General features: G+C 70.5%; 33 protein-coding genes and 3 pseudogenes (1 of these 36 only partly in view). 18 read left to right on the top strand and 18 right to left on the bottom strand.

Going from position 1 to position 57,671, the window contains the following annotated elements; all coding sequences use genetic code 11:
* The 5 genes and pseudogenes from FB600_RS01355 to FB600_RS01335 form a co-directional block, all read left to right on the top strand.
* Positions 1 to 599 carry the 3' end of a penicillin acylase family protein gene (locus FB600_RS01355; RefSeq protein ID WP_145756108.1) on the top strand. Its footprint begins 2,074 nt before the window's first position, so 599 of the gene's 2,673 nt are visible here — the last part of the coding sequence; its start codon lies off the left edge, out of view; the stop codon is at positions 597 to 599.
* A 281-nt stretch (positions 600 to 880) separates the two neighbouring features.
* The gene (locus FB600_RS01350; protein WP_098152547.1) at positions 881 to 2,134 is read left to right on the top strand and encodes an exonuclease SbcCD subunit D; all 1,254 of its coding nucleotides are present in this window, start codon (positions 881 to 883) and stop codon (positions 2,132 to 2,134) included.
* Positions 2,135 to 2,137: 3 nt separating this feature from the next.
* Complete coding sequence (locus FB600_RS01345) at positions 2,138 to 5,605, top strand: ATP-binding protein (protein WP_145756107.1); 3,468 nt, start codon at positions 2,138 to 2,140, stop codon at positions 5,603 to 5,605.
* A gap of 169 nt (positions 5,606 to 5,774) precedes the next feature.
* Positions 5,775 to 6,992, top strand: coding sequence for an acyl-CoA dehydrogenase family protein (locus FB600_RS01340; protein WP_017921217.1), 1,218 nt, complete (start codon positions 5,775 to 5,777; stop codon positions 6,990 to 6,992).
* 58 nt (positions 6,993 to 7,050) lie between these two features.
* Positions 7,051 to 7,365 (top strand): annotated as a pseudogene (locus FB600_RS01335) (LLM class flavin-dependent oxidoreductase); the annotation flags it as partial.
* Between the two features lie 271 nt (positions 7,366 to 7,636).
* On the opposite strand, the gene FB600_RS01330 reads toward FB600_RS01335, so the two are convergent.
* Positions 7,637 to 8,182, bottom strand: coding sequence for a thioesterase family protein (locus FB600_RS01330; RefSeq protein ID WP_098152540.1), 546 nt, complete (start codon positions 8,180 to 8,182; stop codon positions 7,637 to 7,639).
* Between the two features lie 227 nt (positions 8,183 to 8,409).
* Positions 8,410 to 8,814, bottom strand: a complete 405-nt coding sequence (locus FB600_RS01325; protein ID WP_098152538.1) for a RidA family protein — start codon at positions 8,812 to 8,814, stop codon at positions 8,410 to 8,412.
* A 149-nt stretch (positions 8,815 to 8,963) separates the two neighbouring features.
* On the opposite strand from FB600_RS01325, the gene FB600_RS01320 reads away from it, so the two are divergent.
* Positions 8,964 to 9,938, top strand: coding sequence for a LysR family transcriptional regulator (locus FB600_RS01320; RefSeq protein ID WP_098183001.1), 975 nt, complete (start codon positions 8,964 to 8,966; stop codon positions 9,936 to 9,938).
* A gap of 13 nt (positions 9,939 to 9,951) precedes the next feature.
* Here FB600_RS01320 and FB600_RS01315 read toward each other — a convergent pair whose 3' ends face one another.
* From FB600_RS01315 to FB600_RS01305, 3 genes and pseudogenes are all read right to left on the bottom strand, one after another.
* Positions 9,952 to 10,890, bottom strand: a complete 939-nt coding sequence (locus tag FB600_RS01315; protein ID WP_145756106.1) for a TauD/TfdA dioxygenase family protein — start codon at positions 10,888 to 10,890, stop codon at positions 9,952 to 9,954.
* Between the two features lie 197 nt (positions 10,891 to 11,087).
* Positions 11,088 to 11,186, bottom strand: a pseudogene (locus FB600_RS01310) (TauD/TfdA family dioxygenase); the annotation flags it as partial.
* A gap of 245 nt (positions 11,187 to 11,431) precedes the next feature.
* Positions 11,432 to 11,893, bottom strand: a pseudogene (locus FB600_RS01305) (ABC transporter ATP-binding protein); the annotation flags it as partial.
* Positions 11,894 to 12,221: 328 nt separating this feature from the next.
* Here FB600_RS01305 and FB600_RS01300 point away from each other — a divergent pair.
* Positions 12,222 to 13,409, top strand: a complete 1,188-nt coding sequence (locus tag FB600_RS01300; protein ID WP_244128399.1) for a serine hydrolase domain-containing protein — start codon at positions 12,222 to 12,224, stop codon at positions 13,407 to 13,409.
* A gap of 28 nt (positions 13,410 to 13,437) precedes the next feature.
* Here FB600_RS01300 and FB600_RS01295 read toward each other — a convergent pair whose 3' ends face one another.
* The 7 genes from FB600_RS01295 to FB600_RS01265 form a co-directional block, all read right to left on the bottom strand.
* Positions 13,438 to 13,737: a gamma-butyrobetaine hydroxylase-like domain-containing protein gene (locus tag FB600_RS01295; RefSeq protein WP_145756104.1), complete on the bottom strand. Its 300-nt coding sequence runs from the start codon at positions 13,735 to 13,737 to the stop codon at positions 13,438 to 13,440.
* Positions 13,734 to 14,750 (bottom strand): HEAT repeat domain-containing protein, encoded by a 1,017-nt coding sequence (locus FB600_RS01290; RefSeq protein ID WP_145756103.1) that lies wholly within the window; start codon positions 14,748 to 14,750, stop codon positions 13,734 to 13,736. Before FB600_RS01290 ends, FB600_RS01295 begins: the two co-directional genes overlap by 4 nt.
* A 43-nt stretch (positions 14,751 to 14,793) precedes the next feature.
* A complete protein-coding gene (locus tag FB600_RS01285; protein WP_013690428.1) occupies positions 14,794 to 15,039 on the bottom strand; it encodes a ferredoxin family protein in 246 nt (81 codons plus the stop codon).
* Positions 15,040 to 15,050: 11 nt separating this feature from the next.
* Complete coding sequence (locus FB600_RS01280) at positions 15,051 to 16,859, bottom strand: fumarate reductase/succinate dehydrogenase flavoprotein subunit (protein ID WP_145756102.1); 1,809 nt, start codon at positions 16,857 to 16,859, stop codon at positions 15,051 to 15,053.
* The gene (locus tag FB600_RS01275) at positions 16,859 to 17,626 is read right to left on the bottom strand and encodes a GntR family transcriptional regulator (RefSeq protein WP_145756101.1); all 768 of its coding nucleotides are present in this window, start codon (positions 17,624 to 17,626) and stop codon (positions 16,859 to 16,861) included. The genes FB600_RS01280 and FB600_RS01275 overlap by 1 nt, the downstream gene beginning before the upstream one ends.
* A gap of 146 nt (positions 17,627 to 17,772) precedes the next feature.
* Positions 17,773 to 19,164: an LLM class flavin-dependent oxidoreductase gene (locus tag FB600_RS01270; protein WP_145756100.1), complete on the bottom strand. Its 1,392-nt coding sequence runs from the start codon at positions 19,162 to 19,164 to the stop codon at positions 17,773 to 17,775.
* A gap of 142 nt (positions 19,165 to 19,306) precedes the next feature.
* Positions 19,307 to 20,578, bottom strand: a complete 1,272-nt coding sequence (locus tag FB600_RS01265; protein WP_186467839.1) for an NAD(P)/FAD-dependent oxidoreductase — start codon at positions 20,576 to 20,578, stop codon at positions 19,307 to 19,309.
* 184 nt (positions 20,579 to 20,762) lie between these two features.
* On the opposite strand from FB600_RS01265, the gene FB600_RS01260 reads away from it, so the two are divergent.
* Positions 20,763 to 21,749 (top strand): alpha/beta fold hydrolase, encoded by a 987-nt coding sequence (locus FB600_RS01260; protein WP_145756098.1) that lies wholly within the window; start codon positions 20,763 to 20,765, stop codon positions 21,747 to 21,749.
* 79 nt (positions 21,750 to 21,828) lie between these two features.
* On the opposite strand, the gene FB600_RS01255 is transcribed toward FB600_RS01260, so the two are convergent.
* Positions 21,829 to 22,647, bottom strand: coding sequence for a class II aldolase/adducin family protein (locus FB600_RS01255; protein ID WP_013690416.1), 819 nt, complete (start codon positions 22,645 to 22,647; stop codon positions 21,829 to 21,831).
* Between the two features lie 301 nt (positions 22,648 to 22,948).
* On the opposite strand from FB600_RS01255, the gene FB600_RS01250 reads away from it, so the two are divergent.
* From FB600_RS01250 to FB600_RS01220, 7 genes are all read left to right on the top strand, one after another.
* A complete protein-coding gene (locus tag FB600_RS01250) occupies positions 22,949 to 24,280 on the top strand; it encodes an MFS transporter (protein ID WP_096751236.1) in 1,332 nt (443 codons plus the stop codon).
* 25 nt (positions 24,281 to 24,305) lie between these two features.
* Positions 24,306 to 25,217, top strand: coding sequence for a LysR substrate-binding domain-containing protein (locus tag FB600_RS01245; RefSeq protein WP_145756097.1), 912 nt, complete (start codon positions 24,306 to 24,308; stop codon positions 25,215 to 25,217).
* A 673-nt stretch (positions 25,218 to 25,890) separates the two neighbouring features.
* Positions 25,891 to 26,442, top strand: coding sequence for a VOC family protein (locus FB600_RS01240; protein WP_096751234.1), 552 nt, complete (start codon positions 25,891 to 25,893; stop codon positions 26,440 to 26,442).
* A gap of 150 nt (positions 26,443 to 26,592) precedes the next feature.
* Entirely contained in the window at positions 26,593 to 28,161 is a 1,569-nt protein-coding gene (gene pabB / locus FB600_RS01235; protein ID WP_186467838.1) for an aminodeoxychorismate synthase component I, read from the top strand.
* A gap of 99 nt (positions 28,162 to 28,260) precedes the next feature.
* Positions 28,261 to 45,204 (top strand): non-ribosomal peptide synthetase, encoded by a 16,944-nt coding sequence (locus tag FB600_RS01230; RefSeq protein WP_145756095.1) that lies wholly within the window; start codon positions 28,261 to 28,263, stop codon positions 45,202 to 45,204.
* Between the two features lie 13 nt (positions 45,205 to 45,217).
* A complete protein-coding gene (locus tag FB600_RS01225; protein WP_145756094.1) occupies positions 45,218 to 46,405 on the top strand; it encodes a cupin-like domain-containing protein in 1,188 nt (395 codons plus the stop codon).
* Positions 46,402 to 47,676, top strand: coding sequence for an MFS transporter (locus FB600_RS01220; protein WP_145756093.1), 1,275 nt, complete (start codon positions 46,402 to 46,404; stop codon positions 47,674 to 47,676). Before FB600_RS01225 ends, FB600_RS01220 begins: the two co-directional genes overlap by 4 nt.
* A 55-nt stretch (positions 47,677 to 47,731) precedes the next feature.
* On the opposite strand, the gene FB600_RS01215 is transcribed toward FB600_RS01220, so the two are convergent.
* From FB600_RS01215 to FB600_RS01200, 4 genes are read right to left on the bottom strand one after another with little or no spacing between them, the layout of a single operon-like run.
* Positions 47,732 to 49,291: a TolC family protein gene (locus FB600_RS01215; protein ID WP_145756092.1), complete on the bottom strand. Its 1,560-nt coding sequence runs from the start codon at positions 49,289 to 49,291 to the stop codon at positions 47,732 to 47,734.
* On the bottom strand, positions 49,278 to 51,500 hold the full coding sequence (locus tag FB600_RS01210; protein WP_145756091.1) for an FUSC family protein: 2,223 nt from the start codon (positions 51,498 to 51,500) through the stop codon (positions 49,278 to 49,280). Before FB600_RS01210 ends, FB600_RS01215 begins: the two co-directional genes overlap by 14 nt.
* The gene (gene mdtN, locus FB600_RS01205; protein ID WP_145756090.1) at positions 51,481 to 52,530 is read right to left on the bottom strand and encodes a multidrug transporter subunit MdtN; all 1,050 of its coding nucleotides are present in this window, start codon (positions 52,528 to 52,530) and stop codon (positions 51,481 to 51,483) included. Before mdtN ends, FB600_RS01210 begins: the two co-directional genes overlap by 20 nt.
* On the bottom strand, positions 52,527 to 52,826 hold the full coding sequence (locus FB600_RS01200) for a hypothetical protein (RefSeq protein WP_013690405.1): 300 nt from the start codon (positions 52,824 to 52,826) through the stop codon (positions 52,527 to 52,529). The genes mdtN and FB600_RS01200 overlap by 4 nt, the downstream gene beginning before the upstream one ends.
* A 309-nt stretch (positions 52,827 to 53,135) precedes the next feature.
* Between FB600_RS01200 and FB600_RS01195 the strand changes: the two genes are divergently transcribed.
* The 3 genes from FB600_RS01195 to FB600_RS01185 are packed head-to-tail and all read left to right on the top strand — an operon-like array spanning position 53,136 to position 55,434.
* Positions 53,136 to 53,957 carry an ABC transporter substrate-binding protein gene (locus FB600_RS01195; RefSeq protein WP_145756089.1) on the top strand — a complete coding sequence of 274 codons (822 nt, stop codon included), beginning with the start codon at positions 53,136 to 53,138 and terminating at the stop codon, positions 53,955 to 53,957.
* Between the two features lie 29 nt (positions 53,958 to 53,986).
* Positions 53,987 to 54,718 carry an amino acid ABC transporter permease gene (locus FB600_RS01190; protein WP_096751225.1) on the top strand — a complete coding sequence of 244 codons (732 nt, stop codon included), beginning with the start codon at positions 53,987 to 53,989 and terminating at the stop codon, positions 54,716 to 54,718.
* Positions 54,718 to 55,434: an amino acid ABC transporter permease gene (locus tag FB600_RS01185; protein ID WP_244122084.1), complete on the top strand. Its 717-nt coding sequence runs from the start codon at positions 54,718 to 54,720 to the stop codon at positions 55,432 to 55,434. Before FB600_RS01190 ends, FB600_RS01185 begins: the two co-directional genes overlap by 1 nt.
* A 9-nt stretch (positions 55,435 to 55,443) precedes the next feature.
* Here the strand turns inward: FB600_RS01185 and tkt are convergent, their stop codons facing one another.
* On the bottom strand, positions 55,444 to 57,516 hold the full coding sequence (gene tkt, locus FB600_RS01180) for a transketolase (RefSeq protein WP_096751224.1): 2,073 nt from the start codon (positions 57,514 to 57,516) through the stop codon (positions 55,444 to 55,446).
* Positions 57,517 to 57,671: the final 155 nt, after the last annotated feature.

The following is a 57,671-nucleotide window of genomic DNA, read 5'->3' as shown; positions in this document are numbered from 1 at the left end:
GTGACGCGCGCGGTGCCTATCTGTGGGATCGGTTCTGGGAGCGTGCCCAGAAAATCGACGCCGGCAAGCTCTATGCGAGGCCCTTCGATCCGGCCGATCCGCTGCACACGCCGGCCGGCATCCGCGCGGGCGAGCCGGCCGTGGCCGAGGCCTTCGGCGCGGCGATCCTGGCCGTCGGCGAGGCGGGCTACGCGCTCGACGCGACGCGCGGCGAGACGCTCTACCTGACGCGCGACGGCGTGCCGGTGCCGCTCTATGGCGGCTGCTCGGGCCTCGGTTATTTCGCCTCGATCTGCCACTACGGCGAGAGCCGGGCGAACGCGCCGATCTCGGCCGACACGGTCGGCGGCAACAGCTATCTGCAGGTGGTGAGCTTCGACGCGCATGGCGCCGATGCCTATACGCTGCTCGCGCATTCGGAATCGGACGATCCGGCCTCGCCGCATTTCGCCGACGGCACGCGCCGTTACGCGGCGCGTCACTGGCTGCGCGTGCCGTTCGACGAGCACGAGATCGCCGCCGACCCGCAACTGCAGGTGACGCGGTTGACAATGCCCGCCGCGCCGGACCGGGCACGCCCGGCCGCCACGGTGCGCTGAGCGTCGCGGCACGGGCCGCCGCATCGCATGCGGGACCCGTTCAAACCGCGCGAGTTCGGGGGCGATGGGCGGGCCGCCTGCCCGCTATCGCCTCGTTCTCGCGCGGGGATCGACCCGGTCCCGTCCCGGCTGCCCGACCGATCCCCGCGCGCCGTTTTCCCTTCCCGCCGCGATTGCCCTCTACAATCCGGGAACCGTGCCGGCCCGCGCCGCGCTTGGTCGCCCAGGCGATCGGCGCGCGGCCCGGCCATTCCCCACCGATTCGAACGAGAGGACTCGCCGTGAAGTTCATCCACGCGGCCGATATTCACCTGGACAGCCCCCTGCATGGCCTGAGCGCGTATCCCGACGCGCCGGCCGCGCAGCTTCGCAACGCCTCGCGCGAGGCGCTGCGCGCGCTGGTCGAGCGCGCCATCGAGGAAGCCGTGGCCTTCGTCGTGATCGCGGGCGACCTGTACGACGGCGACTGGAAGGACCACAACACCGGCATCTTCTTCGGCCAGCAGATGGGCCGGCTGCGCGGTGCCGGGATCCCCGTCTACCTGCTGTGGGGCAACCACGACGCCGAGAGCGAGATGAGCAGGAAGCTGACGCTGCCCGACAACGTGACGGTGTTTCCCTCGCGCAAGGCGGCGACCTTCCGGCTCGACGACCTGAAGGTCGCGCTGCACGGCCAGAGCTTTCGCGACAAGTCCGTGACCGACAACCTGGCGATCGCCTATCCCGACCCGGTGCCGGGCCACTACAACATCGGCGTGCTGCACACGGCGCTGGAGGGTTACGCGGCGCACGCGAACTACGCGCCGTGCTCGCGCGCCGAACTGCATGCCAGGGGCTACGACTACTGGGCGCTCGGCCACGTGCATGAATTCCAGCAATGGGACGAGGCCTCGACCATCGTGTTCCCCGGCAACCTGCAGGGGCGCCATATCCGCGAGACGGGCCGGCGCGGCGCGGTGCTGGTGGAGGTGGACGGCGCGCGCACGCGGGTCGAGCGGCTGTTCATCGACGTGTTGCGCTGGGAGGCGGTCGAGGTGGACGCGGGCGATTGCGAGACCATCGAGGCGCTGGCGCAGAAGACGGGCCGCGCGCTCGAAGCCTTGCTCGCCAGCGACGGCGAGGTGCCGCGCGCGGTCCGCGTGACGGTGACCGGCGCCTCGCCGCTGCACGGCCAGTTGTTCGGGCGCGCGGCCGAACTGCGCGCCGAGGTGCTGAACCAGATCGGCATCATCGGCAACGAACGGCTCTGGCTGGAGAAGGTCAAGCTGCGCACCGAGCCCCCCGCGGCCGCGGCCGAGCACGGCGAGGCGCTCGAGGCACTGGAGGACCTGAAGCGGATCCTCGCCGAGGCGGTGGACGATACCGATTTCCTCGCGAGCCTCGATCGCGAGCTGAAACCCTTCGTCGGCAAGGTGCGTAGCGAGGTGCGCGGCGAGGACGTGCCGATGCTGTCGAAGGCGCGCTCGGGCGAGTTGTCGGCGCTGGTCGGCCAGGTCGGCGAGGCCTTGCTGGCGCGCCTTGCGCGAGGGGAATGAGCGATGCGGATCCGTCAACTCGATCTGTTCAAGTACGGCAAGTTCACCGACGCCACGCTGCGTTTCCCGGCCGCCGCGCAGGATTTCCACGTGATCGTCGGGCCCAACGAGGCCGGCAAGTCGACCGTGCGCACCGCGGTGTCGGAGCTGCTGTTCGGCATGAAGCAGCGCACGCCGCTCGATTTCCTGCACGACACCCCGGAGCTGCGGCTCGGCGGCCTGCTCGATCATGCCGGCGGCGCGCTGGCCTTCCATCGCGCGCGCGGGCGCACTTCGCTGCGCACGCCCGAGGACGCCAAGCTGCCCGACGACCACCTCGACGCCGTGCTCGACGGCGCGACGCGCGAGTTCTTCGAGCAGATGTTCGGGCTCGACCACGAGCGGCTGGTGGCCGGCGGGCGCAGCCTGCTCGACGCCTCGGACCGGCTCGGGCAGGTGCTGTTCGAATCGGCGGCCGGCGTCGGCAGCCTGGGCCCGGTGCGCGAGGAGCTGGAGGCGCTGCGTGTCGGCCTGTGGGCGCCGCGCGCCACGCGCACGAGCTTTGCCCTGGCGGAAGCCGATTTCTCCGCGGCCAGCAGCGAACTGAAGGCGGTCCAGGTGCGCACGCGCGACTGGACCGAACGCCAGGACGCGCTCGACGCGGTACGCCGCGAGATCGCCGGGGCCGACGAACGGCGCCGGCAGGTGGACCGGCTGCGCTCCACGCTGGAACGCGTGCGCCGGCTCGCGCCTTATCTGCATGGCTGGCGCGAGAAGGCCGCGCAACTGGCGGAGCTGGGCGGCGTGGTCGAGCTGCCATCCAGCGCGACGGCCGACTTGCTGGCGGCGCGGGAAAAACTCGCGGTCGGCGCCAAGGGCCTCGAATTCCATCGCGAGGACCTGGCCCGGCGGCAGGCCGCGCGCGAAGCCATCGTCGCCGATCCCGAGGCGCTGAAGTTCGCCGCCGAGATCGACGCGCTGGCGGCGCTGAGCGCGAGCTGCGCGGCGCATGAGAAGGCGCTGCCGGGCGTCGAGGCGGCGCGGCGGCAGCATCTCGACGCGGCGGCGGCGGCGGCCGGGCAATTGGGCTGGCCGCGCGAGGAAGCGGGCTTGCGGGCCGCGCTGCCGTCCGCGCTGGCGCTCAAGACGGTCAGTAATCTGCTGCGCCGCCAGGGCGGGCTGGCGCAGGCGCTGGCTGGCGCACGCGACGCGCTGGACGAACGCGAGCGCGCGCTCGATCGACTGCGCAAGCAACGCGAGGCGATCGTGGTCGAGGCCGTTCCCGATGCGCTGCGCCTCGCGCTGGCCGAAGCCCAGGCCCATCGCCACGGCGAGGCGAAGGAACGCGCGCAGGAGCAGGCGCGGGCCGAAGCCGGACATGCGCTCGACGAGGCGCTCGACCGGCTTGGCCGCTGGCGCATGCCTGTCGCGCAGTTGCGAACGCTGGACCTGCCTTCGGCACAGCGCCTGAACGCCTGCCAGAAGGCCGACAGCGAGGCGGCGAGCGCCGCCGCCATGGCGCGCGGCGCGCTGGGCGAGGCTCGCGAGCGCTTCGAGAAACTCGCGCTGCAGGAGCAGCACTTCGCGCAGGGCAATCATGTCGTCACCAGCAGCGAGGTGCGGGCCGCGCGCGAGCAGCGCGACCAGGCCTGGGGCGAGGTCAAGCGCGGCGCGCTGGCCTTGCCCGACGGCGCTGCGGCGGTGGACGACGCGATCCGGCATGCCGACGTGCTGGTCGATTCGCAGCTCGATACCGTGCAGGCCGCGGCCGAGCTGCAATCGCTGCGCCAGCAGCGCGAAGCGGCGCAGGCCGAGTTGGCGCGCCGCGAAGCGGACCTGGCCGAGGCGACGCGCTCGCTCGACGCGACGCGCCAGGCCTGGGCCGATCTCGCGGCCGGCGCCGGCCTGCCCGGCATCGCGCTCGACGATATCGGCGCCTGGCTCGCGCAACGCGATGCCGCGCTCGCCGCGCAGCAAAAGCTCGACGCGCTGGCGCGCGAGCTGGAAGCCGCGCGCGCGGAGCGCAGCCACGCGCAGCAGGCGCTGGTCACGGCGCTGCTGTCGGTGGCGCCCGCTACCGAGGCGGACTCGCTGGGCAAGTGGATCATGTCGGCCGAGGCCTTCGTGCAGGCCGCCGAGCGTGCCGCCGAACAGCGGCGCGGCCACGACGAGCGCGTGGCCGAGGCCGGGCACCAGCGCGAGGCGGCCGCGGCGCAGGCCGAGCGCGCGCAGCGCGAGCACGAGGACTGGTTGCGCGAATGGCGCACCGCGCTGGCCGACGCGCGGCTGGCCGAGGTGGCCAGCACCGACGCGGCGGCGCAAGGCGCCGTCGATCTCGCCAACGAGGTGGTGGCCGAGCTCGCGGCGGCCGAGGAGCCGGCGCGGCGCATCGAGGCGATGCGCGCCGAGCTGGCCGCGCGCGACGCGGATGCGCGCCGGCTGGCCGATGCGCTCGAGGACCCCGCCGTGCGCGAGGCCGGCGAGGGCGCCGCCATTTCACGGGCGCTGGCCGCGAGGCTCGACGGCGCCCGCAAGACGGCCGAGGCGATCACGCGTGCCGACGAGGCGACCGCGCAGGCCGCTCGCGAATTCGAGGCGGCCCAGGCCACGCTGGCCACCGAGCAGGCACGCATCGCGCCGCTGCTGGCCAGCGCCGGCGCCGCGACGATCGACGAGGCCCTGCCGCTGGCCGCGCGCTCGGACCAGCAACGCCGCTTGCGCGAGGAGATCGAGGCGGCGCAGGCCGCGCTGCTGCGCGACGGCGATGGCCTCTCGCAGGACGAGATTGCCGCCGAGATCGACCGGCACGACCTGGCCGAGGTGCCCGCGCAACTGGAGGCAGCGCGGCGCGAACAGGACGGGCTCAACGCCGCCGCCAGCGAGCTGGCCCGCCGCGAGCTGGAGGCGCGCCAGGCGCTGGCGGCGATCGCCGGCCAGTCGAGCGCGGCGCTGGCCGAGGCGCGGCGCCAGGAGGCGCTGGCCGCGATGGGCGACACCGCCGAGCAGTACATCGAGGCGGCCACCGCGAGCCGCCTGCTGCGCTGGGCGATCGACCGCTATCGCGACCAGAAGCAGGGGCCGATGCTGAGCCGCGCCGGCGAGATCTTCGCGGGCCTCACGCTGGGCGAATTCCTGCGCCTGACCGTCGATACCGAGCGGCAGCCGCCCGAGCTGTCGGCGCGGCGCGCCAGCGGTCGCTCGGTCGAGGTGGGCGGGCTGAGCGAAGGCACGCGCGACCAGTTGTTCCTGGCGCTGCGCATCGCCGCGCTCGAGCTGCAGCTCGCGCACAAGGCGGCGCTGCCCTTCGTGGCCGACGATCTCTTCATCAACTTCGACGACGCGCGCTCGAAGGCCGGCCTCGAAGCCTTGCGCGAGCTGTCCTCGCGCACCCAGGTGCTGTTCCTCACGCACCACGATCACCTGCTGCCGCTGGTGCGCGAGGTGTTCGGCGCGGGGGTGAACGTGGTCGAGCTGCAACGCGAGCGGGTCTGATCCGCGCGCGCGAACCGGCGCCGCCAACGCGGGGGCGAGCTTATCCTCGCCCCGCATATCCTTAGCTGAAATCGGTCGAACTGCCCCGCGAGGCGATTCCTATACTGTCAGGCGCGCCGCCGGAAGCCCCGGCGGCGCGCCTGACGAAACCCGCACAAGGATGCCCCGCATGAACGCCCCGCACACCATCGCCTCCCGTTCCCGTCTCGATGCCGCGCTGGCCGCGCTGCCGGAACTGGCCAGGCAGATCGGCGAGGGCGCGGCGCAGCGCGAGGCCGATCGCGAGCTGCCCTTCGACGGTTTCGCCAAGTTTCGCGGCACCGAGCTCGGCGCGCTGCGGATCCCGGCCGCGCGCGGCGGTCTGGGCGCCAGCCTGGTGGAGCTGTTCGAGGTGATCGCCACGCTGGCCGCCGCCGATTCTAGCCTCTCGCACGCGCTGCGGCTGCACTACGACGTGACCGAGGCGCTGCGCCTGTCGCCGCGCTCGGCCTCCAACGACCTGCAGGTCGAGCGCGTGCTGTCGGGCGCGATCTTCGGCGGGGCGCTGACCGAGCGCCATACCTCGCGCCCCGGCGAAGTGACCTCCAGCCTGGTGCGCGAGGGCGACCACTTCCTCGCCTCGGGGCGCAAATACTATTCGACCGGCACGCTGTTCTCCGACTACGCGCGCATCAACGTGCAGGGCGAGGACGACGCGCGCGTGGCGATCGTGATTCCGGTGGCGCGCGAGGGCCTGCGCATCGACGACGACTGGGACGGCATGGGCCAGCGCATGACCGCCAGCGGCACCCTGGTGCTCGACCAGGTGCGCGTGGAGCCCGACGAGGTGGTCGAGCGCGACAGCGGCTCGCTGGTGGGCCGCCACGGCGGCGCCTTGCGGCAACTGCACCTGGTGGCGGTGGCGGCCGGCATCGTGCGCAACGTGGCGGCCGACGCGCGCCGCTACGTGATCGAATTCGGGCGCCCGGTGCTGCACAGCCCGGCCGCCTCGGCGCGCGAGGACCATTTCATCCAGCAGACGGTGGGCGAGCTGACGGCGCACAGCCACGCGATCGACGCGCTGGTGCGCGAGAACGCGCGCGTGCTCGATCGTTCCGCCGACGCGATCGAGGCCGGCGCGCCCGAAGCCGATGCGCTGATACTCGAAGGCGCGCTGGCCACCGCGCGCACCCAGCTGGTGGTCAGCAAGCTGGCCCTGCACGCGGCCGAGCGGCTGTTCGAGGTGGGCGGCGCCTCGGCCACCTCGCGGCGCCACAATCTCGATCGCCACTGGCGCAACCTGCGCACGATCTTCAGCCACAACCCGCTGCTGCACAAGGCGCGCGTGGTGGGCGACTACGAGCTGAACGGCACCACCACCCACCTGACCGAAGGCCGCGTGTTCTGAAGCACGCCGCGCCGCGCCGAACCCGCGCCGCCGTCGCCATCTCATCGAGACCGAATCCATGACCCGATCCCGCAGCGGCCATCTGGCGCTGGGCGCCTTCCTCTATCCGACCGGCCATCACATCGCGGCCTGGCGGCATCCCGATACGCAGGCCGACGCGGGCGTGGACTTCCGCCATTACGCGCGGCTCGCGCAGGCGGCCGAGGCGGCCAGGTTCGACCTGGTATTCCTGGCCGACGGCGTGGGCACGCGCGGCGACGATGTCGACTACCTGAGCCGCACCGCGCACAGCTACAACGCGCAGTTCGAGCCGATCACGCTGCTCTCGGCGCTGTCCGCCGTGACCGAGCGCATCGGCCTGGTCGGCGCGGCCTGAAGTGGCCTGGGGACGGTTTCAAAAGAGGCGGGCTTTCTCTACACCTGTTACCCGAGTCGTCGTGACGAGCGGCTCGGGGAGATGGGCAAGCCGATCATCGACGCGCGAGTCGCGGCAGGCAATCGAGCCTCGTCTCGTCGATGAATATCGCGCCCGCTGCTCGGGCGGCGATCGGCTCGTCGGTCACGCCGAGTGCCATACCGCCGGCACGGCCGAAAACCATGGCGACCGCTGACGGCATGCCCGTGCGCGACAGCCGTCGCGGCGCTCAAGTTTGCGCAACGGATTGCTCATGCACCGCCGCGCCACCCTCGGCCCGGTTCCACTGCGCGACCCATTGGGGCAGATCGGGTGATGGCTGGGTCACGCCGATCCACGCCAGTAGTTCCCGAGTCGGCACGGTGCCCCCGCCGCGCTTCAGGAACCGCGTTCGCACGACGCCGATCGCGACCTGGGTTCCGCCACGCATGAATCCCTGCTCCAGAAACACATGTTTTTCGTCCCAGCCGATCACCCGCGTCGTGACGTCATAGCGCTCCCACAGATGCAGCGATCGATGAAATCGCATCGTTTCGAGCGTGACGACGGGATACCACCTTTGCGCGTTGACGCGTTGCCAGACGCGCGAGCGCAGCAACAGATCGACCCGCGCCAGATCCAGAATGGCAAAGTAGCGGCCATTGGTCATGTGGCGCAGCACGTCGAGGTCGTTGGGCCACACGCGGAACGGCGTGACGCAGGTGTCGAGGATGTGCAGCCGCCGACGACGCCGGCTCAGCAGGAACACGAGGCACAAACGCAGCAGTAGATTCATGAGTGGCGGGTTTTGACCATGCCGTCGCGAAGCGCGCGTCACGGCGTCGATACCGAACGGGAAGCAATCGAAGCGCTCCAGGTTACGCGCCGACCCACGCCACGCGTATCGGTCGAATGACAGCCCGGCGCTGGTCCCGGGCTGTCGACGTTCATTGCTTTCGCTGCCGGGGAGCACGGATCGCGCTTGAGCCGTCTCCCGGGAGGGGCGGGGCGAGCTCGCACGCCTCAGTCGCGCAGGCGCGCGATGGCCTTGATCTCGAACTGGAAGCCATAGAGCCAGGTCACGCCGACCGCCGTCAGGCCGGGATGGGGCGCCTCGCCCCAGTACCTCGGCACCACCTGCCAGACCCGCTCGAAATTCGCCTCGGGATCGACCATGAACACGGTCACGTCGATCACGTCGTCGAAGCTGCAACCGGCGGCCGCGAGGATCGCGTTCAGGTTCTCGAAGGCGCGCGCCACCTGCGCCTCCAGCTCGGGCTCGGGCGAGCCGTCCTCGCGGCTGCCGACCTGCCCGGAAACGAACAGCAGCCCGTTGGCGCGCACCGCCGGCGAATAGCGGTTGCGTTCGTACAAGGCCTGCCGTCCCGGCGGGAACACCACCTCGCGCTGTCTTGCTGCCTGCGTCATCGATCGACTCCTGGATGATCGGGCCGCTCGCGGCCCGGATGGAAGATGCAGCGATTCTGGCCACGCGCCGCGCCTCGATAAACAGGCAAGCCCATCCATCACTTTTTGTAGAATCCAAACAATCCCGATTCCCTGGAGCACCGATCCATATGGACCGTTTCGACGCGATGCAGGCCTTCGTGCGCGTGGTGGAGGCGGGCAGCTTCACCAAGGCGGCCGAGACGCTGCACATGAGCAAGACCACGGTCACGCAGCTGGTGCAGCAGCTCGAGGCGCGGCTGCGCGTGAAGCTGCTCAATCGCACCACGCGCCGGCTCAACGTGACGGCCGACGGCGCGGCCTTCTACGAGCGCGCGCTGCGCCTGCTGGCCGACATGGACGATGCCGAGACCAGCCTGTCGGACGCCTCGGCGCTGCCGCGCGGGCGGCTGCGGGTGGACGTGCCGAGCCCGCTGGCGCGCCTGATCCTGGTGCCGGCGCTGCCGGCCTTCCATGCGCGCTACCCGGATATCCAGCTCGACATGGGCGTGAGCGACCGCCGCGTCGACCTGATCGGCGAGAACGTCGATTGCGTGGTGCGCGGCGGCGAGCTGAGCGACCAGTCGCTGATGGCGCGTCGCGTGGGCGATCTGCAGTTGGGGGTTTATGCGGCGCCGGCCTACCTGGAACGCATGGGGCGGCCCGCGCATCCGCGCGAGCTGGAGAACACCGCGCATCGCATCGTCGGCTTTCGCTGGGCACGCACCGGGCACGTGTTTCCCTATGCGATGCAGCGCGAGGACGAGCGCATCAGCGTGCAGGGCCGCCATGTGCTCGCCGTCGACGACGGCAATGCCTACCTCGCGGCGGGCCTGGCCGGCCTCGGCGTGCTGTGGCTGCCCGACTACATGGCGCGGGCGCCGCGCGCCAATGGCGAGCTGCTGCCGCTGTTCGAGGATTGGCGCCTGGATCCGATGCCGCTCTACGTGGCGTTTCCGCCGAACCGGCATGTCAGCGCGAAGCTGCGCGTGTTCATCGACTGGATCGCGGCGCTGATGGACGAGCACGCGCCCGTGATCGCGCCGGCCAGGACCGAGGCGCCAGCGCCTGCCGGGGCGGCGCCGCGAACCACCGGCGCGGCCTGAGCCGGGCGCCGCTTTAGTTCAGCGCGGTGGCGCTCGCCGCGCCCACCGGCGAACCCTCGATCGCCACCGAGGCGCGGCCGTCCGGACCTACCGGCACGTCGCCCACCAGGGTGGTGCGGTAGAGCTGGCGGTCGAAGTCGAGATCGAAGATGTCGGAGGGCGCCAGGTGCGCGGTCGAGCGGTTGTCCCAGAACGCCAGGCTGCGCGGCTCCCACTTGAAGCGCACCGTGAATTCGGGACGCGTCACGTGTTCCCACAGCAGTTCGAGGATCGCCTGGCTCTCGGTGGGCGTGACGTCGACGATCGACTTCAAGAAGCTCGGGCTCACGTAGAGCGCGCGTTCGCCGGTCTCGGGATGGATCCGCACCAGCGGATGTTCGCTCACCAGGCTGCGTCGCTCGACGGCCTCGGCATAGTCGCGCGTGGCGGCGGCGCCGGGCGGCGGCGTGAAGCGGTGGATGCCGCGCAGCCCGTCCACCAGCCGCTGGATCGGCGGCGAGAGCGTCTCGTAGGCGCGTACCAGGTTGGTCCATTGCGTGTCGCCGCCGTAGGGCGGGATCGTCACGCCGCGCAGGATCGAGGCCCAGGGCGGATTGACGGCGGCTGTCACGTCGGTGTGCCAGCCGGTCCAGGGGCGCCGCACCGGCGCGCCTTCGTAGCGCGTGGCCTGGCGGAACTTGGCGATCGAATAGATTTCCGGATGGCCTTCCACGTAGCCGAACACGGGATGGCCGACGGTCGGCTCGCCGAACTGCGCCGAGAAGGCCACGTGCTGCTGGTGGTTCAGGAACTGTTCGCGGAAGAAGATCACGCGCCACTTCAGCAGCGCCTCGCGAATGCCCGCGATCTCGGCCGCCGACAAGGGGCCGGTGAGGTCCACGCCGCGGATTTCCGCGCCGATGTGGGCGGACAGCGGAATCACGGCGAGCGATGAGGATAGGGCCTGGTTCATGCGGTGTCTCCTGTCGAGGCGCGGCGCCGGGCCGCCAGCGGATGGGGCGTCGTCGCCGGCTTGGTGGCGAGGCTCGGTCGGTGCCGGCCGCGCCGGGCCGCCGGCGGCAATCGAGGCGCGGCAGCCCAGCGCCGGCCGGCGCCAGGCGGGAGCGGCCAGGCGACGCTGCCTGGCGCCCGGGCCGCCTGCCCGCCGCGTCATTGCAGGGTGGCGCCGGGGCCCTTGAGCACCACGCTGTGGCGCCCGTCCACGCTGACCGGCACGTCGCCGTGGGTGGCGCGGCGCACCACGCGGCGCAGCGCGAGCGGCGTATCGGCGGCACGGGCGGACAAGGGCGCGGCACGCGGGGACGAGTGGGCAATCTGCACGTCGGACATCGGAAGCTCTCCTTCGGTGGGTGGGGATCGGTTCGGCTATTCAAGCAGCCGCGAGCGCAAAACTGAACTGACGAATCCTCGTATCGATAGCTCGCGAATCGAGGCAATCCATATCGCCGCGGCGACCAAGCGTGGCGGTGATGCGTGGCGATGAAGCGCCGCGCCTACCAGGCGAGCCGCCAGCCGCCTGCCGGCCGTGGCGCCTCGCGCGGCGGCGTCGCCGTGCGCGCGGCGGCCTCGTCGTCGCCGAGCTCGGCGAGGATGCCGTCGCGCAGCCGGGCGAAGGCGCTGCCATGCCGCTCGCGCGGACGCGGCAGCGCGACCTCGGTGATGCGCGCGATGCGGCCCGGGCGCGGCGCCATGGTGATCACGCGCTCGCCCAACCAGACCGCCTCGTCCACGTCGTGCGTGACCAGGATCATGGTGATGCGCTCCTGTTCCCAGATCCGCTGCAGTTCGTGCTGCATGCGCGTGCGCGTCTGTGCATCGAGCGCGCCGAACGGCTCGTCGAGCAGCAGCAGGCGCGGGCGGTTCACCAGCCCGCGCGCGATCGCCACGCGCTGCGCCATGCCGCCCGAAAGCTGGCTCGGATACGCCGCCTCGAAGCCCGCCAGGCCGACCAGCGCGGGCGAAACGATCATGCGAGGAATCGAAAGCACGATTGGATGGTTTCGCGCCGGCGGCCGGCCGCGCGGACGCGGGGCCGCCGATTCTGTCGGAATGCTGTCGAAAGCGGGTGCGCGTGCAACTTTTGTGACAGCGCGGCGCGTCCTTGCGCATCGCCGTGGAAATCCTTGGGAAAACTCGATGGATCGCGCTGTCGTATGCTGACGTTTTTGTGCGACAGTCGATGCCGCGGCCACGGCGACGGATTCCTGCCGTCCGCTACGCGTGAACAACCCTGATCCCGGCGCCGCCCGCCGGGGCGCACCCATGCTTGCCGAGGAGACCGACGTGAAGATCAGCCGCAGGCAGTTCCTGGCCCTGACGGTCGCCGGGCTGGCCGGCGCGCCGCCGCTGGCGCTGGCCGCGGCACCCGCCGCCGGCGATGCCGCGGACGCTTCCGCCGCCTTGCCTTCAGCCGCGGCTGCCGCTTCCGCGGCCGCGCCGGCGAGCCAGGCCAGCGCGCCGAGCCTGGCCGATCTGGCCGATCCGCCGGTCTGGCCCGGCGCCGAATGGGAGCGCATCGATCCCGACAAGCTGGGCTGGTCGCCCGACGATCTCGACGACGTTCACGCCTACGCGGCCTCGATCGGCACCGCCTCGCTGCTGATCGTCCAGCACGGCCGCGTGGTCGACAGCTTCGGCGAGATCGCGGCGCGCCGCGAGATCAACTCGGTGCGCAAGAGCCTGCTCAGCGCGCTGATCGGGATCGCCGTGGCCGAGGGCAAGATCGACCTGGACGCCACCCTGGGCAGCCTCGGCATCGACGACCGGCCACCGGCCCTGAGCCAGGCCGAGAAGCAGGCCACCGTGCGCGAGCTGCTGCAGGCGCGCTCGGGCGTCTACCACCCGGCGCTCTACGAGACGGCCGCCGAGAAGCGCCTGCGGCCGGCGCGCGGCAGCCATGCGCCGGGCAGCTTCTGGTACTACAACAACTGGGATTTCAACGTGCTCGGCACGATCTACGAGCACGCGGTGGGCGCCTCGATCTTCGACAGCTTCGCGCAGCGCATCGCCACGCCGATCGGCATGCAGGACTACCGGGCGCGCGACGGCCGCTACGTGCGCGGCGCCGATTCGATCCACCCGGCCTATCCGCTGCACATGAGCGCGCGCGACCTGGCGCGCTTCGGCCTGCTCTACCTGCGCCGCGGCCAGTGGCGGCAGCGCGCGATCGTGCCGGCGGCCTGGGTGGCCGAGAGCACCACCGGCGTCTCGCCCACGCGCGGCGGCGACGCCGAATATGCCTGGTTGTGGTGGGCCGGCCTGCCCGACAGCGGCGCGGCCGGGCTGAAGCTGCCGCCCGGCGCGTTCTGGGCCGAGGGGCATGGCGGGCAATACCTGATCGTCGATCCGCTCAACGACATGGTGGTGGTGCACCAGACCGTGGCGGGCCGCACGCGCGTGAGCGCGCCGGCGATGGGCCGGCTGATGGGGCTGATCCACGATGCCGCCGGGATCGGCGCGCCGATGGTGTAGCGGCGGTCCGGGTGCGGCGTCGGCTGGTTCAGGCCGTCGCGGCGTCGGCGGCCAGCGCCGCCAGGTAGGGCCAGGGGAAGATACCGCGATCGTGGCCATCGTCGAACACCAGTTGCACGCCGTAGCCGATCGGCTCGATGGCCGTCAGCCTGAGGTTCGGTGCCGCCTTGGGCGGCGTGCCGGCCAGCCGGGCGGCGCGGCAGCCGGCACAAGGGCAGGCCTCGCGCAAGGCGGCATGGCCCAGCCGGCCGCGGGTGCCGTCCTGCCAGACCAGGCTCAGCGTGCGCGTCGCCGCATCGCTGCGCAATTCGCTCGGCATGGCATTCATGGCCGGGCTTGCTCGATCTGCCGGATCGCGATCCTCACCGCCTTGCGCACCTCGGGGTCGCCATCCTCCAGCGCGGCGCCCAGCGCTTCCAGCCAGGCCGGATCGCGCAGCTCGCCGAGCGCCAGCGCGGCTTCCTTGCGCAGGTTGCTGATCGCGTGCGTGAGCAGCGCGGCGATGCCGGCGCCGGCCGAGCGCTCGCCGATCAAGCCGAGCGCGCGCGTCGCGCGCAGGCGAACCTGCCAGTAGGGATCCTCGAGCGCGGCGCCCAGCGCGGCCACGGCGGCGGCCGCGCGCAGCTTGCCGAGCGTGGTCGCCGCTTCCTCGCGAACCTGCCAGGCCGGATCGCCCAGCGCCGCCAGCAGGGCCTCGACCACCGGCCCGGCATCGCGCTGGTCGCCGCTGAAGCCGAGCGCGCCCGCCGCGGCGCGGCGCACCTCGGCCCGCGTATCGCCGGTCGCGAGCACGGCGATGGCGGGCAGCGCGCGCGGGTCCTTGAGCCAGCCCAGCACCGCCACCGCTTCCAGCCGCAACTCGGCGTCGTCCGAATCGAGCGCGGCCAGCGCCGGCTCGTAGGCATCGGCGTGGCGCAGCTCGCGCAGGGCGCGCAGCACGGCGCGCGCCACGAAGGGTTCGGGCCGGCCGGCCCAGCGGCGCAGCGTGTCGCCGGAAGCCGGGTCCTTCAGCTCCGACAGGCTTTGCGCGGCGGCCTCGCGCACGCCGGCATCGGCGTCGAGCAGGGCCGCGCACAGCGCCTCGATCGCCCCGGGCTGCTCCCAGGCGGCCAGCGCCAGGGCCGCCTCGCGGCGCACCGCGGCGTCGGCGTCATGGCCGAGCAGGGCGAGGAAGGCCGGCACCAGCTCGGGATCGCCGAGATCGGCCAGCTCGAACACGGCGATGCGGCGCACGGCCGGGTCGGGATCGGCGGCGCGCGCCAGCAGCGGCCGCGCGGCGGGATCGACACCGGCGGCCAGCGCCGGCAGGTCGGTGGGGTGGATCGGGGGCATGTCGGTCATCGGTCTTGCGGGGGCGAGGGAGCGTGGAGGTGGCGGGCCGCGTTCAGCGCAGCAGGTACGGGATCTCGACCTTGACGGCGCCGGTCGGGCAATCGCGTTCGCAGGGCATGCAGTACCAGCACTCGTCGAACTGCATGTAGGCCTTGCCCTTCGAGGTGTCGATCGCCAGCAGGTCGAGCGGGCAGACGTCGACGCAGACGGTGCAGCCCTTCTCGGCGATGCACAGCGCCTCGTCGATGGTCACGGGGGCGCTGCTGCGCTGGAGGATGTCGTGCGGGGTGGTCGGCATGGTCGGGGTTCTCAGCTGAGGGCGGGGGCGGCGTGAGCGTCGGCGCCGGCGGTTGCGTTGGCGGTTGCGTTGGCGGTGGCGTTAGCGGTGGCGTTAGCGGTGGCGCGCTCGCGGATCCGCAACTGCGAATACGCGCCCAGCTCCGCGTCGGAGACCGGCACCACGTAAGGCTCGACGGCGCGCTTCTCGCTTCTCATGCGGCCCTGGTCGTCGCGGCTCAGGTGCGTGTGGCAGAACCAGTCGCGGTCGTTGCGCTCGGGGAAATCGACGCGATGGTGATAGAGGCCCCAGCGGCTCTCGGTGCGGAATAGCGAGGCGCGCGCGGCCATCTCGGCGCAATCGCGGATCGCCCGCACCTCGGCCGCGCGCATCAGCTCGTGCGGGTGCGTGGCCTTGATCGCCTCGATGTCGGCGCCGATTTCCTCGAAGCGCTGCAGGCCGATCTCCATCTTGCGCGTGACCTTGGGCGGCTGCAGGTAGTCGTTCACTATGCGGCGCAGCTTGTACTCGACCTGGTTCGGCGCGAGGCCGTGCTCGCGATGCAGCGGCGCCAGCACACGCTCGCGCTCGGCCGCCACCTGTTCCTGGTCGAGCGGCGCCAGCTCGCGCCCGGCGATGTCCTCGGCCGCGTGCTCGCCCGCGAACCAGCCGTAGGTGAAGGCGCCGAGCATGTAGTTGTGCGGCACGGCGGCCATGTCGCCGGCGGCGTAGAGGCCCGGCACGGTGGTGCGCGCATGCTCGTCCACATACACGCCCGAGGCGCTGTGGCCGCTGCAGAAACCGATCTCGGAGATATGCATCTCCACCATCTGATGACGGTAGTCGGTACCGCGCCCTTCATGGAAACGGCCGCGGCTGGGCCGCTCGTTGGTGTGCAGGATCTGCTCGATGTTGCGGATGGTTTCCTCGGCCAGGTGGTCGAGCTTCAGGAACACCGGGCCGCGCCCGCTCTGCAGTTCCTGGTAGAACTCCCACATCATCTGGCCGCTCCAGTAGTCGCACTCGATGAAGCGCTCGCCCTGGCCGTTGGCGGTGAAGCCGCCCAGCGGCCCGGTCACGTAGGCGCAGGCCGGGCCGTTGTAGTCCTTGATCAGCGGATTGATCTGGAAGCACTCCAGGTTGGCCAGCGCGGCGCCGGCGTGATAGGCCATCGCGTAGCCGTCGCCGGCGTTGGTCGGGTTCTCGTAGGTGCCCATCAGGTAGCCCGAGGCGGGCAGGCCGAGCCGCCCGGCCGCGCCGCAGCAGAGGATCACGGCCTTGGCGCGGATCACCTGGAACTGCGCGGTGCGGCAGTCGAAGCCCAGCACGCCGGCGGCGCGCCCCTGCGCGTCGGTCAGCACGCGGGTGGCGACCACGCGGTTGGTGATCGCGATGCGCGCGCGCTTCAACTGCCGGTAGAGGATCTTCTTGATGTCGTGGCCCTCGGGCATCGGCAGCACGTAGGCGCCCATGTGATGGACCTTCTTGACCGCGTAGTCGCCGTTGCCGTCCTTCTCGAACTTCACGCCCCAGCGATCGAGCTGCTCGATGGTGGTGTAGCTGTGCTTCGCGTAGGCATGCACGGCCGATTGATCGACGATGCCGTCGTTGGCGATGGTGATCTCGCGCGTGTACTGCTCGGGCGTGGCGTGGCCGGGGATCACGGCATTGTTCAGGCCGTCCATGCCCATCGAGATCGCGCCGCTGCGCTTGACGCCGGCCTTCTCCAGCAGCAGCACGCGCAGCGCCGGGTTGCGTTCCTTGGCCTTGATCGCGGCCATCGGGCCGGCGGTGCCGCCGCCCACCACCACCAGGTCGTAGTCGAGCACTTGGGTATTCATCACGAGGTCCTCCGGTGTTCATGCGGTTTCCTGCGATCGACGCGCAGCCGGTACTGGAAGGCGTCGCCGCGGAAATACAGGTGTTCGTAATCGATCGGCGCGCCGGCCTCGTCGTGCGTCAGGCGCTCGATGCGCAGCACCGGGCTGCCGTCTTCCACGCGCAGCGCCTCGACGATGTCGTCGTCGGCGAGGATCGCGTCGATCGACAGGTCGGCATGACCGAGCGGCACGCCGCAGTCGTTCTCCAGGATCAGGAAGATGTCGCGCGTGACGAGGTCGGCGCCGGCCAGGCGCTTGCCGAGCGCCTCCGGCACCCAGGTGATCTCGAGCGAGACCGGCTCGCGGTTGAGCAGGCGCACGCGGTGGATCTCGGCCACGCTGGCGCCCTCGGGCAGGTTCAGCCTGGCGGCCACGTGGCGATCGGCCTTGACGATGCCGAAGCTGCGCAGCTGGTTCACGATCTCGTAGCCCATCGACGACATCGCCTCGGCGAAGCCCTGCAGCGAGGCGACGTTCTGGAACGCCTTCGGCTTCGACACGAAGGTGCCCTTGCCGTGCAGGCGGAACACCAGGCCTTCCTTCTGCAGATCGCCGAGCGCCTGGCGCACGGTAATGCGGCTCACGCCGTACATCGCGCACAGTTCGCTTTCGGAAGGCATGCGGCTGTGGGGCGGGTAGCTGCCGTCGAGGATGCGCGCGCGCAGCGTGTCCTTGATCTGTTCGTAGAGCGGTTGCGGGGACAGCGGCACCAGGTTGGTTTTCGACATGGTCAACTTGTCATGACAAGACATGACGAGTGTAGGGAGCGTCGAATCCCCGCCAAACCAATCAATTCAGATATCGATTCCCGGTTTGGCGGGGGTGGTGCTCGAGCAGTGGAATCGCGCTTATCGCGTCGGAGGGAGGGCCGGCATCAACGCGCGGCGGCGGCTTCGGGCTGCGGGCGATAAGCCGCGCCCGCATGGGATGCCGGCAGCGTGGCCGCGCCGCCGAACAGCTTCTCGCGCAGCGTGCCCTCGGCATAGGCGGTCTTGTAGCGGCCGCGCGCCTGCAGCTCGGGGATCACCAGCTCGATGAAATCCTCGTAGCTCTCCGGCGTAACCGTGCGCGCCAGGTTGAAGCCGTCGATATCGGTCTCGTCGATCCAGCCGATCAGCGCGTCGGCCACCTGCGAGGCGTCGCCGACGATGGTCGCGTAGCGCCCGCCCAGCGCCATCTGGCCGAGCAGGTCGCGCACCGTGAAATCGGGCCGGCCGTCGGTGACGCGCTGCACCGAGGATTCGATGCCGCGCGGTTTTTTCGTGCCGTCGGGCGCGATCACGTCGTCGAGATCGAAGCGCGAATAATCGATGCCGCTGCCGGCCGCGAAATGCGCGAGGCCGGCCTCGGGGCTGGCGTGGCGCGCGTACTCGGCGAACTTCTCGCGCGCCTCGGCCTCGGTGCGCCCGACGATCACCGTCACGCCCATGAAGATCTTCAGGCCGGCCGGATCGCGCCCGGCCTCGGCCGCCTGGCGGCGCAGCTCGGCCACCAGCTTGCGCGTGCCGGCGCGGCTGCCGCTCGACACGAACACGCATTCGGCATGGCGCGCCGCGAACTGCTGGCCGCGCCCCGAGGAGCCGGCCTGGAACAGCACCGGCGTGCGCTGCGGCGAGGGTTCGGCGAGGTGGTAGCCGTCGACCTCGTAGAAGCGGCCGCGATGGCGGATGCGGTGCACCTTGGCCGGATCGGCGAACACGCGCGCCTCGCGGTCGCGGCGCACCGCGCCGTCTTCCCAGCTGCCTTCCCACAGCTTGTAGGCCACTTCCAGGTACTCGTCGGCGCGGTCGTAGCGTTCGTCGTGCTCGATCTGGCCGGCCAGGCCCATCGCGCGCGCCGCGCTGTCGAGGTAGCCCGTCACGATGTTCCAGCCGATCCGGCCGCCGCTCAGGTGGTCGAGCGTCGAGAAGCGCCGGGCCAGCAGGTAGGGCGCCTCGTAGGTCAGGTTCACGGTGATGCCGAAGCCGAGGTGCTGCGTGGCGGCGGCCATCGCCGAGACCAGCATCATCGGGTCGTTGACGGGCAACTGGATCGACTCGCGCAGCGTCAGGTCGAGCGACTGGCCATAGACGTCGTAGACGCCGACGATATCGGCGATGAACAGCCCGTCGAACAGGCCGCGTTCGAGCAGGCGGGCGAGGTCGGTCCAGTAGGCGAGCGAGCGGTAGTCGGTGGAACGATCGCGCGGATGCGTCCACAGACCATGGTTGATGTGGCCGACGCAGTTCATGTTGAACGCGTTCAGGCGGATCGGCTTTCCTGTCATCGTCGAGGGGCGCGCCCGGGCGGGTTGGTCGAAACCAGCTAGGCTCGCATGGCGCGCGCGCGTTCCCAACCAAGGAATCCGGATTTGCTTCGCAGCGATTCGACGATAGCAGCCTCGGCGCGGGTGTGGCTGCGCTCGCGCTTCAGCGCCAGCGCGCCGCCGAGAACGGCGCCAGATCGATCGAGGGGCGCTCGCCGGACAGCAGTTGCGCGACCAGGCGGCCGGTCGGCGCGCCGGCGGTCAGGCCGATATGGCCATGGCCGAAGGCGTACACGGCGTTCTCGAAGCGCGCGGCGCGGCCGATCACCGGCAGGGAATCGGGCGTGCTGGGGCGGCGGCCCATCCAGCGCAGCTCGGCCTGCCCGGCCGCCTGCTCGGGGGCCGCGCCCAGCGCCGGGTACATGCGCCGCAACTGGCGCGCCAGCAGCGTGCAGCGGCGCCAGTCGGGCGGCGCGTCGAGCCCGGCGAACTCCACCGTGCCGGCGCAGCGCACGCGCCCGGCCATCGGCGTGCTGAAGATCTTCGCCTCGGACCACAGCGTCGGGATGCGCGGGCCGGCCGCCGCTTGCGGCACCTCCAGGTGGTAGCCGCGCTCGGTGTCGAGCATCACGCGATCGCCGAGCCGGGCCGCGAGGCGCGCCGACCACGCGCCCAGCGCCACCACCGCGCCCCTCACCTCGAAGGTGCCGGCGCTGGTGGCGATGCCGGTGAGCCGGGCGCCGTTGTCGATCACGCCGAGCACCTGCGCGTCGACGATTCTGCCGCCGCGTGCGAGCAGGTCGCGCTTGAGGCCCTCGACGAAGACGCCGGGGTCGCTCAGGTGCCCGGTTTCGCGGATCAGCCGCGCGCGCAGGAAGCCCTCGGCAAGATCGGGCTCCAGCTCGCGCAGCGCCGCGCGCGGCACCTCCTCGACGGCGATGCCGTTCGCGTCCCGCAGGGACATCGCGTAGGCATCGCCGGCATGGCCTTGCTCGCTGGTGTAGGCGACCAGGTGGCCGCGTTGCTCGAACAGTTCGCCCAGCCCGGCTTCGGCGGCCAGCGCGCGGTAGGCCTCGACGCTGCCGGCGATCAGCCTGCGCAGGGCGCCGGCCTGGGCGGCCACGCGCTCGGGCGAGCCTGCCGCCACGAAGCGCGCGAGCCAGGGCAGCAGGCGCGGCAGGTAGCGCCAGCGCAGCACCAGCGGGCCTTCCGGATCGAGCAGCCAATGCGGCACGTGGCGCAGCACGCCAGGCATCGCGACCGGCACGATCGAGGAGCCGTTCAGGCAGCCGGCATTGCCGAACGAGGCGGCCTCGCGCGGGTCGCCGCGATCGATCAGCAGCACCTCGTGGCCGGCGCGGCGCAGGTAGGCGGCGGCACAGCTGCCGATGATGCCGCCGCCGAGCACGGCGACGGGAAGCGAGGAGGCGGACATGCGCGGAAAAACCGATGAGGAAACGAGCCGGCGGCCATCGTGACATGACAAAAAGCTGACGGCCAGCATCGGCCAGAATCTGCCGGCTTCGGGCGACTGCGGCGGGCTTCGGCCGGCCCGGCCCCGGGTGGGCGCGAGCGATGACATACTGGGCGCCCGTCCCCGTTTCCCAAGGAGTGTGCGCGTGAGCGATCTCATTCATCGCGAGCTGAGTGTCGACGGCGTTCGCCTTCATCTGGTCGAACAAGGCGAGGGCCCGGCCGTCCTGCTCTGCCATGGCTACCCCGAATGCTGGTATTCCTGGCGCCACCAGTTGCCGGCGCTGGCCGCGGCCGGCTACCGGGCGATCGCGCTCGACATGCGCGGCTACGGCGAGAGCGACAGCCCGCCCGGGATCGAGGACTACACGGTGCTGCGCCTGGTCGGCGACCTGGTGGGCGTGCTCGATGCGCTGGGCATCGAATCGGCGGCGGTGGCCGGGCACGACTGGGGCGCGGTGGTGGCCTGGCATGCCGCGCTGCTGCGCGCCGATCGCTTTCCGGCCGTGATCGCGCTGAGCGTGCCCTTCATCCCGCGCGGCCAGGTCAGCACCTCGCGCAAGCTGCCGGAGACGGAGCACGAGGTGTTCTACCAGCTCTATTTCCAGGAGCCCGGCGTGGCCGAGGCCGACTACGAGCGCGACACGCGCGGCTACCTGCGCGGCCTGCTGTTCGCCACCAGCGGGGACATGCCGCCGCCGGCCGAGGGCGAGCCGCCGCGCCGGCCGGGCATGGTGCCGCGCACGGGCCGGCTGCCGTATTCGGGGCCGGCGGTGCTGCCGGCCTGGCTCGGCGAGGCGGATGTCGACGTCTACACGGCCGCCTTCGCGCGCAACGGCTTTCGCGGCCCGCTGAACTGGTACCGCAATATCGAGCGCAACTGGCAGACGCTGGCTGCCTTCGAGGGGCGCAAGGTGGAGGTGCCGGCGCTCTATATCGCCGGTGAGCGCGATCTGGTGCTGGCCTTCAAGGGCAATTCGGCCTTGCTGGAGGCGCAGGCGCGGTGGGTGCCGCGCCTGGCGCGCACGGTGCGCCTGCCTGGTTGCGGGCACTGGACCCAGCAGGAGCGGCCCGCCGAGGTCAATCGCGAGATGCTGGCCTTCCTGGGCGAGGTGGGCTGGGGGCGGGGTTGAGCCTGGGCTTGGCGATGCCCGGCGCGCGCCTGTTCACGGCATGAAGCGCGAAACGGCGGCGCCGGGCATGCCGCTGGTTTCATAGCGCAATCGCCTCGGCATAGGCGCGCAGGTCGGCATGCTCGCGCAGCAGTTGCTCGTACAGGCCCTGGAAGCCCAGCCAGGCCACGTAATCGGAAGCGAGATGGCGGCGGATGCCGCGTGCCTCCTCGTCGCCCAGCACCTCGATCGGGCCGGCCGCCTCGGCCAGCAACTGCACCTGCGCGCAGCGCTCCATCGCGATGAAGCGGTAGACGGCCGAATCCACGCTCGAGCCGATCGTCAGCAGCCCGTGGTTGAGCAGGATCGCGGCCTTGCAATCGCCCATGGCTTGCGCGATGCGGCGGCCCTCGTCGGTGGCGAGCACCACCACGTCGCCGCGAAACACCACGTGGTTCTCGAAGAACAGGCAGGCTTCCTGGTTGATCGGCGCGAGCAGCCGCTCGCGCGCGGCGAAGGCGCGGCCGTAGGTGGTATGCGTGTGCACGGCGGCCACCGCCGAGGCGATGGTGCCGTGGATGCCGCAATGGATCGCCACCGCGGCCGCGTTGACGGGGCCGTCGCCGTGATGGACCCGGCCGTCGTCGTCGATGCAGATCAGGTCGTCGGGATGGACCGTCGAGAAATGCTGCGCGTAGCGGTTGACCCAATAACGATCGTGATGCTCGGGGTCGCGTGCCGTGACGTGGCCGGCGATGCCCTCGGTCAGCCCGAAGCGCGCCAGCAATCGATACGCGGCGGCCAGCTTGAGCTTGCGGTGGCGGCGCTCGGCCTCGATCGTCGAATAGGCATGAGGAACCGGCAGGGCGCCGCCGATCGGGGTGGGGATCTGGTAGTCGTTCGGGTCCGCTGCTGTCATGCGAGGCCTTCGGGTAATGGGGAGGATGGGGCGGCGGGCGTCACAGGCCCTCGATGGATGCATTCTCCGGCGCCGCGCTCGCCAGCGTAAAGCGACGATTGGGCAAGCGCGTGTGAGCTTTTTTCACAGGCGCCGGCGCATCATGCCGAAGCGTCACAGGCTGGTGACTTTTCGTGGATTGCCATGGAAATTCGGCCGGTGCTAAATGACATCGACGCGGCAGGGCCAGCCCCGAGCCGCGCGACGCGCCCGCTCCCGGCGTGCGCCCGTCTGCCCACCGACCCAGCCACCGGACCCGCCCATGGCCGCTACCCACGACACGCAGCCCGCGCTGCCGCCCGACCTGATGAAACGCATCGCGTGGCGGATCGGCCCGCTGATGGTGCTGATGTACGTCGCCAACCAGCTCGATCGCGCCAACGTCGGCTACGCGGCGCTGACCATGAACGCCGAGCTCGGCATGAGCGCGGCGCAATACGGGCTGTCGGCCAGCCTGTTCTTCCTCGGCTACATCCTCTGCGAGGTGCCGAGCAACCTGTTCATGCATCGCTACGGCGCGCGCCGCTGGATGACGCGCATCCTGCTGAGCTGGGGCCTGCTGTCCTCGCTCACCAGCTTCGTGCCGAACGCGCACTGGCTCTACGCGGCACGCTTCCTGCTCGGCGCCTTCGAGGCCGGGCTCTATCCGGGCATGGTCTATTACCTGACCTTGTGGATGCCGGCGCGCAACCGCGTCTGGATGATGTCGCTGTTCACCATGTCGATCCCGCTCACGGGCATGCTCGGCGCGCCCGTGTCGACCTGGATCATGGAGCACGCGAGCGTGTTCGGCATCACCGGCTGGCGCGCCATGATCCTGCTGGAGGGCGTGCCGGCGATGCTGCTCGGCGTGGTGGCCTGGTTCTGGCTGCCCGACGGCCCGCATGCCTGGCGCGGGCTCGGCGAGGCCGACCACGCTCGCCTGCGCACGGCACTGGCCGCCGAACAGGAAAGCGCGGCCGCAGCGGTGCAGCCCGACAGCGCGCGCAAGGCGCTCGGCAATCCGAAGGTCTGGGCGCTGGGCCTGGTCTATTTCGGCATCAACTCGGGAATTATCGGACTCCTGTATTTCCTCCCCCAGGTGGTGAAGACCTTCAGCGGCAGCGCTCACCTCTCGCTCACGCGGATCGGCCTGATCTCGGCCGTGCCGTTCGCGGTGGCGGTGGTGGGCGTGCTGGCCTGGGGCCGCCTGGTATCGCGCCGGCGCGTGCATGCCGGCCATGTGGCGGGGCCCTTGATGCTGTCGGCGGTGACGCTGGCCAGCGCGCTGTACCTGGCCTCGCCGCTGGCGACGGTGGCCGTGCTCGCGGTCGGCACCACCGCCTGCTTCTGCAGCATCTCGACCTTCTGGCAGTTGCCGACGCGCATCCTCACCGATCGCGCGGCGGCGGCCGGCATCGCGCTGATCACCAGCATCGGCGTGTCCTCGGGCTTCCTGATGCCGTATTTCATCGGCTGGGTGCGCGACACGACCGGCACCTTCCGGCTCGCCTTCATCGCCATCGCGGTGGCGATGACGATCGGCTCGGCGCTGGCCATCGTGCTCGATCGACCGAAGCAGCGCGCCTTCGAAGCAAGCATGGCGCTAAAATGAGGCTCGATTTTCCGGAGGACGAGCCGTGTCGCTGCGTCGAGGCATTCCCAGTCTGACCGCCTTGCAGGCCTTCGAGGCATCGGCGCGGCACCAGAGTTTCTCGAAGGCCGCCGCCGAGCTGCAGCTCACGCATGGCGCGATCTGCAAGAAGGTCAACGAGCTGGAGGCCAGCCTCGGCGTGGAGCTGTTCCGGCGGGTCAGCCAGCGGCTGGTGCTGACCGAGGCCGGCGCCGATTATGCCCACCGTATCCGCCTGCATCTCGAGCAGATCCGCCAGGACACCCAGCAGTTGCTCGCGCAAGGCGAGCGCTCCACGCTTCGCGTGGCGGTGGGCGTGACCTTCGGCGCGCAATGGCTGGTGCCGCGGCTGCCGCGCTTTCACGCGCGCCACGCCAATATCCAGCTACGCCTGACCGGCCGCGATCAGGCGACCTATTTCCAGGATCTCAATTTCGACGCCGCGATCCACTTCGAGAAGACCTTGTTGCCGGGCCTGGCCGGCCGCGTGCTGATCGCCGACGACGAACTCTGGATCGTGGCCGCGCCGGGCCGCGTCGAGGCCGACCCGGCCCGGATCGCCGCGATGCCGTGGATTCATGCGCGCGACCTGCCCGGCGCCTGGATGAACTGGGCCGAGGCCGCCGCGATGCCGCGCGCCGAGCCGCATGGCGGCGATCATTTCTTCGACTTCTTCATCATGGCGATCCAGGCCGCCGTGGCCGGGCTCGGGCTGGCCTTGCTGCCGCGCCTGCTGATCGAAACGGAGCTGAGGGACGGGCGGCTGGTGCGCGTGGGCGATTACGCGACGGTCAATGCCCAGAAAACCTATCTGCTGTATCCGGAGCAGAAACAGGATTCGGCGCCGCTCGTCACGTTCGCCGGCTGGCTCGAAGAGGAAATGGCGGGATATCGTGCCTCGCGGGATGCCGCTCGGTAGTTGAGCGCGACTCATTGTGTTATGAGTCGATGTCGACGATATTAAGCAGGGAAACGCAGTTTCCATTCCCGAATGGAGACAATCGGTATCAATCGGTGGAATAACAAAACATCCTCAAACAAGCTCAAGAAAATCTGAATAATTCTTAGCGCGAACTCTCGCCATTTATTTCAATTCCGCTACTGAAAATTCTTGTAATCGCGCTGGACAAACTTGCGAGGCCCGGCCGGCAAGGTCTTGGCGCCCGACTGCGCGGCTTGCCGCGGTACGGCAAAATAAAGCGGACGCCTCTCCCAAACACACGCGCTCGTTTGCATAATCGATTCGATCGAATCGATTGTATTGACAGTTCGAATTTGTCACTGTTGAATGCGTCGCTAACGAAAATATGAGAGGGCAAACCATGGTCGCGATGCATTCATTTCGTCCGTATCACGCGGACTGAGGTGGCATTGGAAAACCGCGCCGTGATTGCGTCGCGCATGCACTCGCCGATCCGATTGTTCGGAACGGCGCGCGAACCTGGCCTTGCGCGCGGCGCCTTTTCCCGCGATCCCATCCATTCCCCTGCCAGTCATCCGCCCGCATTGCCGTGGCCGGCCTATCTAGCCGACCACGGCATGCGCTCGTACGCGCCGATCAGGCGCGCTTCCGTTTCGCAGGACGCATTCCTATGAACGCAGGTATTCCCCACGCAATCCGTGCCGCCGATCCGGGCGAGCCGTCCGGTTCCAAGACCGCGGACGCAAGCGTTTCCTTCCAGCGCATCGACCATATCGCGCTCGCGGTGAAAGATCTCGAGGAGGGCGTGCGGCTGTTCCGCGACGTGCTCGGTTTCGAGCTGAAGCAGCGCCGTCACATCAAGGGCGCGCGTACCGGCATGGTATCCGCCGAAATGGAGCTGAACGGCATCCGTTTCGTGCTGTGCCAGGGCACCGAGCCCGAATCGCAGGTCTCGAAGCTGGTCGAGCATTACGGCGTCGGCATCGCGCACGTCGCGATGGAGGTCGAGGATGTGGAGGCGGCCGTCGATTCGCTGAAGGCCCGCGGGCTCGGCTTCGACACCAAGGTGATCCAGGGCAGCGGCCTGACCCAGGCATTTTCCTCGCGCTGCCCGAATACCGGCATGAGCTTCGAGCTGATCCATCGCTCCGGCGAGGAAGGCTTTCTCGAGGGCAACGTGCAGGACCTGTTCGACCAGCTCGAGCAATCCGGCAAGTACTGAGCGGCCTGGCCGCGTCGTCGTTTCAAGGATTTCCGTTCTGTTCGCGTCGATGCCCGACGACGCGACGCGGCATGCTGCCGTGTCGCCGCGGATCGCATGCGTGAAGGGAACGCGTCTTCAGTCACCGGCATGTCGAAAGGAATTTCCATCATGGGTCGCTTCCAGATTCAGTGGCGGGCGCTGGACCTGCGCGCGGATGCCTTGCAGGCTTTTCGCGGCGTGTTCCTGGGCTCGCCGGGCACGTTCATGTTCGAGAGCAGCGTGGTGGTACCGGGCTTCTCGCGCTTCAGCTTCATGGGCGACGCGCATGGCCCCTCGGGCGAGATCCTCACCTACGATCTGCACGCGCGGCGGCTCACGATCGCGCGTGAAGGCCGAAGCGAGACGATCGAGGTGGAAAGCCTGTTTGCCTGGCTCAACACGCAGTTGATCGAGCGAAGGATCGAAGCGCCGCCCGAACTGCCCTTCGACTTCAACCTCGGCTACGCGGGCGTGTTCGGCTACGAGCTGAAGGGCGAGACCGGCGGCTCACTGGCCTGGCGTTCCGATACGCACGATGCGGCCTTCGTGTTCGCGACTCGCCTGGTGGCGATCGACCATCTCGAAGGCAAGACCTGGCTGCTGCATCTGGTCGACGGCGATGCCGCCCGTGCACGTGCCGAGGCCTGGTTCGACACGGTCGAGGCGGTCCTGAGCGCGCCGGCCGACGCCGGCGGCGCGGTGGCTTCCGCCCAGGCCGGCGCACCGCGCAGGAAACTCTCGCTGGCCGAGGTGGAAGCCTGGATCGCCCGGCACGCCGAGATACGCCACGACCGGCCCAGCTATATCGCCAAGATCCGCGAGGCGCTGACCGAGATCGTCAACGGCGAGAGCTACGAGATCTGCCTCACCAACCTGGTCAGCTTCCCGTTCGAGGGTTCCCCCTTCGCGCTCTATCGCGCGATGCGCGAGCTGTCGCCGGCGCCGCATGCGGCCTATTTCGATATCGGCGATTTCTCGCACGTCGGCTCCTCGCCCGAGCGCTTCCTGTGCGTGGACCGCCACGGTCACGCCGAGGCGAAGCCGATCAAGGGCACGCGTCCGCGCGGGCGCACGCCCGAGGAGGATCAGGCGCTGATCGACGACCTGCTGGCGAGCGAGAAGGACCGCGCCGAGAACCTGATGATCGTCGACCTGCTGCGCAACGATCTCGGCCAGGTCAGCCGGCTCGGCTCGGTGCACGTGCCGAAGCTGTTCGACGTCGAGACCTATTCCCATGTGCATCAGCTGGTGTCGACCATTCGCGGCACGCTGAAGGCGGAGGTGTCGGGCCTCGAATGCCTGCGCGCCGCGTTCCCGGGCGGGTCGATGACCGGCGCGCCCAAGAAACGGACCATGGAGATCATCGATCGCCTCGAAGAAGGGCCGCGCGGCATCTACTCGGGTGCGTTGGGCTGGCTTGGACTGTCGGGGGCGTGCGATTTCAACATCGTGATCCGCTCGGTGACGATCCAGGGCGGCCGGGCGAGGCTGGGCGTGGGCGGCGCGATCACGGCGCTGTCCGATCCCGTCGAGGAATTCGACGAAACCATCGTGAAGGCACGCGGCGTGATCGAGGCGGTCGAGCGGCTCGCGGCGCTGGAGCGCGCCGAAGCGGAGCAGGCGCCGCCGCCGGACCTGTCATGCGCGATGGCGCAGGCCGAAGCCCCGCGCGCGGCGGCCGGCGCGACGACGATGTAAGGGCGTGCCTGGCGCACGTCATCGAGAACAAGCAATCCGCGAACCGGCCCGCGCGTCCCTGGCGCTTCACGAGGCTGGTCGCATGAAGGAGAAAGCGCAGTGAACCAGACAGTCCTGCTGGGCGAAGTGCATCCGTTGACGGCCGCGCAACGAGAAATCTGGCTCGACCAGGCCGTGCACGGCGATGCACCGGTCTACAAGATCGGCGGGTACACGCGAATCGCCGGTAGCATCGACGCGGCGTGCTTCGAACGCGCCGTGAACCTGCTGGTGGCGCGTCATGACGCGCTGCGCCTGGTGCTGGTGCCGGGCGAGAACGGGGAGGGGCTGCCGCGCCAGGCGGTCGCGAAGACCCTCACGGTCGAGGTGCCCCTGCACGATTTCTCGGCCGAGCCGGATCCGGATGCCGCGGCGATCGCCTGGGCCCGGCAGCGGCTGGCCGAATCGTTTCCGCTCGACGGCCGGCCCCTGTTCCGCTTCGAGCTGGCGAGAATCGATGCGACGAACTTTTTGTTCACGCTGAATTTCCATCACCTGATCGTCGACGGCTGGGCGATCGGCCTGCTGGTCGATTCGCTGGCACGGATCTACAGCGCGCTGGCGCAGGGCCGGGAACCGGAGCTCGATGCGCCGTCCTATCTCGAGTTCGTCGAGCAGGATCGCGCGTTTCGCGAGTCGCCTCAGTTCGAGCGGCAGCGCGCCTACTGGCTCGACAAGTACCGTTCGGTGCCCGATCCGCTGTTCGCGCCGCGTTCTCGCGAGCGCTTCGACGGGCCGGTCGCGCCGAGCGGGCACCATGCGCTGTGCCTGCCGCGCGCGTTCTACGATCGCATCGCCGCCTTCGCGCGGCGCTGCGAGTCGACGCCGTTCCATGTGATCCTCGGCCTGCTTCATGTGTATTTCTCGCGCACCGCCCAGCGCGACGAGCTGGCGATCGGCCTGCCGATCCTGAATCGCTCGAATGCGCGGATGCGGCAGACGGCCGGCATGTTCACCGGCGTCAGCGCGGTGCGCCTGGGCTACGATCCGGCGCAGCGCTTCGACGAACTGCTGAAGTCGCTCGGCCAGACGCTCAAGCAGGATTACCGTCATCAGCGCTTCCCGATCAGCGAGCTGAACCGCTCGCTCGGGCTGCTGCAGGCGCGCCGCGCGCAGTTGTTCGACATATCGGTGTCGTACGAGCGGGACGATTACGACATGCGTTTCGGCGAGAGCCCGGCGCAGGTGCATATGTGCTCGAACGGGCACGAGCAGCTGCCGCTGGCCCTGCATATCCGCGAGAACCGCTTCGATGCGAACGCGTGGATTCACTTCATGTACAACCGCGCCTACTTCGAGCAGGAGGAAGTCGAGGCGATCGGCGCGCGTTTCGAGCAGTTGCTCGGGCAGGTGCTCGAGGATGCGCGCGTGCCGGTTGCCGACTTGCGCTTGCCGACGGCTGGGGAGCTCGCGCGTCTGCGGGCGTGGAGTGCGAGCCCGGCGGCGTTCGAGCGGGACGAGCCGCTGCATCGCCTGTTCGAGGCCCGTGCGGCGCAAACGCCGGACGCGGTTGCGCTGGAATTCGAGGGGCAGCGCCTGAGCTACGGCGAGCTGAACGCGTGGGCCAATCGCGTCGCGCATCGCCTGGTCGGGCTGGGCGTGAAGCCGGACGATCGCGTGGCGATCTGCGTGGAGCGCGGCCCGGGCATGATCGCCGGGCTGCTGGGGGTGCTGAAGGCCGGCGCCGGTTACGTGCCGCTTGACCCGGCTTACCCGGCCGAGCGGCTTGCCTACACGCTGGGCGACAGCGCGCCGCTGGCGGTGCTGGTGCAGGCCGGCACGCGCGAGGTGCTGGGCGGGTTGACGGTGCCGGTGATCGATATCGATGCGCCAGGCGAAAGCGATGCGTCGAGCGACAATCCGGTGGTGGAAGGGCTGAATGCGCGCAGCCTCGCTTATGTGATCTACACCTCGGGTTCGACGGGGCAGCCGAAGGGCGTGATGATCGAGCACCGCAACGTGACGCGGCTGTTCGCGGCCACGCAAGCGTGGTACGGCTTCGGACCTCAGGACACCTGGGCGCTGTTCCACTCGTTCGCCTTCGACTTCTCGGTCTGGGAAATCTGGGGCGCGCTGCTGCACGGCGGCCGGCTGGTGATCGTGCCGAAACTGACGAGTCGCTCGCCGCAGGCGTGTTACGCGCTGCTTTGCGATACCGGCGTGACGGTGCTGAACCAGACGCCGAGCGCGTTCCGTCAGCTGATCGCGGCACAGGCCGAGAGCGATCGCGAGCACGAGCTGCGTCACGTGGTGTTCGGCGGGGAGGCGCTGGAAGTCGGAATGCTGCGCCCTTGGTACGAGGATGCGCGCAACCGCGATTGCCAACTCGTCAACATGTACGGCATCACCGAGACGACGGTGCACGTGACGTATTGGCCCTTGAGCGCCGAGGGCGGCGGAACGCCGGCGGGGATCGGGCGACCGATCCCGGATCTGTCGGTCCATGTGCTGGACGCGAACCTGAACCCGGTGCCGATCGGGGTGGCGGGGGAGCTGTGCGTCGGCGGGGCGGGCGTGGCTCGCGGTTACCTGAACCAGCCGGAATTGACGGCACGGCGTTTCATCCGCAATCCGTTCAGCGAGGATGGCGAGGCGAGGCTGTACCGCAGCGGCGACCTGGCGCGTTTCCTGCCGGACGGCACGCTGGAATACCTGGGGCGTATCGATACGCAGGTCAAGATCCGGGGTTTCCGGATCGAGCTCGGGGAAATCGAGGCGGCGTTGTCGGCCTTGCCAGGCGTACGAGAAACCCTGGTGATGGCGCGGGAAGACGAGCCCGGTGAAAAGCGGCTCGTCGCGTATTTCGTTGTGGACGATACCGAGGCGGCTTCGGACACGGCAACGCTACGTGCCGGCTTGTCCCGCACGCTGCCCGACTTCATGCTGCCGGCGGCCTTCGTCGCGCTCGAGCGCTTCCCGCTGACGGCGAACGGCAAGATCGATCGCAAGGCGCTGCCGCGCCCCGCGCAAACGGTGGACGCCCGGCAGTACGTGGCGCCGCGTACCTCGATCGAGGAACGGCTCGCGGCGATCTGGGCGCAGGTGCTGCACCTCGATCGCGTCGGCATCCACGACAACTTCTTCGCCGTCGGGGGCGATTCGATCCGTGCGGTGTCGGTGCTGTCGAAGGCGAAGGCACAAGGGCTGGAGTTCGCGCTGGTCGATCTGTTCACGCGGCAGAGCATCGCCAATCTGGCCCAGGCGCTGACGCTGGACGAGGTGAGCGTGGCGCAGGAAGCCGCCGCGCTGAGCCTGAGCGCGGCCGACCAGGCGCGCCTGCCGGCGGGCATCGAGGATGCCTATCCGCTGACCTACCTGCAACGCGGGATGGTCTACCACAACCAGCAGGCTTCCGAGGACGCCTCGATCTACCACGACGTCTTCAGCTACCGCTTCGGCGTGCCGGCCTGGGACGAGGCCAAGCTGCGGCTGGCCCTCGACGCGATGACGCGTCGCCATCCCGTGCTGCGCACCTCGTTCGACTTCGATCGTTTCGACGAGCCGATGCAACTGGTTCATGCCGAAGGGCGGGTTCCGCTGACGGTCATCGATCTGTCGGGGCTGGGCGAGGCGGAACAGGCGCGCGTGATCGCGGAGTTCGTGGAGGCGGAGCGCAAGACGCGGGTGGCGCTGGAAGTGGCGCCCTTGCTGCGTGTGTTCATCCATGTGCGAGGCGCCGACGAGATCCAGTACACGCTGAGCTTCCACCACGCGATCCTGGATGGCTGGAGCGTGGCGTCGCTCAACACCGAGCTGTTCGCTGCCTACCTGGAATTGCTCGACGGCAACGCGTCCGAGCTTGCCCTGGCGCCGCTCGCACGCACCCCGCGCAGCGCGGTGGAAAGCGAGCGCGGCGCACTCGCCTCCGAGACGCATCGCGAGTTTTGGCGAAACACGCTCTCCGGCCACTCGTTCAGCGGCTTGCCGCCGGCGGAGCCCGGTGCGGGACCGGATATCGCGCGGCCCGAATTGCGCGTGACCCTCGATGACAGCCTGCGCGCCAGCTTGCAGAGCGTGGCGAACGGACTGGGCGTGCCGATGCGCAGCGTGCTGCTGGCCGCGCACCTGCGGGTGCTGTCGATGCTGTCGGGCAAATTGGATGTCACCACCGGCCTGGTGTCGAACGTGCGCCAGGAGCAGGACGACGGCGAGAAGGTGCTGGGCCTGTTCCTGAACACCTTGCCGCTGCGCCAGGAACTGAAGCCGTCGAGCTGGGCCGAGCTGATCCGCCAGACCTTCGGCACCGAGCTGGAGGTGATCCGTCATCGCCATTACCCGTACTTCCAGATCCAGCTCGACAACGATCGCACCGCGCTGTACGAGGTGGCCTTCAACTACGTCAATTTCCACGTCTACGAATCCCTGGGGCGGCATGCCGGCTTCGAGGCGCGCGACTGGCATGCATTCGAGGCGACCAATTTCGCGCTGCTGATCAATTTCGCCGATATGGCGGACGGCCTGACCGTGGACGTCAAGATCGATCCGGCGCGTTTGTCGGCGGGACAAGGCGAGCGGATCCTTGCTTATTACCTGAATGCCTTGCAGGCAATTGCGCACGATGCACAAGCCGCTCATGACCGCATCGACCTGCTGTCGGCGCATGAACGGCAACAGGTGCTGGAAGCCTGGAATCGCGACGTGGCTGCATTTGAACGCGAAGACACGCTTCATGGCCTGTTCGAGGCCCGTGCCGCACAAACGCCGGATGCGGTCGCGCTGGAATTCGAGGGGCGGCGCCTGAGCTACGGCGAGCTGAACGCGTGGGCCAATCGCGTCGCGCATCGCCTGGTCGGGCTGGGCGTGAAGCCGGACGATCGCGTGGCGATCTGCGTGGAGCGCGGCCCGGGCATGATCGCCGGGCTGCTGGGAGTGCTGAAGGCCGGCGCCGGTTACGTGCCGCTTGACCCGGCTTACCCGGCCGAGCGGCTTGCTTACACGCTGGGCGACAGCGCGCCGCTGGCGGTGCTGGTGCAGGCCGGCACGCGCGAGGTGCTGGGCGGGTTGACGGTGCCGGTGATCGATATCGATGCGCCAGGCGAAAGCGACGCCTCAAGCGACAATCCGGTGGTGGAAGGGCTGAATGCGCGCAGCCTCGCTTATGTGATCTACACCTCGGGTTCGACAGGGCAGCCGAAGGGCGTGATGATCGAGCACCGCAACGTGACGCGGCTGTTCGCGGCCACGCAAGCGTGGTACGGCTTCGGACCTCAGGACACCTGGGCGCTGTTCCACTCGTTCGCCTTCGACTTCTCGGTCTGGGAAATCTGGGGCGCGCTGCTGCACGGCGGCCGGCTGGTGATCGTGCCGAAACTGACGAGTCGCTCGCCGCAGGCGTGTTATGCGCTGCTTTGCGATACCGGCGTGACGGTGCTGAACCAGACGCCGAGCGCGTTCCGTCAGCTGATCGCGGCACAGGCCGAGAGCGATCGCGAGCACAAGCTGCGTCACGTGGTGTTCGGCGGGGAGGCGCTGGAAGTCGGAATGCTGCGTCCCTGGTACGAGGATGCGCGCAACCGCGATTGCCAACTCGTCAACATGTACGGCATCACCGAGACGACGGTGCACGTGACGTATTGGCCCTTGAGCGCCGAAGGTGGCGGAACGTCGGCGGGGATCGGGCGGCCGATCCCGGATCTGTCGGTCCATGTGCTGGACGCGAACCTGAATCCGGTGCCGATCGGGGTGGCGGGGGAGCTGTGCGTCGGCGGGGCGGGCGTGGCTCGCGGCTACCTGAACCAGCCGGAATTGACGGCACGGCGTTTCATCCGCAATCCGTTCAGCGAGGATGGCGAGGCGAGGCTGTACCGCAGCGGCGACCTGGCGCGCTTCCTGCCGGACGGCACGCTGGAATACCTGGGGCGTATCGATACGCAGGTCAAGATCCGGGGTTTCCGGATCGAGCTCGGGGAAATCGAGGCGGCGTTGTCGGCCTTGCCGGGGGTGCGAGAGGCCCTGGTGATGGCGCGAGAGGACGAGCCTGGCGAAAAGCGGCTCGTCGCGTATTTCGTCGCGGACGCGGCACACGCTCAGCATGATGTCGCCGATCTGCGCGCGGAACTGTCCCGCACGCTGCCCGACTTCATGCTGCCGGCGGCCTTCGTCGCGCTCGAGCGCTTCCCGCTGACGGCGAACGGCAAGATCGATCGCAAGGCGCTGCCGCGCCCCGCGCAAACGGTGGATGCCCGGCAGTACGTGGCGCCGCGTACCTCGATCGAGGAACGGCTCGCGGCGATCTGGGCGCAGGTGCTGCACCTCGATCGCGTCGGCATCCACGACAACTTCTTCGCCGTCGGGGGCGATTCGATCCGTGCGGTGTCGGTGCTGTCGAAGGCGAAGGCGCAAGGGCTGGAGTTCGCGCTGGTCGATCTGTTCACGCGGCAGAGCATCGCCAATCTGGCCCAGGCGCTGACGCTGGACGAGGTGAGCGTGGCGCAGGAAGCCGCCGCGCTGAGCCTGAGCGCGGCCGACCAGGCGCGCCTGCCGGCGGGCATCGAGGATGCCTATCCGCTGACCTACCTGCAACGCGGGATGGTCTACCACAACCAGCAGGCTTCCGAGGACGCCTCGATCTACCACGACGTCTTCAGCTACCGCTTCGGCGTGCCGGCCTGGGACGAGGCCAAGCTGCGGCTGGCCCTCGACGCGATGACGCGTCGCCATCCCGTGCTGCGCACCTCGTTCGACTTCGATCGTTTCGACGAGCCGATGCAGCTGGTTCATGCCGAAGGGCGGGTTCCGCTGACGGTCGTTGATCTGTCGGGGCAGGATGAGGCGGAACAGGCGCGCGTGATCGCGGAATTCGTGGAGGCGGAGCGCAAGACGCGGGTGGCGCTGGAGGTGGCGCCCTTGCTGCGCGTGTTCATCCACGTGCGAGGCGCCGACGAGATCCAGTACACGCTGAGCTTCCACCACGCGATCCTGGATGGCTGGAGCGTGGCGTCGCTCAACACCGAGCTGTTCGCTGCCTACCTGGCACTGCTCGACGGCGACGCGTCCGAGCTCGAGCTGGCGCCGCTTGCGCACACCCCGCGCAGCGCGGTGGAAAGCGAGCGCGGCGCACTCGCCTCCGAGGCGCATCGCGAATTCTGGCGCCGCTATCTATCCGGCTATACCTTCAGCGAACTGCCTCCCGCCGAACCCGCCGAACCCGGCGCGCCGTCGGCGCCGCTCAGCGCGAGCGTCGACGAAGGCGTGCGCGACCGGCTGCGCGCGGTGGCGAACGGACTGGGCGTGCCGATGCGCAGCGTGCTGCTGGCCGCGCACCTGCGGGTGTTGTCGATGCTGTCGGGCAAATTGGACGTGACCACCGGCCTGGTGTCGAACGTGCGCCAGGAGCAGGACGACGGCGAGAAGGTGCTGGGCCTGTTCCTGAACACCTTGCCGCTGCGCCAGGAACTGAAGCCGTCGAGCTGGACCGAGCTGATCCGCCAGACCTTCGGCACCGAGCTGGAGGTGATCCGTCATCGCCATTACCCGTACTTCCAGATCCAGCTCGACAACGATCGCACCGCGCTGTACGAGGTGGCCTTCAACTACGTCAATTTCCACGTCTACGAATCGCTGGCGGGGCACGCCGGCTTCGAGGCGCGCGGCGGCCATGGTTTCGAGGCCACCAACTTCCCGTTCGGCGTGAGCTTCGGCGACATGTCGAGCGGCCTGAGCATCGATCTCAAGCTCGACGCGTCGCGTTTCTCGCCTGCCCAAGGCGCGCGCATCCTCGCTTATTACGTGGCCGCGCTGGAGGCCATCGCCGCCGACGCGCAGGCCGATCACAGCCGCGCCGATCTGCTGTCCCGCGCCGAGCGCGAGCAGCTGCTGGTGCACTGGAACGATACGGCGATGCCGTTCCCCGAGCACGCCTGCCTGCACCAACTGGTCGAGCAGCAGGCGGCGCGCCGTCCCGATGCGATCGCGGTGGTCGATGCGCGGGAACGGCTGAGCTATGCCGAACTCAATGCCCGCGCCAACCGGCTCGCGCACCGGCTGCGCCGGCTGGGCATCGCGCCCGACGATCGCGTCGCCCTCTGCATGGAGCGCGGCGCCACCATCGTGGTGGCGATCCTGGCCGTGATGAAGGCCGGCGGCGCCTACGTGCCGCTCGATCCGGCCTATCCGGCCGAGCGGCTCGCGCATATGCTGGCCGACAGCGCGCCGGTGGCGGCACTGACCGACAGCCGCTCGCGCGCCCGCCTGGCGGGCCTGCCCGCCGCCGTGCCGGTGTTCGAGCTCGACACGCAGGCGGATTCATGGCGAGACGAGGCGGTCGACGATCTGCCGCCTGGCGAGATCGGGCTGGACGCCGGCCACCTGGCCTACGTCATCTACACCTCGGGCTCGACCGGCACGCCGAAGGGCGTGATGATCGAGCACCGCGGGTTGGTCAACCATGCCATGGCGATCATCGCCAGCTTCGAGGTGCGGGAGGACAGCCGCGTGCTGCAGTTCGCCTCCACCAGCTTCGATGCGAGCATCTCCGAGGTGGTCATGGCGCTGTGCCGTGGCGCCGCGCTGTATGTGCCGGCCGACGGGATCCGCCAGGACCGCCGTGCGCTGTGGGCCTATCTCGAACGCGAGGCGATCACGCACGCGACCCTGCCGCCGGCGCTGCTGCAGGACGGCGAGGCCTTGCCGCCGATCGCCACGCGCCCGACCCTGACCCTGGCGGGCGAGGCGCCCGGCGCGGCGCTGTTTCGCGCACTGGCCGGGCAGGCCGTGCTGCTCAACGGCTACGGGCCGACCGAGGGCACCGTGTGCGCCGCCGCCTGGCGCTGCCCGCCCGGCTTCGACGACGACACCGTGCCGATCGGGCGTCCGATCGGCAACGTGCGGCTCTATCTGCTCGACGCGCATGGCCAGCCGGTACCGGTCGGCACGCCGGGCGAGATTCACATCGGCGGGGCGGGCGTGGCTCGCGGCTACCTGAACCAGCCCGCGCTGAGCGCCGCGCGTTTCCTGCGCGATCCGTTCAGCGAGACGCCGCGCGCGCGCATGTATCGAAGCGGCGACCTGGCGCGCTACCAGCCCGACGGCAACCTGGTGTTCCTCGGCCGCAACGACGACCAGGTCAAGATTCGCGGCTTCCGCATCGAGCTCGGCGAGATCGAGGCCCGGCTGGCCGAAGTCGAGGGGGTGCGCGAGGTGGCCGTGATCGTGCGCGAGGACGCGGCGGGCGACCGGCGCCTGGTGGCCTACTACACAGCGGCGGACGGCCAGGCGGAGGCGGCCGGCGCCGAGGCGCTGCGCGAGCATGCCGCGAACCGTCTGCCTCGCCACATGGTGCCGGCTGCCTATGTCGCGCTCGATGCCCTGCCGCTCACGGCCAACGGCAAGCTCGACCGTCGCGCGCTGCCCGCCCCCGAGGCGGGGGCCTACGCGCGACGCGACTACGCCGCGCCGCAAGGCGAAGCGGAGTGCCTGCTGGCCGAAGTCTGGTCGGCGCTGCTCGGGGTCGAGCAGGTGAGCCGGCACGACAACTTCTTCGAGCTCGGCGGCCATTCGCTGCTGGCCGTGCGCCTGGTCGCGAAACTGCGCGAGGCCGGCCTCGAGGCCGATATCCAGACGCTGTTCGGCGCGCCCACGCTGGCCGACCTGGCCGCCTCGCTGCATACGGCCTCGGACCACGCGGTGCCGCCCAACCGGATTCCCGCCGACGCGCGCCATCTCGAACCGTCGATGCTGAGCCTGGTCGAGCTGGACCAGGCCGAGATCGACGCCGTCGTCGCGACGGTGCCGGGCGGCGCGGCGAACGTGCAGGACATCTACCCGCTCGCGCCGCTGCAGGAAGGGATGCTCTACCACCATCTCGCGCAGAGCGAGGGCGACGCCTACCTGTCGCGGGTGCGTTTCGGCTTCGGCAGCCGCGCCGCGCTGGAGCGCTTCGTGGCCGCCTTGCAGGCGGTGGTGACGCGGCACGACGTGCTGCGCACGGGGATCGCCTGGGAGGGCTTGCGCGAGCCGGTGCAGGTGGTGCGTCGCGAGGCGCGGCTGCCGGCCGAGGAGGTGACGGGGCTCGACCCGGCGCTCGGCGAGGTCGGCCTGCAATTGCAGGATCGCTTCGATCCCCGGCATTTCCGCATCGACCTGCGCCAAGCGCCGCCGATGACGATCCGCTACACCCACGACGCGGCGGCCGACAGCTGGGTGCTGCTGCTGCTGACCCACCACATCGCGCTCGATCATACCGATATCGCGATCCTGCTGCGCGAGGTGGCGGCCCATCTCGACGGAAGCTGGGACACGCTGCCGCCGCCGCCGGCGTTCCGCGACCACGTCGCCCGTGCGCGGCTGGGCGGGCGCGGCCCGCGCAGCGAAGCCTTCTTCCGCGCGATGTTGTCCGACGTCGACGAGCCGACCCTGCCTTACGGCCTCGGCAACCTCGACGCCGACAACGAGGGCGAGCGCGTGGAGATCGTCAACGCCGTGCGCGAACTGGCGCCGGAGCTGGCATCGCGGCTGCGCCAGCAGGCGCGCCGGCTCGGCGTGAGCGTGGCCAGCCTGTTCCACCTCGCCTGGGGGCACGTGATCGGCAAGCTGTCGGGTCGCGAGGACGTGGTGTTCGGCACCGTCCTGCTGGGCCGCTGGCAGGGCGGCGAGCGCGTCGAGCACGTGGTGGGGCTGTTCATCAACACCTTGCCGCTGCGGGTGGAGGTGGGCGGCATCGGCGTGCGCGACGCGGCGCTGCGCACGCATCGCACGCTGGCCGACCTGATGGGCCACGAGCATGCCTCGCTGGCCTTCGCGCAGCGCTGCAGCGGGGTGGCCGCTCCGGCGCCGCTGTTCAGCGCCTTGCTCAACTTCCGCCACAGCGCGGAAGGCACCGTGATCGACGGCGGCAGCATTCCGGGCTGGCAGGGCATCGAGGTGCTCGACGGCGAGGAGCGCACCAACTACCCGTGCGCGCTGTGCGTCGACGATCTCGGCGAGGGTTTCAGGCTGACCACCCAGTTGGTCGCGCAGTTCGACGCGGCGCGCGTGTGCGCCTATCTCGAGCGCGCCGTCGGCAGCCTGGCGACGGCGCTCGAACAGGCGCCGGGCCTGCCCGTGCGCGAACTGGCCTGGCTCCCCGAGGCGGAGCGCCGGCAATTGATCGAGGGCTGGAATGCCAGCGAGGCGCCGTGCCCGTTCGAGTCCGGCGTGCATGCCCTGTTCGAGGCCCAGGCGGCGCGCACGCCCGACGCCCCGGCGCTGGTGGACGGCGCGCGCTCGCTCGACTACGGCACGCTCGACGCGCTGGCGAACCGGCTCGCGCGCCACCTTGCCGCCGCCGGCGTGGCGGCGGGCGAGCGCGTGGCGATTTTGCTCGATCGCTCGATCGAGTTGATCCTGGCCGAGCTGGCGATCCTCAAATGCGGCGCCGTCTACGTCCCGCTCGACCGCAACGCGCCGGCCGAACGCCAGGCCTTCATGCTCGCCGATTGCGGCGCGCGCTGCCTGTTGAGCCTGAGCGGGCACGCGGCGCCCGATCTCGCGGCGCTGCAACGCATCGACATCGACATGGTGCTGGCCGGCGCCGACGCCCAAGCGCAGCCCGACGCGCCGCAGCCCGCGGCATCGGCCGGCGGGGATCAGGCGGCCTACATCATGTACACCTCGGGCTCGACCGGGCAGCCGAAGGGCGTGATCATCGCGCATCGCGGCATCAACCGCCTGGTCGTCAACAACGGCTACGCCGAATTCGCGCCGAGCGACCGCATCGCCTTCACCTCGAACCCGGCGTTCGACGCCAGCACCATGGAAGTGTGGGGCGCGCTGCTGCACGGCGCCTGCCTGGTGGTGGTGCCGCACGAGGCGCTGCTGTCGGCGCCGCGGCTCGCCGCGCTGCTGCAGGCCGAGCGCGTCAACATCCTGCACTTGGTGGCGGGCCTGCTCAGCTCCCATGCCGACGCGCTCGCGCCGGTATTCCCGAGGCTGCGCTACCTGCTCACCGGCGGCGACGCGGCCGACGTGCGCGCGGTGCAGCGGATCATGCGCAACGGCGCGCCGCAACATCTGGTGCATTGCTATGGCCCGACCGAATCGACCACCTTCGCCACCACCTACACGCTGCGCGCCGGCGACGAGCCGATGGAGCGGCTGCCGATCGGCCGGCCGATCTCGAACACGCGCGTCTACCTGCTGGACCGGCTCGGCGAGCCCGCGCCGGTGGGCGTGCCGGGCGAGCTGCACGTCGGCGGCAAGGGGGTGGCGCTCGGCTACCTGAACCTCGACGCGCTGAGCGCCGAGCGCTTCGTGCGCGATCCCTTCGCGCCGGCCGGGGATTCGGCGGCGCGCATGTATCGCACCGGCGATCTGGCGCGCTACCTGCCCGACGGCAATATCGAATACCTGGGCCGCAACGACGGCCAGGTCAAGATCCGCGGTTTTCGCGTCGAGCCGGGCGAGATCGAGGCGAAGCTGGGTGCTTGCGGCCTGCGCGACGCGGTGGTGATCGTGCGCGAGGACGTGCCGGGGGACAAGCGCCTGGTGGTGTACCACACCGACGCCGCCTGCGATGTCGAGGCGGTGCGCGAGTACCTGCGCCGCAGCCTGCCCGAGTACATGGTGCCGGCCGCCTATGTGGCGCTCGCGGCACTGCCCTTGACGGCGAACGGCAAGCTCGACCGCCGCGCGCTGCCGGCGCCCGACGCCGCCGCGTTCGGCCAGCAGGCCTACGAGGCGCCGCAAGGCGAGCTGGAGGCCACGCTGGCGGCGCTCTGGTCGGAATTGCTGGGCGTCGCCCGGGTGGGGCGACAGGACAATTTCTTCGCGCTCGGCGGCCATTCCTTGCTGGCGGTGCGCGTGATCGGCCGCCTGCGCGAACGCTTCGGCGAGGCTGCCACGCTCAAGACGCTGTTCGAGGCGCCGAGCCTGGCCGCCTTCGCGCAACGGCTTGCGCTCGCGGGCCCGGCGCGCACGGGCGCATCCGGGGATGGCGGCGCGGCGCGCTTCGCGCCGGCGGCATCGGCCGCGCGGCGCGAGGCCGGGGCGGCGTTCCCGCTGTCCTACGTGCAGGAGCGGCTGTGGCTGATCCAGCAGCGCGACGGCGGCCGCGCCTACAACATGAACGGCGCGCTGGTGCTCGACGGGCCCTTGTCGATGGCGGCGCTGCAGGCCGCCTTCGACGGGCTGGTCGCGCGTCACGAGACGCTGCGCACGCGTTTCGAGATCGCCGCGGGCAGCGACACGCCCTCGCAGTTCGTCGATGCCCCGCGGGCGGTGGCCTTGCCGGTCCATGAGATCGTCGAGGCCGACCTGCACGCGGCGCTCGAGCGTCACGGCGGCATCGAGTTCGACCTGCGGCGCGCCCCGCTGATGGACGTGCGGGTGCTGCGGATCACGCCGCGGCGGCACGTGGTGTCGATCGTGATGCATCACATCGTCTCCGACGGCTGGTCGCTGGGGGTGTTCGTGCGCGATCTGCGCGCGCTCTATCTCGCGGCCCGCGACGCTCAGGACGGCGACGCGGCGGCGGCGCCGCTCGTGCCCCTCGCGGCCCAGTACGCCGATTACGCGTGCTGGCAGCGCGAGCAGGATCTCGCGCCGCACCTGGCTCACTGGACGGCGCGGCTCGACGGCCTGGGCGCGCCGGTCGACCTGACGGTGCCGGGCACGCCCGCCGACGCCGATCATGGGCCGGCCGGCGTGCTGCGCCGCAGGCTGTCGCCGGCGCTGTCGGGCCGGCTCGCGCAGCTGAGCCGGCAGCGCGGCGTGAGCCTGTTCACCATCTTCCTGGTCGCGCTGGGCGTGCTGCACCATCGCCGCAGCGGCCGCAAGGACTTCTGCATCGGCACCACCACCGCCGGGCGCGACGACGCGCTGCTGGAGCCCTTGATCGGCTTCTTCATCAATATCCTGCCGCTGCGCCTGGACCTGTCGGGCGAGCCCGATGTCGCGACCCTGCTGGCCAGGGCGGGCGAGCGCGTGCTGGAGGCGCTGGAACACCAGGCGCTGCCGTTCGAGCACATGCTGGCGGCCGTGCCGGCGCTGCGCCAGCACGACGCTCGCTCGCCGGTGCCGGTGATGCTGCGGCACCAGAACGTGCCGCCCGTCGAGACGCACGACTGGGGCGGCGGGCTCTCGCTGTCGGTGCAGCAGGAGGTGGTCAACCGCCAGGCGCAGTCGGACCTGGACCTGGAGATCTTCGGTGACGGCAAGGGGCTCGAACTGGTGGCCAACTACGACAGCCTGCGTTTCGATGCCAGCCAGATGGATTTCATGCTGACCGTGCTGGAGGAATTGCTGGCGCGCATGGCCGACGCGCCCGAGACCTCGCTGGCGGCGCTGCGCGAGCCGACGCCGGCCGAGCAGGCGCTGGTGGCGCGCTCGAACGACACGCGGCGCGCCTATCCAGGCACCAGCGTGAACGCGCTGTTCGCGCGGCAACTGGCCGAGCGTCCCGATGCGCCGGCCTGCGTGTTCGAGGGCGAGGTCGCGAGCTACGCCGAGCTGGACCGGCTGGCCGGACGCATCGCCCGCGCGCTGCATCGGCGCGGGATCGGCGCCGGCACGCGGATCGCCCTGCATTACCCGCGCTCGACCGGCTTCGTGGCCGCGATCCTGGCCGCGTTCCGGCTGGGCGCCGCCTACGTGCCGATCGACCCCGGCTATCCCGCCGCCTACGTGCGGCGCACGCTGGACGACGCGATGCCGGCGGCGATCGTCACCACGGCCGCGTTGGCGCCGTCGTTCGAGGCCGGCGGCGCGCCGGTGCTGCGGCTCGACGTCGAAGCGGATCTCGAAGCCGATCTCGAGTCCGGCGAGTTCGACGCGCAGCCGGCCTTCGAGGCGGCCGCGACCGGGCCCGACGATCTCGCCTACATCGCCTACACCTCGGGTTCGACCGGGCAGCCCAAGGGCGTGATGGTCGAGCACCGCCAGTTGATGAACTGCCTGCAGGCCCTCTGGGAGCGCACGCCTTACGCGGCCGACGAGGTGGTCGCCCAGAAGACCTCGATGTCCTTCGTGCCCTCCATCAAGGAGATGCTGTCGGGGCTGCTGGCGGGCGTGCCGCAGGTGATCCTGCCCGACGCGGTGGTCAAGGACGCGCCGGCCTTCGCGGCGGCCCTCCAGGCGCATGGCGTGACGCGCCTGAACCTGGTGCCCTCGCACCTGGCCGTGCTGCTCGAGCATGCCGGGCAGCTGGGCGCGCTGCGCCACGTCACCACCGCGGGCGAGCCGCTCAGCCGTCGCCTGGCCAGGCGCTTCGCCGCCACGCTGCCGCGCGCGCGCCTGCACAACAACTACGGCTGCAGCGAGCTGAACGACATCAGCTATGGCGAGGGCGCCGAGCTGGCCGCGCTGCACGCGGTGGCGCCGGCGGGACGGCCGATCGCCAACTGCCGCGTCCACCTGCTCGACGAGCGGCTCGCGCCGGTGCCGGTGGGGGCCGTGGGCATGCTGCACGTCGAGGGCGACCCGGTCGGCCCCGGCTACTGGAACCGGCCCGACCTGACGGCCGAGCGCTTCGTGCGTCATCCCGCGACGGGCGCCTGGCTGCTGCGCACCGGCGATCTCGGCCTGTGGCTGGCCGACGGACAATTGCTGCACCTGGGGCGCGAGGACTTCCAGATCAAGGTGCGCGGGCAGCGCGTCGAGCTGCCCGCCGTCGAGCTGGAGCTGGCCTCGCATCCGCAATTGGCGGCGGCCGCCGCGATCGGGCGCGAACTGGGCGGCGAACTGCAGCTGGTGGCGTACTACGTGCCGCGGCCGGGTGCCGAGCTCGACGCCAGCGCGTTGCACGCCTGGCTGGCAGAGCGCCTGCCCGCGCCGATGGTGCCGAGCCGCTTCGCGGCGCTCGAGGCCATGCCGCTGCTGCCGAACGGCAAGCTCGACCGGCTCGCGCTGCGCGCGCTCGATCCCGGCGCGGCCCAGCTTGCCGCGGGCCGCCACGAGGCACCGGTGGGCGAACTCGAAACCCAGCTGGCGCGGATCTGGGCCGCGGCGCTGGGGCTCGAGCGGGTCGGCCGGCACGACAACTTCTTCGCGATCGGCGGCCATTCGCTGATGGCGGCGCAGGTGGCGGTGCGCGCCAGCGAGCAGACCGGCGTGAGCCTGTCGGTGCGCAGCATCTTCGATACGCGCACGGTGCACCGGCTCGCGGCCCTGGTCGAGGCGGCCCGCGCGGCGCCCGGCGAATTCGCGCGGCGCCAGTCGAACGACGCGAGCGCGCAATACGTGGTGTTCCACGCCGAGGGGCAACAGCGGCCGCTGTTCCTCACCCACACGCTGCAGGGCTACTCGTGGTATTTCGAGCACCTGGCCGCCCACATCGACGCGTCGATCCCGGTGTACGGGCTGCCGCCGCTCGCGCTCGGCGAAACCCAGCCGCGCACGCTGGAGGCGATCGCGGCGCGTTTCGTGGCCATGATGCGCGGGATCCAGCCCGAGGGGCCGTATCGCGTGGCGGGCTGGTCCTTCGGCGGGCTGATCGCCTACGAGATCGCCACGCAGCTGCTCGCGCAGGGCCAGGAGATCGAGTTCCTCGGCGTGTTCGACACCACGCTGCCGCCGGCCGCGACGGAATTCGACGCGCACCGGATCGCGCTGGTGACGCTGTATTCCTTCGCGATGAACAACTTCAGCGATTTCGAGGCGGGCAGCATCGATTTCGAGGGCGCCACCGATATCGGGCTGCTGATCGACACGCTGGTGCAGGCGATCGAGGCGCGCCGCGAGGCGGGCCGGCCGCTCTGGCACCTGTCCTACGAGACGGCGCGCGAGAACCGGCTGTTCCTGGAGCGCCTGGTGGCGCACGGCGCCGCGATGAGCAGCTGGCGGCCGCGTCCGGCCCCGCTGCGCATGCACGTGTTCGCGGCGGCCGACGCCTCGATCACGCCGCTCGAAGGGCATGCCGCCCTGCCCGAGGCGCTGGGCTGGGAAGCCCTGGTCGAGCGCGAGGCGATCGAGGTGGTGGCGGTGCCCGGCAACCACGAGACGATCATCAAGGTCCATGCCGACGTGCTGGGTCGGGCGATCGGCGAAGTCCTGAACCATCGGCTCGCGCTGCACGACGGCGCGCCGCAATGACAACCGGAGAAACATGATGATTGCACGCGTGACCCGCGCGGAATTCAACGAGGGCGGCTTCCTGGAGCAGGGCAGGCCCGTCATCATCACCGACGCGCTGCACGACTGGCGCATCGCCGAGCGCTGGACGCCCGAGTACCTGGCGAACGTGGCGGGCGAGCGGCGCGTGACGCTGAGCACGGCCAGCGACGGTTATTACCGCCTCAAGCCCTCGCAGGACATCCGCCGCTCGAACACCTTCGAGAACGCCGAGGTCGATTTCGGCACGGCCGCGCGGCGCATGCTGCAAGCCGATGCCGACGACCACGTCTACGTGATGCAGCAGTCGATTCCGCAACTGCTGCCGGAGCTGCTCGACAACCTGGTAGTGCCCGAGTGGATCGCGGCGAACCGGCCGATGATCAATCTCTGGTTCGGCCGCCGCACCTCGTCGCAACTGCATTTCGACTACTCGAACAACCTGTTCGCGCAATTGCACGGCAGCAAGGAGTTCGCGCTGTTCGCGCCGGACGAGACGCCGCGCCTGTACCCGTATCACCACGACGCGGCCACCGCGCACCTGTCCAATGTCGAACCGGACCGGCCCGACCTGGCGGCCTACCCGGACTACGCGCGCGCCGAGGCGATGCGCTTCACGATCCACGCCGGCGAGCTGCTGTTCATGCCGGTGTTCTGGTGGCATCACGTGCGCGCGCCCGGCGTGTCGGTCTCGGTGAATTTCTGGTGGTATCCGACGCTCGGGCAGATCCTCGGCGCCTCGAACGCCACGCGCGCGCTGCCCGGGTTTTATGCCGGCGACCGGCTCGAAGAGTTCCGCCAGGGCTTCCTCGCGCCGGCCGGGCTCGACTTCGTCGCGGCCGGCGCGCGCTTCCTGGAGCACGGCCGGACCTGGGGCGCCGCGCTGTTCGCGATCGCCGCGCTGGACGACTGGGGCCGCCGCCATCTCGCGACGCAGGGCATCGAACGCGCGCCGGGAAGCCGCCTGGCGCTGCTGGCCGAGGAACTGCGGCCGGTGCGTGCGGCCTTGCTGGCCGATGCCACCTTGTCGGCGGCGCATCGCTCGGCGATCGAGGACAGCGCGGCGCTGGCGGCGCTGATCGCGCTCTCGCACGACGATGCGCAGGTCGAGCGGGCACGCGTGGAGGCGCTGCTCGACGCGCTGCGCACCTGCGAGGCCCGATCGCCGGTGCCGGCGTCGTGAGCGTGGCGAGCCAGGCCGGGCCGCACCGCGCCTCGCGCGCGGCGTTCGGCTTCCTGCTGGCCACGGCGCTGATGAACTCGCTGTCCTTCGGCATCATGCTGCCGGTGCTGCCGAACCTGATCAAGCTGATGACGGGCGGCGACACCGCCCAGGCCAGCACCTGGAGCAGCTTGTTCGCGATGGCCTGGGGGGCGATGCAACTGGTCTGCGGGCCGGCCTTCGGCGCCTTGTCGGACCGCATCGGGCGCCGGCCGGTGCTGCTGGTCTCGCTATCCGGCTTCGCCCTCGACGCGTTCGCGATGGCGCTCGCGCCGAACCTGGCCTGGCTGTTCGTGGGCCGCGTGCTGAGCGGGGCGACCGCCTCCAGCATGGTGACGGCCAATGCCTACGTGGCCGACGTGACGCCGCCCGAGGGCCGGGCGCGCGCCTTCGGGCGGATCGGCGCGGCGGTCAGCTTCGGCTTCCTGGCCGGGCCGGTGCTCGGCGGCCTGCTGGCCGGCATCGACCTGCGGCTGCCCTGTTACCTGTCCGGCGTGCTGGCGACGCTGAACTTCCTCTACGGGCTCAAGGCGCTGCCCGAATCGCTGGCGCCCGAGGCGCGCGCGGCCCGCTTCGACTGGCGCCGCCTCAACCCCTTCGCGTCCTTCGCCTGGCTGCGCTCGCGCGGCGACCTGTTCGGGCTCGCGCTGCTGGCCTTCCTGTTCCCGCTGGCCTGGATGGTGGCGCCGACCATCTTCGTGCTCTACGGCGGCTATCGCTATGGCTGGAGCCCGGCGCAGATCGGCCTGGTGATGATGTTGAGCGGCGCGCTCGGCACCCTGGTGCAGGTCGGCCTGGTAGGTCCGATCGTGGCGCGTGTCGGCGAGCGCGGCGCGCTGCTGCTGGGCGCGGCCGGCGGCGTGATCGGCTACGCCTGCTTCGGGCTGGCGGCCACGGGCATCGCCTACCTGGCGATCATGCCCGTCTACGTGCTGTTCAACCTGTTCATGCCGGCCTTGCAGGGGCTCATGACGCGGCGCGTCGGGGAACTGGAGCAGGGGCAGTTGCAGGGGGCCCTGCAGGCCTTCTCGGGGCTCGCGGCGATCCTCGGGCCGCTGGTCTACGGCGCGGCCTTCTCCTGGTCGATCGGCACGCAACCGGCGCGGCCGATGCCGGGTTTCGCCTACTACATCGCGGCGCTGCTGATGGCGGGTGCCTTGCTGCTGGGCTGGCGCGTCGCGCGGCCGGTCGCGGAGGAAACGGCGCAGGCCGCGGAAGCGGTGGCGCGCTAGCTCGCGCGATTCCTCGTCGATATCCAGCCGGCTTCATGGCGGCTTCATGGCGACTTCACGGCGACGACGAGCCGATGGTTCCCGTCGCCAATGCGAGCGCCGCGGCCGCCGAGCGCGCGCCGGCGTAACTGTCCACCTCGGCATCGTGCGCCGCGAGCAACTGGCTCTGGGCGAGCGTGGCGTCGGTGATCGAGCCCACGCCGCTGCGATAGGCGGTCAGCGCCGCGTCGTAGCTGGTCTGCGCGGCCTCGACCAGCGCCTGCGCCGCCTCGTGCGAGGCGAGGCTGCTCTGCACGGCGTTCTGCGCCACCACCACCTGACGCACCGCTTCCTCCTGGGTGCGCGTGAGCCGCGCGGCGGCGCTTTGCGCGTCGTTGCGCGCCTGCATCAGCACCGCCGAGCGCAGGCCGCCGTCGTACAGCGGGATCGTCACGCCGAGGAACACGCCGCTGCCGTAGCGGCTGCCGTTCAGGTTGACGGTCGGCGACTGGTCGCCGATCGCCGGCAGCGCCGAGATCGCGGTATGGCCGCTTGCATAGGACGTGGAGGCCGACAGGAACACCTTCGGCATGAAGGCCGCTTCGGCGGCGCGGATCTTCGCGCGATTGGCCTTCTCCATCGCATAGGCGCCCTGCAGGTCGGGACGGCGCGCGATCGCGTCGGCGACGATCGCGTCCACCGAGGCGCCCAGCGTGGCCGGCAGCGGCCGCTCGGGCAGCTCGGCGATCAGCGGCTTCGACAGCGGCGAGATGCCGAGCGCCGACACCAGCGCCAGGTAGCTGTCGCTTTCGCTGCCTTGCGCCTGCACCAGCGCGAGATTGGCCTGGGCGCGATTCTGCGTCGCCTGCGCCACCTCGACCACGGTGCCCACGCCGTGCTTGAGCCGCGCGCGGGCCGCCGCCAGGATCGCGTCGGCGTTGGCCAGCCCCTGCCGAGCGCTGCGGGCCCGCGAGCGCGCGGCGTCGTAGCGGTAGTAGCCGACGCTCACGTCGTGGATCACCTGCTGGTGCACCGCCGTGAAGGCCACGTTCGAGGCGATCGAGGCCTGCTCGGCCACCTCCACGCGCGCCGCGCGCCCGCCGAAGTCGAACAGCAGCCATTGCAGTGAGAGTGCCGAGATGGTGCCGTGCGCGGTGTTGTCGCTGGAGGCGTCGCCGAGCAGGGTCGAGGTCGAGCCGTGGCTGGTCTGGTAGGCGCCCATCGCCGTGGCCGACAGTTGCGGCAGGTAGGCCGCCTTGGCGATGCCGACCGCCAGCGCGGCGTTGCGCGCGTCGTTCCAGGCGATGCGCGTCAGCGGGTTGCTCGATTCGGCCAGGTCGATCAGCTCGGGCAGCGTATAGGGATGCGCGGCGTCGAGCGCCGCGGGCGGCGCCACCGAGGCCAGCGCGGGCGTGGCCGGCAGCGTGTAGTCGCGCGCGGCGCCCTGGGCGGCGGCGCGTGCCGGCGACGAGACGATCTCGCCCTGTGCCGAGGTGGGCGCCGTCCAGGGCCGGTCGGGCGCCTCCGGCGCCAGCTCGATCGAGGAGCTCGCGCAGCCGGCCAGCGCCAGGCTGGCGGCCAGGGCGGCGGTGAGGGCGTTGGCGAGGGGGGCGGCCGTCGATTCAGGTCGACGCATGAGGGGCGGGCTCCTTCGGTCCGGCTTGACGGGCGGCCTCGGCGATCCGGGCCAGCCGCGCGTCGATCAGGTTCAGCAAGGCATCGCGCGGGGTGGCGGCGGTGCCGGGCTCGGGATGCGGGGCGGCGGCGGTGACGGAAGGTGCTGCCGAGGCGCGGGCGGCGGGTGCATTGCCGTCGTTCAGCTTGCCGTTGTTCAGCTCGCCGCCATCCAGCTTGCCGTCGTTCAACTCGTCGTTGTTCAGCTTGCCTTTGTTCAGCTCGCTGTCCTTCCGCGTGCTGTCGTTCAGGCCGCCGTCCTTCAGCCCGCCGTCCTTCAGCCCGCCATCGCCCAGCCCGCCGTCGTTCAATTCAGTCACGCGCGCGAGCCGCGCGCCGATCGCCGCGTCGCCGGGCTCGCGCTCGGCGAGCAGGAACAGCGGCGTCTCCAGCGCGCCGAGCTCGGCCAGCGTGCGCCGCCGGCTGCTCAGCCAGTCCGCGGTCGGCCGCACCCAGGACGGCTCGTAGTGGATCAGGCCGAGCTCCTGGGCGATCGCGCCGTGTCGCGCGAAGGCCTCGGCGGCCAGCACGCGCCGCTCGGCCGGCTGCGTCACCGTCGCCAGGCGCCGCCATTGGCCGAGCAGCGCGGCCAGCGCGACGTCGATCTGCTTGCCGATGCTGACCGGCCAGATTCGCGTGAACACCAGGTAGACCACGAGATTGCCGATCAGGATGCCGATCGTGCGATCGCGCGCGAGCGTCAGGTCGAAGCCCGGGCCGGCGCCCTGGATCACGCACAGGAAGAAGGCGAAGGCCACCTGGAAGCCGGCGTAGGCGATGCGCGGCGAACCGAACGCGACCCAGGCCGACAGCCAGGCGCCCACCAGCACCAGCGCCAGCAGTTGCTCGATCGAGGTCAGTGCCGGCACCACGAACACCAGCGCGGCGGTGCCCAACAGCGCGCCGACCAGGCAGCCGGCGATCCGCAGCGTGAGCTTCTCGACGGTCTCGGCGGTGGAGCCGAGCGAGACCATGTAGCAGGTGATGAAGCAGGTGTGGATGCCGGACCAGTCGAGCTGCGAGTAGAGCAGGTAGCAGAACATCGCGGCGGCGGTGGTCTTCAGCGCGTAGCGGACGTGGTCGGGGTTGCTGCGCGCGTCGGGCAGGAAGAAGCCGCCGCCCGGCTTCGGCGGCGGCGCGGTTTCGGCGGCGGGCGGCGGCGAGGCCTGGGTGGCAGGCTCGGCAGGTTCGGCAGGTTCGGCAGGCTCGGCGAAATGCGTGATCACCGCGTGCAGCTCGGTCGCCACGGCGCGCGCGAGCGGCGGCAGCGCGTCGGCCGGCGGCGGCGCAAGCCTCACCTCCACCGGGTAGCCGCCTCGTTCGAGGATGCCGGCCATCTCGTCGAGCGTGGCGGCGAGGCTCGCGCGAAGCTCGTCGGGCAAGCGCGCCTCGGGCTCGCGATCGGCCAGCGCGACCGTCACCAGCAGCGCGGTGCTCGACGCGATCGCCTGCCGGAGCGGGCCGACGTCGGCCGCGGCGGTCGAGCCTTCCAGCTTCGACAGCTTGAGCCAGGTGAGCAAGGGCTTGTCGCCGTCGCGCAGGGCGGCGTCGAAGCCGGCGCGGGCCGCCTCGTCGCCCTGCTGTCGCCGCGCGGCCAGCCGCAGCCGCCGGGCGAGCTGGCCGAGCATGAGCCGGCGCGGCGAGGGCGCCACCAGCAGGTTGACCACGATCGACACACCCACCGGAATCGCGACCATCAGCCAGACATAGAGCAGCGCGCGCGTGGCGGCCTCGCCGAACGGCGCGAGGCCGAGCTCGTCGAGCCCGAAGCCGACGATCATCGCCAGGATCGCGCCGACCGGGCGCAGCTTGCTGGCCGAGGTGAGATACAGCAGCCCGACCGAGAGCACCACCATGCAGGCCACCCGCAGGATCGCGTAGTCGATGCTGAGGATCGCCACGCCGAGCACCAGCGCGATCACGATGGTCACGATCAGCATCAGCGCGACGGCCAGCAGGCTGCTGGTGACGCGGTCGGCGCGGTTCAGGAAGAACACCACGTAGGCGGACAGCGCCGCCTCGGGCGTGCCGTAGACGTTGGCCACCAGCACCGTGACGGCGCAGATCAGGGCGATCCGCCAGGCCATCGCGGCGCGGCCCGGGAACGGCGCGAGCAGGCGCAGCAGCTCGCGCGGGCCCGGCGCGCGGATCTCAGCGGCAGGCCGAGCCATGCCGGACCTCGACGATCGCGCTGGCGCCCACGCGCACCAGCCGCGCATCGGGTTCGTCGAGCCTGACGCGCACCGGGAAGCGCTGCGCCACGTGCACCCAGTTCACCGAGCGCTGCACGATCGGCAGCGAGCGCGGCAGGTTGATGCGATCGCTGTCGGCGATGCCGGCGCCGATGCCGACCACCTTGCCCGTCATCGCGCGGCCGCGGTCGATCATCGAGTAGACGGTGGCGCAGTCGCCCACCGCGATGCGGTTCAGCGAGGTCTCGCGGAAGTTGCCGACCGCGAACCACTCGCTCGCGTCGATCAGCGTGAAGATCGACTGGTTCGGCGCCAGGGTTTCGCCCTCCAGCACCGACAGGCCCGTCACCAGCCCGTCGTGCGGGGCGCGCACCACCGTGTCGTCGAGCGCGTGTCGCGCGCGGGCCAGCGCGGCCTCGCGCGCGTGCAGGGTGGCGATCGCGTCGGCCTCGTCGCCGATGGTCTGCGCCGAGGCGCGCTGCTGCTCCCGCGCCTGCGCGAGCGAGACGGCCGCGTCGCGCTGGCGGACCTTGGCCTGGTCGAACTGCTGGGCGCTGACATAGGCCTGCGCGGCCAGCGGCGCGAGCCGGTTCACGTCGCGCGTGGCGAGGTCGTAGTTCTGCGTGGCGCGCTCGACCTGCTCGGCGGCGACCGTCGCGTTGGCGCGCTCGCCGATCAGCGCGCGGCGGCGCGTGGCCAGCGAGGCTTGCGCGAGTTCGAGGTCGGCCTGGGCCTGGGCCACCGTCAGGCGATAGGGCACGGGATCGATCTCGTAGAGCAGCGCACCCTTGGCGACGCGCTGGTTCTCGTGCACCGCGAGCCGCACGATGCGCCCGCCCACCGGCGAGGCCACGTGCACCACGTCGGCGTCGATCGAGGCGTCGTCGGTGGAGGGATAGGCGGTGGTGCGATGCCAGGCATAGGCCAGCGCGGCGATGCCGAGCACGACGATCGCCAGCGCGATCAGGCGGCCCTTCGCGCAGGGGCGGGCGACGCCGGCGGCCTTCATGCGAAGGGCCCCGTGCCGGCCAGCCAGACGATCACCGCCACCACCAGCCCAAGCGCGCTGCACACGGCGAGCTGGTAGGGCACGGTGGCGGCCCAGCCGGTGGCGACGAACACGCGGTGCGCGACGATCGCCGCGATCACGCCGAGCACGGCGCTGAGCAGCCAGAGCGGGAAGTAGGCGCCGAACAATTCATAGGCGGGGGCGCCGCGCGAGGCGCAGCCGGCCAGGGGCAGGGATAGGGCGGGCGCGAGGACGGCGGCGCTGCGCAGGGGCCCGCGCGGCATGGTTTTTCTCATGATGTGACGGGCTCGACGATGGGAGGGGCCGGGCGCGGCGCGAGGCGGGCGGTCGCTTCGACAAGGCCGGCCCGCGATATGGGCCCGATGATAAATCATCGCGATGGGCCTAGCCAGTCGCCGCGGCCGGCCGCGGTGCCGGCCGTTGTTTCCCGGTGTTTCCGAATCCGCGCCGCTTAGCAGCTTTGCTGCTTTGTTCACGAGAATTCATCGTTTCGCCGGCGCGGCGGCCGATGTCAACATGGCGCGCCACCGGGTCGACACGATCGATGCCGGTGCAGGGATCACCACCGCACACGGAACGCCAAGATGAAAAAGACACTGCTCGCCGCCACGCTCGCCGCGCTCACCGGCTTCGCCGCTCTCGCACCTTCGCTCGCCCACGCCGATCGCCTCGACGACATCAAGCAGGCCGGCGTGCTGCGCGTGGCCACCTTCGACAGCAACCCGCCCTTCGGGTATGTCGACCCGGCCAGCAACCATATCGTCGGGCTCGACGTCGACTATGCCCGCGCGCTGGCCGACAAGCTCGGCGTCAAGCTCGAGCTGCAATCGACCAACCCCGCCAACCGCATTCCGTTCCTGACCTCGCGCAAGGTCGACCTGGTGCTGGCGAACTTCACGATCACCGACGAGCGCGCCAAGCAGGTCGATTTCAGCATTCCGTATTTCTCCTCGGGCCAGCAGTTCCTGGCGAAGAAGGGCGTGCTGAAGTCGAAGGACCAGCTCGACGGCCTGCGCATCGGCGCCGACAAGGGCACCACCAACGAGATCGCGGTGCGCGAGCAGTTCCCCAAGGCGACCGTGGTGGCCTATGACGACACGCCCTTCGCGTTCGCCGCGCTGCGCGCCGGCAACGTGCAGGCGATCACGCAGGACGGCCCCAAGCTGGTGGGCCTGCTCGCCAACGTGCCGGACAAGCAGAAGTACGAGATCCCGCCGTTCACCATCACCAACGACTACATGGGCGTGGGCATCCCGAAGGGCGAGCCGCGCCTGGTGGCCTTCGTCAACGACACGCTCAAGGGGCTGGAGGCGAACGGCACAGCCAACACCATCTACAACCGCTGGTTCGGTCCGAGCACCAGGACGCCGCTGGCGCGCACCTTCAAGATCGGCGACAAGACCTGAGCCTCGCGACGTAACGGCAGCAAGCCAAGATGATCGATAGCTTCCTCGCGCCGAAGTACCTGCTGTGGCTGTGGCAGGGGTTCGGCGTGACGCTCGGGCTGGCGCTCGCCGCCGGCCTGTCGTCCACCTGCCTGGGCGCCGCGCTGGCGCTGGCGGGCCGTTCGCGCTGGCGCGCCGTGCGCGGCCTCGCGCGGCTCTACATCGGCGCCTTTCGCAACACGCCGCTGCTGGTGCAGTTGTTCTTCTGGTACTTCGGCGCGGCCACGCTGCTGCCCGACGAGGCGATCGCCTGGCTCAACGCGCAGCACATCCTGCCGACGCCGGCGGGCGCGCTGCGCTGGCCTTCGTTCGAATTCCTGGCGGGCTGGCTGGGCCTCAGCTGCTACACGGCGGCCTTCGTGGCCGGCGAGTTCGCCTCGGGCATCGCCGGCGTGCGCGAGGGCCAATGGCAGGCCGCCGCCGCGCTCGGGCTCACGCCCTGGCAGGCATTCCGCCATATCGTGCTGCCGCAGGCGGTGCGCATCGCCTTGCCGCCCCTGTTCGGCCAATACATGAATCTCGTGAAGAATTCCTCGCTGACCATGGCCATCGGCCTGGCCGAGCTGTCCTATGCCTCGCGCCAGGTGGAAACCGAAAGCTTCCGCACCTTCGAGGCCTTCGGCGTGGCCACGCTGCTCTATATCCTCGCGATCGCGGCGCTGGAGGCCGCGCTGCACACCATCCGGCATCTGCGCGATACCCGCCTGGGAGCGCGCCGATGATGCCCTGGGAGCTGTTCGCCGGCAACCTGCGCTACCTGCTGATCGGCGCCTTCCCCGACGGCCCGCTCGGCGGCGCGGCGCTCACCCTGGTGCTGGCGGCGGCCTCGGCGATCGCCTCGGGGCTGCTCGGTTTCGCCGCCGGCATCGCGCTGGCGATGGCGGGGCGCGCCGCGCGCGTGCCGCTGCTGGTGGTGATCGGCTTCTTCCGCGCGATCCCGGTGCTGATGCTGATTTTCTGGACCTACTTCCTGCTGCCGATCCTGTTCCATGTCGACGTGCCGGGCCTGGCGGCGGTGGTCTGCGCGCTGTCGCTGATCGGCGGCGCCTATCTGGCGCATTCGGTGCACGCGGGGATCGTCGCGGTCGGCGACGCGCAATGGCAGGCGGGGCTGTCGCTGGGCCTGACGCGCTGGCAGACGCTGCGCGAGGTGGTGCTGCCGCAGGCGGTGCGGATCATGGCGCCGTCCTTCGTCAACCAGTGGGTCTCGCTGGTGAAGGACACCTCGCTGGCCTATATCGTCGGCGTCAACGAGCTGTCCTTCGTCGCCACCCAGGTCAACAACCGGCTGATGGTCTATCCGATCCCGGTGTTCCTGTTCGTGGCGTTCCTCTACCTGGTGCTCTGCACCGCGCTCGATCGCGTGGCGATGTCGTGGTTCGCGCGGCGCCGCAAGAGCGTGGGCGAGGTGGTGGAAGTCACGGCGCCGGCGGTGTGAGCGGCGGCCCTAGCGGCCGCCAGCCGGCTGGTCCAGCGCCTCCAGCACCTCGCGCGCGGCCTGCACCACGGCCTCGGCGGTGATGCCGAACTTGCGATAGACCGCCTCGTACTTGCCCGATTCGCCGAAGTCGTGCATGCCGACGAAGCGGCCCTCGGGGCCCAGGTAACGCTCCCAGCCCAGCTCGACGGCGGCCTCCACGGCCACCCGCGCGGGTGAGTCGCCGAGCACCGCGCGGCGGTAGGCGGCGTCCTGCTCCTCGAACAGCAGCCGGCACGGCATCGACACCACCGCCGTCGGCACGCCTTGCGCCTGCAGCGTCTCGCGCGCCTTCACCGCCAGTTGCAGCTCCGAGCCGGTCGACAGCAAGGTCAGCCGGCGCGGGCCGCCCTCGGCCTCGTGCAGCACGTAGGCGCCGCGCGCCGAACGGTTCTCGCCGGCAGCATCGCGGCGCAGCAGCGGCAGCGGCTGGCGCGACAGCGCGAGCAGGGCCGCGCGGCGCGGCTGCTCCAGGATCAGTTCCCAGCATTCGGCGGTCTCGACCGCGTCGGCGGGGCGATACACGGCGAGCCGCGGAATCGCGCGCAACGCGGCCAGATGCTCGACCGGCTGGTGGGTCGGGCCGTCCTCGCCCAGGCCGATCGAGTCGTGCGTCATCACGAAGATGGTGCGGATGCGCATCATCGCGGCCAGGCGGATCGCCGGGCGGCAATAGTCGGAGAAGCACAGGAAGGTGCCGCCGTAAGGGATCAGCCCGCCGTGCAGGGCGATGCCGTTCATGGCGGCCGCCATGCCGTGCTCGCGCACGCCGTAGTGGATATAGGCGCCGTCGTAGCGGCCCGGTGCGATCTCGACCTGCTGTTTCGCCTTGGTGTTGTTCGAGGGCGTGAGGTCGGCCGAGCCGCCGAGCAGCTCGGGGATCGCGGCGAACAGGCGGTCGAGCACGGCGCCGCTGGCCTTGCGGGTGGCCATCTCGTCGCCGCTGTCGACGAAGGCCCGGCGCGCCTCGGCGATCGCCTGTTTCCAATCGGCCGGCAGCTTGCCGTCGTTGCGGCGCTCGAACTCGCGGCGCAGCGCATCGGGCGCCTGCTCGACACGCTCGGCCCAGGCCATGCGCGCCTCGCGCCCGCGCGCGCCGATCTCGCGCCATTCGCGCAGCAGCGCCTCGGGGATCTCGAACGGCGGCGAATGCCAGCCGAGCCGCTCGCGTGCGCCGGCGATCTCCTCCTCGCCGGGCGCGTCGCTGTGCGCCTTCTGGGTGCCGGCGCGGGTCGGCAAGCCGAAGCCGATGATGGTGCGGCAGGCGATCAGGGTGGGCTGCTCGTCGCTGGCGCGCGCGGTGGCGATCGCCTCGTGGATCGCATCGGTGTCGTGGCCGTCGATCTCCAGCACCCGCCAGCCCGAGGCGCGAAAGCGCTCGATCTCCTGGTCGGAGACGGCCAGCCGGGTGGGCCCGTCGATCGAGATCGAATTGTCGTCCCAGAACGCGATCAGCCGCCCCAGCTTGAGGTGGCCGGCCAACGAGATGGCCTCCTGGCTGATGCCCTCCATCAGGCAGCCGTCGCCGAGGAACACGTAGGTGTAGTGGTCGACCAGCTCGTCGCCGAACTTCGCGTTGAGGATGCGCTCGGCCAGCGCCATGCCGACCGATTCGGCGATGCCCTGGCCGAGCGGCCCGGTGGTCAGCTCGATGCCGTTCGCGTGGCGGTATTCCGGGTGGCCGGCGGTCTTGCTGCCGACCTGGCGGAAGTTCTGCAACTGCTCGATCGTCATGTCCTGGTAGCCCGTCAGGTAGAGCAGGCTGTAGAGCAGCATCGAGGCATGGCCGTTCGAGAGGATGAAACGGTCGCGATCGATCCAGTGCGGATCGGCCGCGTCGAAGCGCAGGAAGTCGCGGAACAGCACGGTGGCGATGTCGGCCATGCCGAGCGGCGCGCCGGGGTGGCCGCTGTTGGCATGCTGGACCGCGTCCATCGACAGGAAGCGGATGCAGTTGGCCAGCTCGCGCAGATGCGGGTCGCGCGGCGCGGGCAGCGGTGCCGAGGCGGCGGAGCCGGAAGCGGGGGATGGTGCGGATGTCATCGAGGGGCCCTCGTTCGGTGTCGTTGGATGGCGGAGATGGCGGACAGGCCGCGCGCGGCCGGGCGGGACATGCAGAAATTACCCGGCCCACGCTAGCACGGCGACGGCGCGGCACGCCGCTGCCGGGGCGGTGCGACGGGCATCGCGGGGCGCGG

The organism is Burkholderia sp. SJZ089 (assembly GCF_007828315.1).
Classification (GTDB): Bacteria; Pseudomonadota; Gammaproteobacteria; order Burkholderiales; family Burkholderiaceae; genus Burkholderia; species Burkholderia gladioli.
This window is presented reverse-complemented; position numbering and strand designations above follow the sequence as displayed.

What these genes read in the sequence shown, in the direction of transcription:
- FB600_RS01265 (WP_186467839.1), bottom strand. Translation starts at nt 20,578, where the DNA reads ATGTCCGCCTCCTCGCTTCCCGTCGCCGTGCTCGGCGGCGGCATCATC.
- FB600_RS01255 (WP_013690416.1), bottom strand. Translation starts at nt 22,647, where the DNA reads ATGACAGCAGCGGACCCGAACGACTACCAGATCCCCACCCCGATCGGC.
- mdtN (WP_145756090.1), bottom strand. Translation starts at nt 52,530, where the DNA reads ATGAAGGCCGCCGGCGTCGCCCGCCCCTGCGCGAAGGGCCGCCTGATC.
- FB600_RS01325 (WP_098152538.1), bottom strand. Translation starts at nt 8,814, where the DNA reads ATGACGCAGGCAGCAAGACAGCGCGAGGTGGTGTTCCCGCCGGGACGG.
- FB600_RS01320 (WP_098183001.1), top strand. Translation starts at nt 8,964, where the DNA reads ATGGACCGTTTCGACGCGATGCAGGCCTTCGTGCGCGTGGTGGAGGCG.
- FB600_RS01240 (WP_096751234.1), top strand. Translation starts at nt 25,891, where the DNA reads ATGAACGCAGGTATTCCCCACGCAATCCGTGCCGCCGATCCGGGCGAG.
- FB600_RS01190 (WP_096751225.1), top strand. Translation starts at nt 53,987, where the DNA reads ATGATCGATAGCTTCCTCGCGCCGAAGTACCTGCTGTGGCTGTGGCAG.
- FB600_RS01290 (WP_145756103.1), bottom strand. Translation starts at nt 14,750, where the DNA reads ATGACCGACATGCCCCCGATCCACCCCACCGACCTGCCGGCGCTGGCC.
- FB600_RS01270 (WP_145756100.1), bottom strand. Translation starts at nt 19,164, where the DNA reads ATGACAGGAAAGCCGATCCGCCTGAACGCGTTCAACATGAACTGCGTC.
- FB600_RS01210 (WP_145756091.1), bottom strand. Translation starts at nt 51,500, where the DNA reads ATGGCTCGGCCTGCCGCTGAGATCCGCGCGCCGGGCCCGCGCGAGCTG.
- FB600_RS01285 (WP_013690428.1), bottom strand. Translation starts at nt 15,039, where the DNA reads ATGCCGACCACCCCGCACGACATCCTCCAGCGCAGCAGCGCCCCCGTG.
- FB600_RS01185 (WP_244122084.1), top strand. Translation starts at nt 54,718, where the DNA reads ATGCCCTGGGAGCTGTTCGCCGGCAACCTGCGCTACCTGCTGATCGGC.
- FB600_RS01195 (WP_145756089.1), top strand. Translation starts at nt 53,136, where the DNA reads ATGAAAAAGACACTGCTCGCCGCCACGCTCGCCGCGCTCACCGGCTTC.
- pabB (WP_186467838.1), top strand. Translation starts at nt 26,593, where the DNA reads ATGGGTCGCTTCCAGATTCAGTGGCGGGCGCTGGACCTGCGCGCGGAT.
- tkt (WP_096751224.1), bottom strand. Translation starts at nt 57,516, where the DNA reads ATGACATCCGCACCATCCCCCGCTTCCGGCTCCGCCGCCTCGGCACCG.
- FB600_RS01200 (WP_013690405.1), bottom strand. Translation starts at nt 52,826, where the DNA reads ATGAGAAAAACCATGCCGCGCGGGCCCCTGCGCAGCGCCGCCGTCCTC.
- FB600_RS01345 (WP_145756107.1), top strand. Translation starts at nt 2,138, where the DNA reads ATGCGGATCCGTCAACTCGATCTGTTCAAGTACGGCAAGTTCACCGAC.
- FB600_RS01215 (WP_145756092.1), bottom strand. Translation starts at nt 49,291, where the DNA reads ATGCGTCGACCTGAATCGACGGCCGCCCCCCTCGCCAACGCCCTCACC.
- FB600_RS01250 (WP_096751236.1), top strand. Translation starts at nt 22,949, where the DNA reads ATGGCCGCTACCCACGACACGCAGCCCGCGCTGCCGCCCGACCTGATG.
- FB600_RS01295 (WP_145756104.1), bottom strand. Translation starts at nt 13,737, where the DNA reads ATGAATGCCATGCCGAGCGAATTGCGCAGCGATGCGGCGACGCGCACG.
- FB600_RS01280 (WP_145756102.1), bottom strand. Translation starts at nt 16,859, where the DNA reads ATGAATACCCAAGTGCTCGACTACGACCTGGTGGTGGTGGGCGGCGGC.
- FB600_RS01330 (WP_098152540.1), bottom strand. Translation starts at nt 8,182, where the DNA reads ATGAATCTACTGCTGCGTTTGTGCCTCGTGTTCCTGCTGAGCCGGCGT.
- FB600_RS01315 (WP_145756106.1), bottom strand. Translation starts at nt 10,890, where the DNA reads ATGAACCAGGCCCTATCCTCATCGCTCGCCGTGATTCCGCTGTCCGCC.
- FB600_RS01275 (WP_145756101.1), bottom strand. Translation starts at nt 17,626, where the DNA reads ATGTCGAAAACCAACCTGGTGCCGCTGTCCCCGCAACCGCTCTACGAA.
- FB600_RS01340 (WP_017921217.1), top strand. Translation starts at nt 5,775, where the DNA reads ATGAACGCCCCGCACACCATCGCCTCCCGTTCCCGTCTCGATGCCGCG.
- FB600_RS01225 (WP_145756094.1), top strand. Translation starts at nt 45,218, where the DNA reads ATGATGATTGCACGCGTGACCCGCGCGGAATTCAACGAGGGCGGCTTC.